Source organism: Agrobacterium tumefaciens (assembly GCF_013318015.2).
GTDB classification, from domain to species: domain Bacteria; phylum Pseudomonadota; class Alphaproteobacteria; order Rhizobiales; family Rhizobiaceae; genus Agrobacterium; species Agrobacterium tumefaciens.
The window spans coordinates 1,425,001-1,481,424 of sequence record NZ_CP115842.1; the positions used below are offsets into that span (position 1 = coordinate 1,425,001).

A 56,424-nucleotide genomic window follows, 5' to 3' on the forward strand; every position below is an offset into this window, starting at 1 on the left:
ATGGGTCAACGACTTAGTGTAACTAGCAAGCTTAAGCCGGTAGGTGTAGGCGCAGCGAAAGCGAGTCTGAATAGGGCGATTGAGTTAGTTGCATTAGACCCGAAACCGAGTGATCTAGCCATGAGCAGGCTGAAGGTTGGGTAACACCAACTGGAGGGCCGAACCCGTATCTGTTGCAATAGATTGGGATGACTTGTGGCTAGGGGTGAAAGGCCAATCAAACTCGGAAATAGCTGGTTCTCCGCGAAATCTATTTAGGTAGAGCGTCGACCGAATACCCTCGGGGGTAGAGCACTGGATGGGCTATGGGGACTCACCGTCTTACTGATCCTAACCAAACTCCGAATACCGAGGAGTACTAGTCGGCAGACACACGGCGGGTGCTAACGTCCGTCGTGAAAAGGGCAACAACCCTGACCTCCAGCTAAGGTCCCCAAGTCATGGCTAAGTGGGAAAGGATGTGAGGATCCCAAAACAACCAGGATGTTGGCTTAGAAGCAGCCATCATTTAAAGAAAGCGTAACAGCTCACTGGTCTAAATAAGGGTCTTTGCGCCGAAAATGTAACGGGGCTAAAGCCATGCACCGAAGCTGAGGATGTGACAGTTGTAGTGACTGTTGCGTGGTAGCGGAGCGTTCCGTAAGTCTGTGAAGGCGGACCCGTGAGGGCTGCTGGAGATATCGGAAGTGCGAATGTTGACATGAGTAACGATAAAGGGAGTGAGAGACTCCCTCGCCGAAAGACCAAGGGTTCCTGCTTAAAGTTAATCTGAGCAGGGTTAGCCGGCCCCTAAGACGAGGCGGACACGCGTAGTCGATGGGAACCACGTTAATATTCGTGGGCCTGGTGGTAGTGACGGATCTCGTGTGTTGTACATTCTTACTGGATTGAATGTGCGGCGAAGAGGTTCCAGGAAATAGCTCCACCGTATAGACCGTACCCGAAACCGACACAGGTGGTCAGGTAGAGTATACCAAGGCGCTTGAGAGAACTATGTTGAAGGAACTCGGCAAATTGCACGCGTAACTTCGGAAGAAGCGTGACCCCATTTTACGCAAGTATGATGGGGTGGCACAGACCAGGGGGTAGCGACTGTTTATCAAAAACACAGGGCTCTGCGAAGTAGCAATACGACGTATAGGGTCTGACGCCTGCCCGGTGCTGGAAGGTTAAAGGGAGGGGTGCAAGCTCTGAACTGAAGCCCCAGTAAACGGCGGCCGTAACTATAACGGTCCTAAGGTAGCGAAATTCCTTGTCGGGTAAGTTCCGACCTGCACGAATGGCGTAACGACTTCCCCGCTGTCTCCAACATAGACTCAGTGAAATTGAATTCCCCGTGAAGATGCGGGGTTCCTGCGGTCAGACGGAAAGACCCCGTGCACCTTTACTATAGCTTTACACTGGCATTCGCCAAGGCATGTGTAGGATAGGTGGTAGGCTTTGAAGCAGGGACGCCAGTTCTTGTGGAGCCATCCTTGAAATACCACCCTTATCTTCGTGGATGTCTAACCGCGGTCCGTTATCCGGATCCGGGACAGTGTATGGTGGGTAGTTTGACTGGGGCGGTCGCCTCCGAAAGAGTAACGGAGGCGCGCGATGGTGGGCTCAGACCGGTCGGAAATCGGTCGTCGAGTGCAATGGCATAAGCCCGCCTGACTGCGAGACTGACAAGTCGAGCAGAGACGAAAGTCGGTCATAGTGATCCGGTGGTCCCGTGTGGAAGGGCCATCGCTCAACGGATAAAAGGTACGCCGGGGATAACAGGCTGATGACCCCCAAGAGTCCATATCGACGGGGTTGTTTGGCACCTCGATGTCGACTCATCGCATCCTGGGGCTGGAGCAGGTCCCAAGGGTATGGCTGTTCGCCATTTAAAGCGGTACGTGAGTTGGGTTCAGAACGTCGTGAGACAGTTCGGTCCCTATCTGCCGTGGGTGTAGGAATATTGACAGGATCTGTCCCTAGTACGAGAGGACCGGGATGGACGTATCTCTGGTGGATCTGTTGTCCTGCCAAGGGCATAGCAGAGTAGCTATATACGGAATGGATAACCGCTGAAGGCATCTAAGCGGGAAACCAACCTGAAAACGAGTGTTCCCTATCAGAGCCGTGGAAGACGACCACGTTGATAGGACGGGTGTGGAAGCATGGCAACATGTGAAGCTTACCGTTACTAATAGCTCGATCGACTTCTTCGTTCCCATTGTTCATGCTCATCAAAGATGAGCATCATCTGTTCTGTCCTGACGCGCATAGCGCTCCGGACGGGCCGCGCCACAGGTATTTTGCTTGAAAGCAAAAACCGGAAGGCGCGACGACCTCTGGTCTGTATGGCAAACATACGGGAAGGGTCGCAGAAAGACGTGTTAAATTAAATGAAGCGCAAGCTTCCCAGCTTCTCGAAACAACACTCATGTGAAAACATGAACTGTGTTGCGTTTTGCCGACCTGGTGGTTATCGCGGGGCGGCTGCACCCGTTCCCATTCCGAACACGGCCGTGAAACGCCCCAGCGCCAATGGTACTCCGTCTCAAGACGCGGGAGAGTAGGTCGCTGCCAGGTCTGCAAAACGCAACAAATATCTTCTCAAGCAAACTCTTCGGCCCAGCCGATACAAAGGGCCGCTCAAAGCGGCCTTTTTGCATTACGGAACATGAAAACATAAGGAAAACGCCTCGTGCGTCCCTTAAAGGAGACAAATCGCCTTCGGCAATTTGCTCCGGCAATATACATCACAGCTTCCCTGTGATGCAGTCGCGATAAATCCAATACGGATTTACGCTGGTCGCGATAAATCCCATAGGGATTTACGCTGGTAACGCGGGGTGGAGCAGCCCGGTAGCTCGTCAGGCTCATAACCTGAAGGCCGCAGGTTCAAATCCTGCCCCCGCAACCAATATCTTCAAGACTATCAACAACAAAGCCCTCCCATCCCGGAGGGCAATTTGCGTTTAGGGCCTTGGATACCGCAAATGACTTGCTGGCGGTATATCACCGTGGGACTCTGATAGCGTGCACCTAGGCCTTTGTAAAACACGAGCCGGAACAAGCACTTCAAGGTATCCCTCCGGCGTGGACCGCCTTGCGAGTTTTTGGCGATACCGTGATTTTGCGCTCTTGAGAGTGGACTTAAGAGCGCAATGAGGAACTATGGCACAGGCCATTTTGCTGACGGGTCACGAACGGCGTCGTCGTTGGTCACCGGACCAACGGCTGGAAATTCTGGAGGCAGCATTTGCTCCGGGGGCAAATGTCTCGGAGGTAGCGCGTCGTTTTGATGTTTCGACGGGGCTGCTGTACACGTGGCGGCGCCAAGCGCTGACTGTGAAAGATGGGCCTGCTTTTGTGCCGGCAACAGTCCTGGATGTTCCTGGCGGCGGCGGTGGTGGTGCGGCAACCATCGTTGTGGACTTTGCGAACGGTATCAAGGTGAGGATTGGGTCCGGAGCGCCTTGTGATCTTGCCGCAGCAGTAATGCGAGCGCTGAAATGATCCCGATCAGTTCGAGCGTGCGGGTTTGGATTGCGAGCGGCCATTGCGATATGCGCAAGGGGATGCAGGGCCTTGCTCTGATCGTGCAGGAAGGTCTTGGTCGTGATCCGTTCAAGGGTGACGTTTTTGTGTTCCGCGGGAAAAGCGGCCGGCTGATCAAGGCTCTTTGGCATGACGGAATTGGGCTTTCGCTATACGCAAAGCGGCTCGAGCGTGGCCGTTTTATTTGGCCGGTGACTGAGGGCGGAGCGATTGCGCTGACGGCTGGCCAGATGTCCTATTTGCTTGAGGGAATTGACTGGCGAAACCCGCAGCAGACATGGCGTCCGACGAGCGCTGGATAGCGATTTTTGGCGAGGATTTGCCGCCATTGGCATCAAGAAAACCTATGCAAATCAGGGGTTTTGTGATTCACTTCGAGCATGGAACCCGGCTTCGAAAATCACCGTGATCATGCTGCTGCCCTGGAGGCAGAGCTGGCGACAGCGCGGGCGGAGCGTGCTGCTGCTTTGGCCGAGTTGGCTGTTGCCAGGGCCAGGGAGGCCGACGATCAGGCCATCATTCTTCGCCAGAAAGTCTATATCGAAAAGCTGCAACGGGAACTGCGCGGTCAGAAGTCGGAACGGACGGCACGGCTGGTTGCGCAGATGGAACTGATGCTTGAGGACGCCGAAGCGACGGCAACCGAAGATGAGCTTGCCGCTGAAATGGCCGTTGCTGCAGCATCTGCGATTGCGGTCACCGGCTTTACGCGCAAGCGGCCGGTCAAGAAGCCCTTTCCGGAGCATCTGCCGCGTGAGCGTGTCGTGGTGCCAGGGCCGGTTGCCTGCAGTTGCTGTGGCGGTGAACGGCTTCGCAAGCTCGGCGAAGACATCACCGAAACGATGGAGAGCGTACCGCGGAGCTGGAAGGTCATTCAGATGGTGCGGGAAAAGTTCACCTGCCGTGACTGCGAGAAGATCAGCCAGGCACCTGCACCCTTCCATGTCATCCCGAGAGGGTGGGCTGGTCCAAGCCTTTTGGCGATGATGCTCTGCGACAAGTTCGGCCAGCACATTCCCCTCAATCGCCAGGTCGAACGTTTTGCCCTGGAAGGTGTGCCGATCAGTCTGTCGACTGCAGCAGACGCAATTGGCGCGTGCTGCCAGGTTCTCGACCCGCTGGTGCGGCGGATTGAAAGCCATACGTTCGCGTCTGAACGGATCCACGGTGATGACACGACCGTGCCGGTTCTCGCTCTCGGCAAGACCATCACCGGTCGAATATGGAGCTATGTCAGGGACGATAGTCCGTTTGGCGGAACGGCCCCACCATCGGTGATGTTCTATTATTCCCGGGACCGGGCCGGCGAACATCCACAGGCACATCTGGCCAATTATAGCGGTATCCTTCAGGCGGACGCCTATACCGGCTATGGCCAGCTCTATCTTCCTGAACGAAGTCCGGGCCCGATTTATGAAGCTGCGTGTTGGGCGCATGCCAGGCGGCCATTCTTTGCGCAAGCCGATCTGGAGGCCAATGCGCGCCGAAAAGCGCAGGGTAAAAGTGGCGCCGTTATCTCACCAATCGCCTTGAACATGGTGCAGCGGATCGACGCGCTGTTCGACATCGAACGCCAGATCAATGGCCACACTGCCGATGAGAGAAAAGCAATCCGCCAGCAATTATCAAAGCCGTTGATCGACGACATGGAAATATGGATACGCGACCACCGCGCCAGATTGCCGCGCGACAACGACCTGGCAAAGGCATTTGACTATATGCTGAACCGCTGGGAATCCTTTACCCGCTTCCTCGACGACGGCCGGATTTGCCTGTCGAACAATTGCGCGGAGCGATCTCTGCGTGGTGTGGCCCTTGGACGAAAAGCCTGGCTATTTGCCGGTTCCGATCGCGGAGGGCAAAGGGCGGCAGCCATGTACAGCCTGATCGTCACCGCGAAAATGAACCGCATTGACCCACAGGCCTGGCTTGCTGATGTTCTCGCCCGCATCGCCGACCATCCTGTCAGCCGGCTCGATGAGCTTCTCCCCTGGAATTGGCGGAAAACCACGACATCGTCACTGAGGCAGGCAGCCTGATGGCAGGTCCTCTCGTTCGCCTGAAGATCACACTTGATGACGTTGATCCCTTGGTGATGCGGCGTGTTGTCGTGCCATTCCGCATTCGGCTCGACCGGCTACATGATGTTCTCCAGGAGGCTTTCGGCTGGACCAACAGTCATCTCTATGAGTTCAGGATCCGTGACATCGGATTCGGCGTGCCTGATGGCGGCTTTGATGACCCCATCGATGCGCGCAAGGAAACGCTTCTTGCCGCCATCGAAGATATTGGCGCGAAGTCATTCAAGTATCTCTATGACTTCGGCGACGGCTGGACCCACACAGTGAAAATCGAAAAGACCTTTCCGGCTACCCCCGGCTTTGATGATCCTTTCCTCCTCGAGGCTGTCGGAAGGTGCCCGCCAGAGGATGTTGGCGGCCCTTGGGGCTATGAAGAGTTCCGTGAGGCCCTAGCCGACGTCAACCATGAGCGTCACAACGAACTTGTAGAATGGTGGGGCGACGCACATTACGATCCGGGCGACCTCGACGCCACCAATCTGCGCAAAAACGTCGAGGCTCTAGCCGCAAAATGGAAGCGCAGATCGCGCAAGAAAACCTGACACTGCGGTCCTCGGCGAATGCTTACACTTCAAGCGCTCAGAGCGGCATTCACTTTGTGATCAGGGTTTCCGCGTCACCGACGTGGCGTTGTTTCGGCAGATTCGGGCAAGGTCGCAGGCAGCCGTTTTCTATCTAACGCCTCCGTAGCTGCCTCGAGCCGAGCCACGCGCTTTTCCAAGGAGATGAGGTAGTCCCACTGCAAATCATCGATACCGAGGAATGCTTCTTCCCATAGACGCCATTTTTCTAAGAAGTGCTTCAGCATGTGCTGTTTCCTCTCGATCGATTTCACTGGAATTTTCTATGTCGCCCTATCTTGGGCCGGGCGGTAGCAGACACGCAGGCACTCTCAAGTCTGCAAGGACATGCTCGCTCGAGGGTGCGAAGGAGCAGGGTCACCCCGTGCGCTCCGCAAGAAAGATCACCTCTGCCGGTTGTCGCAATCCGCTCGCGACAACGGACACTTTCAGTCGACCCGCAAGCGCATCGTCGAACGTCGCGCCGATCACGACATCGGCGTTAGCGTCGACCTCTTCGCGCACGCGCGTGGCTGCTTCATCCACATCGAACAGCGTCATGTCCGGTCCACCGGAAATCGAGACGAGGAGCCCTTTGGCGCCTTTGACCGATGTGTCGTGAAAAAGCGGATTAGCAATCGCTGCTTCGGCGGCAGCTCTTGCACGGCCTTCGCCTGCCGCTTCTCCCGTGCCCATCACAGCTCGGCCCATACCGCGCATCACTGACCTTAGGTCGGCGAAATCGAGATTGATAAGCCCTTCCCTGACAATCAGATCAACGACGGAGCTGACGCCTGCATAAAGAACCCGATCCGCCATTTCGAAAGCCTCAGCAAACGTCGTTGCGGCATCTGCCACCCGGAAGAGGTTCTGATTTGGGATCACGATCACGGTATCCGCGCTCTCGGCTAGACACTCTACCCCGTGTCGGGCCATTCGCATTCGATGTATGCCCTCAAATGCGAATGGCATGGTTACCACGCCGACCGTCAGTATTCCGGCCTTCCGCGCAGCTCGAGCTATAACAGGCGCGGCGCCCGTTCCAGTGCCGCCCCCCATGCCTGCGGTCACGAAACACATATGCATCCCGGTCAGATGTCCCATGATTTCGTCGATCGTTTCTTCGGCCGCCGCTTGTCCGATCTCGGCGAGTGATCCGGCCCCAAGCCCGCCAGTCGCGATCAGGCCGAGTTGAACAACTCGTGGGGCTTTGGACATGGAGAGAGCTTGTGCATCGGTGTTTGCTGCAATGAATTCTACCCCTTGCAGCTTCTGCGCCATCATGTTGTTGACCGCATTACCACCACCGCCGCCGACGCCTATAATGGCAATCCTCGGTTTGAGGTGCAGTATGTCCGGTGTCGTGCCCAAGGTTTGGTTCATTGACGTTCACGTCCCAAGCGAAACAGTTTCAGAGTGTGGTGGCGCGACGGTGATCCTCAGCCAGCGCCGTTTGCCTTCGGCCACCGCCGGAACACTGCGCTCGCATTGACACCACCAAAACCGAAACCATTGGATATTGCGAATTCAGCGTTTAATTGGCGCGCGTGGTTCGCCACAAAATCGATGCCTTCGGCTTCCGGATCCGGAGCATTCAGGTTGAGAGTTGGCGGCGCAATCTGGTGCTGGAGTGCCAGAATGGTGAAGATTGCTTCCAATCCTCCAGCCGCGCCAAGTAGGTGTCCTGTTGCTGACTTCGTCCCGCTGACAGCGACAGTCTTCTCGGAACCAAAGATACTTTTGATGGCCCTGATTTCGCCGAGGTCTCCGACCGGGGTCGAGGTGGCGTGGGCATTCAGATGACCAATTTCGCGGGGGGAAATGCCTGCCTGCGCAATGGCGATCTCCATGGCTCTTTTGGCACCGTTCCCGTCTTCTGGTCCTGACGTGATGTGATGAGCGTCGGCTGTCGTGCCGTAGCCGACGAGTTCGGCAATTGGTGTAGCGCCGCGAGCAAGTGCATGGCTCAGGGATTCAATGACAAGCATGCCCGCTCCTTCGCCCATGACGAAGCCATCGCGTGATGTGTCGAAGGGGCGCGATGCCTTGTCTGGTGTTTCGTTGAAAGCAGTCGACAGAGATCTGGCGGCCGCAAAACCTCCGAGGCTGACGATGTTCATGCAGGCTTCTGTTCCGCCGCATATCGCAATTTCGGCTTCATTTGACCGAATAAGCCTCGCAGCATCGCCAATTGCCTGAACGCCGGCGGCGCACGCGGTTACCGGTGCACCGAGAGGGCCTTTGAAGCCATGACGTATTGAGACATGCCCGGCTGCGAGATTGACCAGAAACGACGGTATGGTGAAGGGCGAAAGGCGACGGACACCGCGTTGATCGACGGTGCGGACCGCTTCGGTTATCGCAGGAAAGCCGCCGATACCGGACGCGATAATCGTCGCGGTCCTCAGCCGTTCCTCATTCGAGGTCGGCTTCCAGTTTGCTTGTGCAAGCGCTTCTTCCGCGGCTGCCAGTGCAAATATGATAAAACGGTCGACCTTGCGTTGGTCCTTCGGAGCCACAATGGTGTCGGGATCGAAGCCGCCCTCGGGATCTTCCATCAATGAGGGGACAACGCCCCCGATTTTCGATGGAAGGTCCGCCACCACGTCGTCACCCAGCCGTCGAATGCCACTTCGACCCGCGAGCAGGCGCGACCAGGAGATACCGACATTCGCTCCAAGGGGACTGACAGCTCCCATTCCTGTGACAACGATACGACGCATGTTTTACACCTGTTCTTCGTTTAAATTGGCATGCCTTCGGCATCCCGACCGACGGTGCGGTCAGGGCCTGCTCTCCGGATATCCAGTTTCTTCAGTGCCTAAATCGCATCCGCCCGAACCCGACGCGGCGACTGCGTTTGGTTTTTGTTTTCCCTAGTTATCGAGCGCGATCCTCAGGCCGCATGATCAGCGCCTGCGATGCGCCTGATTTCCTCCGCCGCTGCGTCGAGGATTCCTTGAGACGTATTCTCGTCTTCCATGATCCGCGACAGGGTAACGGCGCCGACCATGAGAGACAGGATCGCCATCGCCTTGCCGCTGGGATTGGGGCTTCTGGTGTCATCAAGCAGTTCATTGAGCACCTCGAAGTGAGCGCGTATCCCATCCTCGAATGGACGCCTGACTTCGTCACTCTGCCGAGTAGCGTCCGACCCCAGTGCCACCAGGGGGCAACCTTCTGCCTTTTCTCCACGGTGGTCCTTTGACAGATAGAACGCCATCACTGCTTCGAGAGGATCGGAACTGTCCGCAGCCGCTTCAGACCATCTGCGTGTAGCGCTTTCCATCGCGCGCCTCGAAGCCTGGGCTGCAAGATCGTCCTTCGATGCAAACTGCTTGTAGAACCCGCCTTGAGTGAGTCCTGCACCCTTCATCAAATCTTTCAGGCCAATGCCATCGAATCCGTGCTCGCGAAACAGACGGCTGGCAACGTTGATCACCGTCTCCCGATTTTCCTCGGCTTGTGCCCGGCTCACTCTCATATCGACCTCCGGTTAGATTTCGTTTGACATTTATATCGCACATAGATTTAGATCGCAATCTAAATCATTTGCACCGCTGGTCAAGAAGAGAACTTACAATGAAACGCAAACATGTCCTGACTGTCGTGGGTCTTGTCGCAGCGGCTGGGGCCGCCGCCTTTTTCCTCGTTTCTGAAACCCCAAAACGGGAAGCCGAGGCCGCAGACCCAAGGACGGCTTCACCACTGGTAAGGATTGCGGAGGCGAAAAGGACCGGCAGGGCCGACCGGTCATTCACCGGGACGGTCGCATCGCGCGTTCAAAGCAATCTCGGATTTCGCGTTCCCGGTAAAATCGTGGAGCGGCTGGTCGATGTCGGTCAGCAGGTCAAACAGGGCCAACCGCTGATGCGCATTGATGAGACCGATCTTCAGCTTGCACTGACAGCAAAGCGGAATTCGGTCATATCAGCGCGTGCTATTTTGCTTCAGGCGCAAGCCGATGAGAAGCGCTATGCGGCACTGGTCAAGAATGGTCTGGCGGCCACGCCCCAGCGTTATGAACAGGCAAAGGCGGCTCTCGATACAGCGACGGCACAGCTTGCGGCGGCCGAGGCCGAAGCGGAGGTGGCCGAGAACGCGGCAACCTACACCACTCTTGTTGCTGACTCGGATGGAACGGTCGTCGAAACTCTCGGTGATCCGGGACAAGTGGTCGCCGCCGGCCAGACGGTTGTTCAACTCGCAAAGGCGGGCCCTCGCGAGGCGGTCGTCTGGCTGCCTGAGACACTGCGACCTAAGGTGGGATCGGAAGCACAGGCCAGTGTTTATGGAAGCGACGGGCTTAGTGGAAACGCCAGACTGCGACAAATCTCCGATTCGGCTGATCCTCAAACGAGAACCTATGAAGCGCGTTACATTCTTGAGGGTGATGCGGCCTCAGCACCGCTTGGCGCCACTGTAACAATCAGAACACCGGATGCCGAACGCCAGTCGGAAGTCACCGTGCCCGTCGGCGCCATTCTGGACGACGGTAATCGCACAGGCGTGTGGATCGTCGACGGCGCAACGTCAAAGGTGAAGTTCACCCCGATTAAAGTTCAGCAGATTGGCGAGGAGACGGCATTTGTCACGGGGATCGGCACCGGGGAGCAGGTCGTTGCCCTCGGCGCGCATCTTCTCGACGATGGCGCGACCGTCAGGATTGCCTCGAGCCAAGAGGTGAAAAACTAATGCGCTTCAACCTGTCAGCCATCGCGGTTCGCGAACGCGCCATCACCCTGTTCTTTATCGTGCTGCTGGCCGCAGCCGGCGTCTACGCTTTCGTCAAGCTGGGGCGCGCCGAGGATCCGTCCTTCACCATCAAGACATTGACGGTCACGTCAGTCTGGCCGGGTGCAACAGCGCGAGAAATGCAGGACCTCGTCGCCGAGCCGCTTGAGAAACGTATTCAGGAACTGACCTGGTACGACCGCGTCGAGACCACAACGAGGCCAGGTTACGCTTTTCTGACAGTCACCCTCAAGGATAACACGCCGGCAAGTGCGGTTGCTGAAGAGTTCTATCAGGCGCGCAAGAAGCTTGGCGACGAAGCCCGCAATCTCCCCCCGGGCGTGATGGGCCCATTCGTCAACGACGAATATTCTGACGTGAGTTTCGGCCTCTATGCACTGAAGGCAAAGGGAATGCCGATGCGCGATCTCGTTCGGCAAGCGGAAGTCATCCGCCAGGACCTCCTGCACGTGCCTGGCGTCAAGAAAATCAACATCGTCGGTGAGCGCCCCGAGCAGATTTTCGTCGAGTTCTCCTATGCGAAGCTCGCGACGCTCGGCATATCCGCGCAGGATATCGCTTCTGCGTTGCAGCGACAGAACACGGTAACGCCTGCGGGTTCCATCGACACACGAGGTCCACAGGTCTTTATCCGCTTCGACGGAGCTTACAACAGTGTGCAGGCGATTGCCGACACGCCGATCGTTGCTGCTGGACGAACCCTGAAGCTCTCCGATCTTGCAGAGGTGCGACGCGGTTATCAGGATCCCGCCACGTATATCATCCGCCACGAGGGTGAACCGACAATCATGCTGGGTGCGGTGATGCAGGCGGGATGGAACGGTCTTGATCTCGGCAAGGCGCTTGAGGCTCGCTCTGCCGCCATTGCGCAAACATTGCCGCTGGGGATGACGCTTACCAAAGTCAGCGACCAGGCCGTCAACATCGATGAAGCCGTCGGCGAGTTCATGCTCAAGTTCGCGATGGCGCTTGGCGTGGTTCTGTTTGTCAGTCTGGTGGCACTTGGCTGGCGCGTTGGTATTGTTGTCGCACTTGCTGTGCCACTCACCCTTGCGGTGGTCTTTCTCATCATGCTGGAGACCGGGCGCTTCTTCGACCGCATCACGCTTGGCGCTTTGATCCTCGCGCTTGGCCTTCTAGTTGACGATGCCATCATTGCCATCGAAGTGATGGTGGTGAAGATGGAGGAGGGCATGGACCGCATCAAGGCGGCCGCCTATGCCTGGAGCCATACGGCAGCGCCGATGCTGTCCGGCACGCTGGTCACGATCATCGGGCTGATGCCCGTGGGTTTTGCCAAGTCGACCGCAGGCGAATATGCCGGTAACATCTTCTGGGTCGTGGGCTTTGCGCTCATCGTATCCTGGATCGTCGCCGTCACCTTCACGCCCTATCTCGGTGTGAAGATGTTGCCCAACATCAAGCCGGTCGAGGGCGGTCATCACGCCATCTATGACACGCCGAATTACCGCCGTCTGCGCTCCGTCATCGAGTTCGCTGTCCGCCATAAGTTCATGGTCTGCGCCGTGGTCGGCATTTCCATGGCCGTTTCGGTCGTTGGAATGGGCGGCGTGAAACAACAGTTTTTCCCGACATCGGATCGGCCTGAGGTGCTGGTCGAGGTACGCATGCCCGAGGGCACGAGCATTGAGGCGACGACATCTGCGGTGAAGAAAGTCGAGGACTGGCTGCAAACTCAGCCTGAGACCAATATCGTCACGTCCTACGTAGGGCAGGGCGCACCCCGGTTCTTCTTTGCCATGGCACCGGAACTACCTGACCCTGCCTTCGCCAAGGTCGTCGTGCTCACACCCGATGCCCACGCACGTGAAGAACTGAAGCATCGCCTTCGTGCAGCTATTTCGGAGGGCCTTGTTCCTGAAGCGTCCGTCCGCGTCACCCAGCTTGTGTTTGGTCCTTACACGCCGTTCCCGGTCGAGTTCCGGATCATGGGTCCCGATCAGGATGAACTCTACAGGATTTCTGAGCAGGCTCTGGCGATCATGAAGACTATACCCGATGTTCGCCAAGCCAACCGTGACTGGGGCAACCGAACACCCGTTCTGCGATTTGTGCCCGACCAGGAGCGGCTCAATCTGATTGGTCTTTCTCCATCGGAGGCAGCCCAGCAATTGCAGATGCTGCTCTCCGGCATCCCCGTTACGCAGGTGCGCGACAATATCCGCAACGTGCCCGTCGTCGCTCGCAGTGCTGGCGAAAACCGCCTCGATCCGTCACGTCTTGCCGATTTCTCTCTGATGAGCAGGGATGGCCGTCAGGTTCCGCTGGATCAACTCGGGCACTCCGAAATCCGGTTTGAAGAACCTATCCTGAAGCGTCGTGACCGCACGCCTGTCATCACGATCAGGTCTGATATCAACGAGGCGACGCAGCCTCCGGAGGTTTCCCAGCAGGTTATGAAAGCTCTGCAGCCACTCATCGCGTCGCTTCCCGTTGGATATCGTATCGAGATGGGCGGCAACATCGAGGAGTCTCTCAAGGCGAATACGGCACTCGCTCAGGTTTTCCCGGTGATGATTGCTGCCATGCTGATCGTCATCATTCTGCAGGTTCGCAGTCTCTCGACAATGACAATGGTGATGCTGACAGCGCCGCTTGGTCTTGCCGGGGTGGTTCCGACCCTGCTCCTGTTCAATCAGCCTTTCGGCTTCAACGCCATTCTCGGCTTGATCGGACTGGCGGGTATCCTGATGCGCAACACGCTTATTCTGACAGAGCAAATCAAGGAGAACCAGGCGGTAGGGCTCGATGACTATCATGCCGTTATCGAAGCGACAGTGCAGCGGACACGACCCGTGATCCTGACGGCTCTCGCGGCGATCCTGGCGTTCATACCTCTGACCCACTCAGTATTCTGGGGGTCGATGGCCTATACCCTGATCGGTGGAACGGCAGCAGGCACGGTGATGATCCTGCTCTTCCTTCCGGCTCTCTATGCTGTCTGGTTCCGGATCAAGCCACCCAAGGCAGGTGCCGAAAAAGAGACGGTCGAGCACGTAGGGCAGCCACTGGCGCTCGCGGCAGAGTAGGGGCGTCCATGCGTGCCGGCTCAAACCTGAAGCGTGGTGTGACGGCGGCGTTCAAGGGCAGCAGGAGCCGAACAATGCGTGGCCTCACACCATCTGGCCGAGCACCGTTGAAAGGCTGGGATTTTCCATCTTATCCACATCCGGACCGATCTTCCGCCCGGACTAGTAGCACGGATACCAGACCCCGGCAGCCTATGCCGGGATCATCACTGCGCCCGGCTCCAATGCTGTGGGAGATCAAAGCTTCGCTTTGCCACCGATTTGCCACACCGCGCCAAATGGAATGTTGAAAAACGCAGAACCTCCAATCGCATTTGGATGAAGGTTCCGTGGGAGGGTCATGCCGGTACCCTTCGTCGTTTTTTGCGGACTAACTGATGCTGTTGTCGATCCATGCGTGCGTCTGTTCCAGAATCTCGTCCGATAGTTCCGGATCGTCGATTGCCCGGGCGAGTATGACCGCCCCAACCATGGCCGCCCAGCTTCCTATCGCTGTGCGCCGGCGATCTGCCGGGTCCAGTTGCGGGAGTGCCTTTTCGATCCGGCTGATCTGCGCACGAAGGCCTTCTGTCATGGCGGAGCGCGCCGGCGGCGTCTGGTGGCGAATTGCTGCAGCGAGACCGGCGGTTGGGCAGCCACCGGCAGCGTTGTCGCGATGGCGAGGCGCAAGATAGGATTTGACGAAATCGCTGAAGTTGCCTCCTCCGACGCTATCTGAAGCAAGGGCATGGGCAAGGGTCTCCGCGACCAGATCGTCTTTTGAACTGAAATGTCCATAAAAGCCGCCGTGAGTAAGACCGGCTGCCTTCATCACCTCCGCAACGCTGACGGCATCGAACCCCTTGTCGCGAAACAGCCGGCTGGCGACATCCAGAATCCGGCGACGGTTTTCCGCCATCTGTTCTCGGCTGACCTTCATTTTCACAATTCTCCCAACATGGTCGTTGACATTTACATGATGGCTATCATATTTAAATCCAATCATGATGATCGTCATGAATATAGGTTCCATCACAGAAAAGAGCAATCCTATGAGCACAAATCCTGCAGTCCTCATCACCGGCGCTTCCACCGGTATTGGTGCAACCTATGCCGATCGGTTTGCGCGGCGCGGCCACGATCTCGTGCTGGTCGCCCGTGACGTGGCGCGAATGGAGGCCGTTGCAAGCCGTCTGCGACAGGAAACCGGCGTGGCCATAGACATCGTCCAGGCGGATCTCACGCAACTCGCCGATCTTGCAAAAGTAGAGACGAGACTGCGCGACGATGACAGCATCGGCATCCTCGTCAACAATGCCGGCACGGCCATCGGTGGAACGTTCATCGAGCAGAGCACCGACGACATGGCCCGGCTTGTTGCACTCAATTCGACTGCACTCGTTCGCCTTGCCAGCGCAATTGCCCCTCGACTCGTCAAGAAAGGTGAGGGTGCAATCGTCAACATCGGCTCCGTGGTTGGTCTGGCGCCGGAGTTCGGCATGACGGTCTACGGCGCAACCAAGGCCTTTGTCCTCTTCCTGTCTCAGGGGCTTAGCCTCGAGCTTGGCCCGAAGGGCGTCTACGTTCAGGCTGTTCTTCCCGCCACGACACGAACCGAAATCTGGGACCATGTCGGCGCCGACGTCAACGCACTGAACAACGTCATGGAGGTGGGCGATCTTGTGGATGCGGCTCTGGTCGGCTTCGACCGTCGCGAGCCGGTGACCATCCCGCCGCTTCCCGATGCCGGTCAGTGGGAAGCCTTTGAAGCTGCGCGCAAGACCATGCTGGCCAACTTCGGCAATGCGCTGCCTGCCGAACGGTACCGCACCGTCGCTTGAGCAGACCGCGTAACCCATACCGCTGCGGCGGCAACACATAGGCAAATCATGACTAAAAAGACGCTTTTCGAACCCTATACGCTCGGCTCCTTGACCCTTTCCAACCGGATTGTCATGGCGCCCCTGACGCGCAATCGCGCCGGTTGGGGCTTTGTCGCAGGTGACCTGACGGCTGAATATTACGGCCAGCGTGCTTCGGCCGGGCTCATCATTTCCGAAGCCACGCAAATATCGCAGCAGGGGCAGGGATACCAGGACACGCCCGGTATCTATACCCAGGCGCAGATCGAAGGCTGGCGCAAGGTCACCAGTGCGGTGCACGAGAAGGGTGGCCATATATTCCTCCAGCTCTGGCACGTCGGTCGCATCAGCCATGTTGATCTCCAGCCGAACGGCGCAGCGCCGGTCGCCCCTTCAGCCATCCGCGCCGAGACAAAGACGTTCGTCAACAATGCCTTCGTGGATGTTTCGCAACCCCGTGCCCTTGAACTGGAAGAGCTTCCTGGGATCGTCAACGATTTCCGTCAGGCAGCAGCCAACGCCATCGAGGCTGGTTTCGATGGTGTCGAGATCCACGGGGCCAACGGCTATCTGCTTGATCAGTTCGCCAAGGACGGCGCCAATGTTCGCACAGACGCCTATGGCGGCTCTGTCGAAAACCGTGCGCGCCTCATGCTGGAAGTCACGGCCGCGGTTGTCGAGGAAATCGGCGCTGCACGCACCGGCATCCGCATCTCGCCGGTCTCGCCCGCCAATGGCATTTCGAGTACTGATCCGCAGGCGCAGTTCGATTACATCGTCGATCAGCTCGAAGCCCTTGGCATCGTGTACATTCATGTCGTCGAGGGTGCCACAGGTGGGCCGCGCGATGTCGCGCCATTCGACTTCGGATCATTGCGCCGTCGCTTCAGCAAGACCTATATCGCCAACAACGGCTATGACTTCGAGCTGGCGAGTTCGCATCTTGCCGAGGGTCGGGCGGATCTGATCGCCTTCGGCCGGCCGTTCATTGCCAATCCCGATTTGGTTGAGCGATTGAAAAGCGATGCGCCGTTGGCAGAGATAAACCCGGCTACGCTCTACGGTGGCGGTGCCGCGGGTTATATCGATTACCCCTCTTTGGCGGCAGCTGCCGGGCGTTGACTACTTTTGGGGTCGCTCGCTGGTGCGGCCCCATCAAATCAGTGTGCTGTGCCTGATCCTTTGCGGATTGGTGCCGGGTCCCGACACTGAAGGGTTACCCTTTCCCTCACCGTCTGAAAGTCGCGCTTGACTTTAATGATGATATATATCATTAAAAATCACCAATGATGATGATAATCATCATAAAATTAGTGTCGTAAAACCATATGCCTTGGCGGCAATCCATGGTGATACCGAAAAGAGAGAAAGACGCTATGGCGACGTTTGCTACTAAGAGACAGAAGACCGCCTTTGTGACCGGGGCTTCCAGTGGGATTGGCAAGGCGGCCGCCACGGCTCTGGCCCGGGCAGGCTACCGGGTGATTGGCACGAGTCGTAAGGCCGCACCTGGCGAGACACGTGATGGCATTCGGATGATTGCTTGTGACGTGACTTCCGATTTGTCTGTCTCGGATGCCGTGGCGCTGGCACATCAGGAACTTGGCCGTATCGACCTTCTGGTCAACAATGCCGGTTATGCCCTGTCCGGGGCGGCCGAAGAAAGCTCGGTGGATCAGGTTCGTTCGCTGTTTGAAACCAATTTTCTGGGTGTCGTTCGGGTGACCAATGCCGTGTTGCCGATGATGCGCCAACAGGGCTATGGCAGGATATTGAACATCGGCTCTGTCCTGGGCTTAATACCCGGTCCTTTTGGAGCCTATTACTCGGCCAGCAAGCACGCCATTGAGGGCTATTCGGAATCGCTGGACCATGAGGTTCGCCAGTTCGGCATCCGTGTCGCCGTGATCGAGCCTTGGGCAACGAAAACCTCGATCGAGGCTAATTCTCCGCAAGGCGACCGTCCGGTTGCAGCCTATGGCCAGACACTGGCCAGATACCGCACGGCGTTTGACTTGGCCATGGCGACCGGCGACACGGCGGATGATGTTGCGGCCACCATCCTGATGGCGGCGCAGGACAAGGCGCCGCGGTTGCGCTACCCCTCCGGCAAGGCGGCCCGGCAGACCTCGTTTGCCCGGCGTTTCCTGCCGCTCGCGCTGTTTGATCGAACCTTGCGCAAGCAATTCAATATCGCGTGAGCGAGAATGACGGCCACGGCAGGGCCTTCCAACAACATGCTCAGTTCGCGCTTAAAGCCTTGGCTTTTTTAGCCATCTGAGCTGATAATATTTTTACACTGGAGAACGTCCGTGAAAGCCTTCGTCGTCGACAAATACAAAAAGAAGGGCGCCTTGCGTCTGGCAGACATGCCCGAGCCCCGGATGGGCGCGAATGATGTTCTGGTTCGCATTCAGGCCACGGCGATCAACCTTCTGGATTCCAAGGTGAGGGACGGCGAGTTCAAGCTGTTCCTGCCCTATCGCCCGCCCTTTATTCTGGGTCACGATCTAGCCGGAACGGTTGTAAGCGTGGGCGCGAATGTGCGGCAATTCAAGGCTGGGGACGAGGTTTACGCCCGTCCGAGGGATCACCGGGCCGGTACCTTTGCAGAGTTCATCGCAATTGACGCCGCCGATGTAGCGCTGAAGCCCGCCAGCCTTTCGATGGAGCAGGCCGCATCGATACCGCTGGTTGGACTGACCGCCTGGCAGGCGCTGGTGGAGGTCGGCAAGGTCAAGCCCGGCCAGAAAGTGTTCATTCAGGCTGGTTCCGGTGGGGTTGGGACCTTTGCCATCCAGCTTGCCAAGCATCTCGGCGCCACGGTGGCCACCACGACCAGTGCCGCGAATATTGACCTGGTCAAAAGCCTCGGCGCCGATGTGGTGATCGACTACAGGACGCAGGATTTCGAACAGGTGCTATCCGGTTATGATCTGGTGCTGAACAGTCAGGATGCCAAGACGCTGGCCAAGTCGCTGAATGTTCTGAAACCGGGTGGTCGGTTGATATCGATCTCGGGGCCGCCGGATGTTCCCTTTGCCAGATCTCTGGGGCTGAACATGTTCCTGCGCTTGGTGGTACGGATGCTGAGCCGGGGCGTACTGAAGAAGGCGAAAAGCCGGGGCGTCTTGTATTCCTTCCTGTTTATGCGCGCGGAAGGGCAACAACTTGCCCAGATCGCCAAGCTGATCGACGCCGGCGTGATCCGTCCGGTCGTGGACAAGGTATTTCCCTTTGCTCAGACGGCGGAGGCCTTGGCCCATGTCGAGACCGGGCGCGCCAGGGGCAAGGTCGTTGTGAAGGTCGCAGACTGAGTTCGTATTTTGCAGGAGATGGGGTCGCATGGCTGCGGCCCTATTGCTCCCGCCCGCCATTTTCGACAGATGCCCGGCAATCTGCGCGGCAAATATCAAGAATTTCATCCGCCAGGGCCGATGCGTCCGGGCAGGCCCGCGATAGCACGATGGCCCCGACAGCTTGCGCCATAATGCTGATGGCTTGCGTGCGGGCATTTGAGCCGGCGGGCTGGTTCGCCGCAAGATTGCTCTCCAGTGCGTCAACAAGGCGCTCGATGCCTTCGCCGAAAACAGCTCTGGTTTCGTTTGGCAGCCGCGCTGCTTCCCCGCTCAGTGCGGCGGCCGTGCAGCCTTGGCCACGCGCATCACGATGCGTGCGCGAGATGTAGGCGTCGATCATCTCGCCCAAATCATACCCGGCATAGCGTGCCAACGTTTCGGAAAGTCCTTTGGCGGAGGCTTCTGCTATGAGCGCCTCCTTCGAGACGAAGTGGTTGTAAAATCCACCATGGGTCAGGCCCGCACCCTCCATCAGGTCAGCCACGCCAACGCCATCGAACCCTCGTTCGCGAAACATCCCGGATGCAATCGCAACAATCCGGTCATGATTTTCCTGCTTCTTTTCCTTGGTGATCCGCATGTCCGAACCCTTTCGACGGCGCCGTCTCCATGATGTTGGATATCATCATGGATTGAGAGTATTGCTGACGCTTATCATTAATAATGCGCTCAATACAAGGAACACGTCGTATCGGCTACCTAATTTTCCGTCCTTCGCCGCCGATATCTTGTCGCTGGCTGCAACGAAGCTTCTGTTTCTGGGAAGCTGGCCCGGATTGTTTGGTAAAATCAAACTCGGCTACGTGGATCGGCGTATCCTCACTGGAACGCCCTTATATGCTGGGGTCCCGGATTTCCTGTCGTAGTCTGCGAGCGCAATGACCTGGTTCATTTCGGGGTAATAACCTGCTACCGAGCCGGGCGGAATATTGTAGGCAACGGCGGTAAATCCGGTAGCGGTTTTGGCGCCACTCCCGCAAATTGCTTCGACATCGATGAGGTCTCCGTCTCTTAGTCCCCGCGTCTCAAGGTCCCGCTGGTTCATGAGGATGACGTCGCGGCGGCCGTAGACACCACGGTAGCGGTCGTCGAGGCTGTATATGGTGGTGTTGTACTGGTCATGACTGCGCAAGGTGGTCAGCACAAGGGCTTCGGGGTCGTGCAAGCGTGTGTCCTCATCAAGGCCCGGTGCGACGAGAAATTCGGCCTTGCCGGACGGCGTATTCCACACACGATCAGAAGCTGCGACCGTGAGCCGGAAGCCTCCGGGCGTTTTCACGCGCGTATTGAAATCATGAAAATCGGGAAATACGATTTCGATCTTGTCGCGGATCTGCTCATAGTCGCCGGCCATCCCGTCCCAGTCGATGTCGTGCCGGTTACCAAGCGTCGCCTTGGCCATGCCGGCAACGATCCAGGGTTCCGAGCGCAACTCATCGCTTGGCGGTTTGAGGAAACCGCGCGACGCGTGCACCATCGACATGGAATCCTCTACCGTGACGGATTGGCGCCCTGTCGCCTGAATATCCAGATCCGTCCGGCCCAGAACCGGCAGGAGGATCGATGTCTTTGCCAGCAGCAGATGCGAGCGATTGAGCTTTGTCGCAAGATGAACGGCCAGATCGAGTTTCCGCATGCCCGCGAACGTCGCTTCAGGATCGGACATGGCGACAGCAAGATTGCCACCAAGACACACCAACGCTTTCGACCTGCCCTCAATGATGGCTTCGATTGCCTCCACGGCATTATGGCCCTTTTCACCAGACGGGCGGAAACCGAAGGCTTTCTCCATGCCAGCAAGAAGAGCCTCGTTGGGAATTTCAGTGATGCCGACGGTCCGGTCGCCCTGAACGTTGGAATGGCCGCGCAGGGGACAGATACCGGCGCCTGGCCGGCCTGTATTGCCGCGCAGCATCAGGAAATTGGCGAGTTGCTGCACATTGGCCGTGCCATGGGCATGCTGTGTGATGCCCATGCCATAACAGAGAATGACGTTTTTCGCCTTGAGGTAGACATCCACGGCGCTATCGAGCGCTTCCAGTGAGAGGCCGGATTTCTCGATAATCTCCGGCCATTGCGTCTGGTCGATATCGGCTTGCAGGGCTTCGAGGCCAATCGTATGCGCCGCGATGAAATCGCGGTCGATGACGCCGGGTCCGCCAGCTTCGATATCGGCCGCGTCCCGCTCGAAGATGCGCTTCATCATACCCTTGAGTGCGGCAAGATCGCCGCCGGTACGAACCTGATGATAGGCAGACGCGATCGGCGTGGATGACATCGTCGCCATTTCGATCGGATCCTGCGGGGCTGCAAACCGCTCCAGCGCCCGCTCCTTGAGTGGATTGAAGACGACGATCGGCACACCCCTGCGGGAGGCCTCATGTAATGTCGTCATCATGCGCGGATGGTTGGTGCCGGGATTGTGCCCGAACGAAAAGATCGCGTCGGCATGATCGAAATCCTCCAGCGTTACAGTGCCCTTGCCGACACCGATCGACAGGGGCAGACCGACGCTGGTGGCTTCGTGGCACATGTTGGAACAGTCGGGGAAATTGTTGGTGCCATAGGCGCGAACGAAGAGCTGAAAGAGAAACGCCGCTTCGTTGGAGGCACGACCGGACGTATAGAACTCGGCCATATGAGGGCTGGGAAGGGCGTTCAACTCCGAGGCAATACGCGCGAATGCGGCATCCCATTCGATCGGCACGTAGCGGTCACTGGCATGATCATAGATCAGCGGATGCGTCAGGCGCCCCTGATCTTCAAGCGTGTGGTCGGTCCATTGCCAGAGATCAGTCACCGAATGAGCGGCAAAGAAATCGGGGCCAACGCGCTTGGCCGTCGATTCCCAGGTGATCGCCTTTGCTCCGTTCTCGCAGAACTCAAATGAACTTGTGTGCTTCGGATCGGGCCAGGCGCAGCCGGGACAATCGAAGCCTTCGGGCTGGTTTGCCTTTAACAATGTCGCCGCGCCCTCGGCGATGATCTGCTGGTGAGCAAGGGTTTTGGCGACGGCTTTTAGTGCGCCCCAGCCACCTGCTGGCGCTGTATAATGCTCTATCCCATCCGGCCGCTTCTCGCTCATCACAGTCTCCCTTCAGCGTGTTTGAATAAATCTAGCATCGAACGCATCAGTACGAACCTAGACCGATGTATAGGTCCAGGTAGACGTCTATCGAATGTGCGGCCAACGAGATTGAGCATATTTTGCCCAGATCAAGATTGGCGGTGGAACAGTATCATGGAAAAGACAGGACAGATGCAAGCCGGGGCGGCAAGCGCCACCCACAATGATGCGATCGGACAAGTGGCGCTTCTGGCCATGGCCGTCGCGGGCGGTATTGCCGTCGCAAACATCTACTACAATCAGCCGATGCTCGGGCTTATCGAGGCGGATTTCAGTCGGCAGCCAGTTACCGGCATGGTGCCCACCGCAACGCAACTCGGTTACGCACTGGGGTTGTTCCTTTTACTGCCGCTCGGCGACCTCGTTAATCGCCGCCGGATGATCATTGGGCAATTCGTGGTGCTTGCCGCCGCGCTCGCGCTGGCTGCACTGGCGCCGACGGCCTGGATGCTGGTTGCAGCATCGGTCATGGTTGGAGCATGCTCGACAGTCGCCCAGCAGATCGTGCCCTTTGCGGCATCGCTGGCCGCGCCCGAAAAGCGCGGCGCCACAATCGGCACCGTCATGGCAGGCGTATTGTCGGGCATATTGTTCAGCCGCACCCTGTCGGGCTTTGTGGGCGAACACGCTGGCTGGCGGGAAATGTTCTGGATCGGCGTACCGCTTGCCCTGCTCGCCGCGGGCCTCATGTTTGCGGTCCTGCCGCATCATCGGCCAACCTCGACTTTGCGATATCATCAGGCGCTCCGGTCGCTCGGCCAGCTATGGAAACGCCACCCGGCCTTGAGGGCAGCGACTATCATCCAGGCGTTTCTGTTCGCGTCGTTCACGGCCTTCTGGACCATCCTCGCTCTCTATCTGGCGGGGCCAGAATTTCAGCTCGGTGCGGATGTCGCGGGTCTGTTTGGGATCGTCGGTGCGGTCGGCATATTTGCAGCGCCTCTGGCAGGAGTTGTTGCCGACAGACGGGGACCGCATTTCGTGGTCTGGATGGGCGCCGGATTGACGATCGCCGCCTGGCTTATCTTCGGGCTCTGGGCATCGATCGCTTCCTTGGTTGTAGGCGTCATCGTACTTGATTTCGGCATACAGAGCGCGCTGATTTCTAACCAGCACATCATTTATGCCCTGGATGCCGATGCGCGTAGCCGTCTCAACACGGTCTTCATGACTGGAATGTTTCTGGGGGGTGCCACAGGTTCGGCGATGGCGACACTGGCCTGGGGGCAGGGCGGCTGGCTTGTCGTCAGCCTTCTCGGCGCGGCGTTTGGCCTCGCAGCCTTCGCGGTTAAAATATTTCATCATCGCCGGCATTCGCCGACGGTTGTCGGAAACTGAGGGCGGAACGATGGAAAAGCTACGTATAGGAATCGTCGGCGGTTCGCTTGCCGGCCTCTTCGCTGGCATCATGTTACAACAGGCTGGCCACGATGTCCGCATCTACGAGCGATCAAAGAGCGGTCTTGCAGGTCGGGGAGCGGGCCTCGTCGGTCAGAGGGACCTGCTGCACATTCTCCGGCTGATTGGCTGCGAGCATGTCGCCCGTATCGGCGTGGTGGCTAGGGAGCGCATCTATCTCGATCAGGACGGCCGTATCGCCCAGACCGTTAAGGCGCCCCAGACCCAGATCTCCTGGGATTATCTGTTCGAAACTGTCGCTTCCCGCATCGCTTCAGGAAGCTATGTGTTGGGTCGGGATGTCGTCAAAGTGCTGGATGGCGAGAGTGGCGCGGAGCTGATTTTTGGTGACGGCACGCGGGTGAATGCCGATCTGGTTATCGGTGCCGATGGCCTTGGTTCGGTGGTGCGCGCAGCGGTCAATCCCGGAGACACGCAAAACCGCTATTCCGGCTATGTCGCATGGCGTGGATTGATCCCGGAAACGAGGCTTCCAACGGCAGCAAATCTGCTTCTCGACCGGTTTGCCTTTCATGTCAGGCCGGGCGTACATGCGCTCGGTTATCTTGTCCCAGGCTCGAAGGGCGAAATGGACATCGGCAATCGCCGATATAACTGGGTCTGGTATCGCAAAGTGCCAGCAAGCGAACTTGCCCACACGTTCACCGATCTGGATGGGCGAACGCATGCATTTTCGCTGCCGCGTGGTGGCTTGTCGAGCGACCGTCTGGAGGCGTTGCGCGTCGATGCGCTGCAGATGCTTCCGCCGCAATTCGCCCAGGCGGTCGAGGCGGAGCCAAGCCCCTCTATCCAGGGCATTTTCGACTACGAGTCGCCCCGCATGACGGGCCGTTCGGTCGTCCTCATCGGCGACGCCGCCTTTGTCGCGCGTCCGCACACCGCGATGGGCGTGTCGAAGGCAGCGGGCGATGTCATGGCGTTGAGCGACAGCCTGGAGTCCGAGGTTGACCTTCCCAGTGCCTTGCAGCGGTTCGAAGACGATCGCATCGCGGTTGGCCGGGAAATCGTTGCTTATGGCAGGCAACTCGGTGCGTCGGCTATCTGAGTATCGACCGGCTGTCTGTCACGGTACTCAAGAACGATATTTTTAACCTGCTGGCTTCTGCCAGCGGGTTTTTGATTTTGAGAAAGGTCGGATGCTTCAGTTTGGCGGCTTCATCAGGCTTAGTGCGGCGTGGATTTGCGAGACGACGGCGGCACCTTCCCCAACTGCTGCCGCGACCCGCTTGGTCGATCCGGCACGGACATCCCCGATGGCAAAGACATTTGGCAGGCTGGTTTCGAGAGGCAATGGCTTGCGGGAAAAACGACAATGCTCATCGAAGGATTGCCCAGTGACGATGAAGCCCTTGTCATCGGTTTGCACCCGGCTGCTGATCCAGCCAGCGTTCGGATCCGCGCCGATAAAAAGGAAGAGATGATGAAGCGGCAAGGTGTTCGCGCTTCCATCCAGGCGGTTGCGCAGTCTTGCGGAGGAGATGCCAGTGGCGTTATCGCCATTGATCGCGTCCACTTCGCAATGCATGTGCAGTTGGACGTTCGGCAGGGCCTTGATACGGTCGATCAGGTATTGCGACATCGTATCTTCGAGTGCGCGCCGCACGACCAGATGAAGTGTCTTGACCTGAGGCGCCAGAAAAACGATGGCCTGGCCTGCCGAATTGCCGCCGCCAACCAGGACGATCTCTTCGCCGGCGCAAAGTTTTGCCTCGATCGGCGAGGCCCAATAGGAAACGCCGTTGCCCTCGAAACCGTCAATGTTGGTGATGTCCGGCCGCCTGTAGCGAGCGCCGGATGCGATGACGACACTGCGGGCCGTCACCGATTTTCCACCGTCGAGTTCGAGCGCCAGCACACCTGCGTCATCTTTCGGAGGGATCAGATTTTTGACAGCGACGGGAAGAACCATTTCCGCCCCGAACTTGAGAGCCTGATTGTAGGCACGTCCCGCCAGCGCCTGTCCGGATATGCCCGTCGGGAAGCCGAGATAGTTTTCGATCCGGGACGAAGCGCCGGCCTGCCCCCCAATCGAGTGTTCATCGATGACAAGGACGTCGAGCCCTTCCGAAGCGGCATAGACGGCGGTGGCAAGGCCCGCCGGTCCAGCGCCGACAACAGCGACGTCATAGAGCTTTCCGGGCTTGAGGTCCGGCGTCATGCCGAGACATGCTGCGGCCTCCGCATCGGTCGGTTTCTTGAGCACGGTGCCGTTGGGGCAGACCATTAGCGGAAGGTCGGAGGCGAGAATACCCAGACGTTCGATCAGCGCCTTACCTTCACCCTCCATGGCAGCATCAAGCACGATGTGGGGAAAGGCATTGCGGGCTAGAAATCCTTGCAGGCGCGAGAGCGCGGCATTGCCAGCGGTTCCAATCAGAACAGAACCTGCGCCTGCATCGATCAGACCGACGCGGCGCAGGATGAAGGCGCGCATGATGATTTCGCCGACATCGGCCGATCCGATCACCAAGGCCCGCAAATGGGCGGCATCAAAGGGAATGGCCGTGCAGCCCTCGGACCCGGCGCGGGCCCCGGCAAGTGTCGGTCGACCCGACAGCTGGTTGACTTCGCCAGACAACTGGCCTGCTCCATGCGTCGTGATCGGCGCCTCGCCGGAAAGACCTTCGTGGCGAAACACGTCCATTGATCCCTTCAGCACCAGCCAGGCGGGCGCTGCGTGGTCTCCTACCTTGTAGACGAAGTCACCACGTGCGAAATCTTTTGGCTCGCCGCTGGCAAAACGCTTCGCCGTCTCGACCTGATGGGGGTTGAGCACCGGAAACATCTGGTCCAGGCGCGCGCTGAGATCTGCCATCTGTTACCTCCAGCTGGAAATGTCGTCCGCAGGTCACCGCCGATTTTTCGGCGAAGTTCAGTAATATCGCGGTATCGGCCCGCGTTGCGGTGTCTGATCAGGCAGGTCCACCATGGTTTCGTCCACATAACACCAGCCCCAGCCTTCCGGCGGGTCATAGCCCTCGATGATGGGGTGGCGGGTGGTGTGGAAATGCGCGGTCGCGTGGCGGCCGGGGGACTGATCGCAGCAGCCGACATGACCACATTCGCGGCAGAGCCTCAAATGAAGCCATATCTGGCCAGTTTCGAGACATTCCTCGCAGCCAAGCGTCATGGGCTTGACCGATCGGATCGTCGGCAGGTGCGAGCATTGATCAGACATGGTTCCACTCCTGAACGTGTTGGAAATTTCAGTGCTTCAGTGCTTCTTCAAGACACAGTATAAGCTGGTTGAAATCGACTGGCTTCCCAAGGAATGCGAATGCACCGCCATCCATTGCCGCTGCTCTCGTTCGCTCGTCGCAATAGGATGTCATGAAGATCATCGGCGGCTTTTGATCACCACGCGAGTTTAACACGTCCTGCATCTGGATGCCGCTCAAGCCTGGCATTTTAACGTCGACCAGCATGCAGTCGATCGCGACGCGATCACCGCGGGCCAGAAAGTCTTCCGCAGACGAAAACAGCCGGCTCTCGTAACCGCAGGACAAAACGAGATCGTCAAGGGCTTCGCGGATCGACCGATCGTCGTCAACGATGGCTATGACAGGTGTTCTGGACAATTTGATTGGGCCTTGCCTCTTAAAATCAACTGGCTTCTATATGCGCCATCGAGACACAACATTGCACCATACAAGGGTCTAGGTTTTGGCCTCAAAGGCCCAGCAGTTCCGCCTTGCGCACCAGTTCGGCGACGGAGCGCGCCTCCATTTTGCGCATGACATTGCCGCGATGCAGCTTGACCGTGATCTCGCTGATCCCGAGGTTGAACGCAATCTGCTTGTTCATCAGGCCTTGCACGACAGCCGTCATGACCTCATGCTCGCGGCGGGTCAATGTCTTGGCCAGTTCCACGACGGCGCCATTTGCAGCAGATTGCTGGCGCATTTCCCGATCTTTCTGAAAAGCAACCGAGACGGCGTCTAGGATGTCCTGGTCCCGAAAAGGTTTGGTCAGGAAGTCGATGGCGCCTGCTTTCATGGCACGGACTGTCATTGGTATATCACCGTGACCCGTCATGAAGATGATAGGCATTCGGTTGCCCAGTTTTTCCAGGTGGAGCTGAAAATCAAGGCCGTTCGCACCGGGCAGGCGAACGTCGAGAAGAATGCAGCCAGGTCGGCCCAGATCGGCATTTTCAAGCAGGTCCTGGGCGCTTTCAAAGGATTTTGCTTCTGTTCGAATTGACAGGAACAGATCGACCAAAGCCTCGCGTATCGCAGTATCGTCATCGACGACGTAGACAACCGGCGTATCGCCGTTCGGCGGTTTGCCGGACTTTCTCGCATCATTCATTGGTTGCCTCCATCGGGACGATCATTTCGAACAATGCGCCACCATTGATGTGATTGCTGGCAGACAGCGTGCCGCCGCGGGCTTCGAGCATGCTGCGGCAGATGGCAAGGCCCATGCCAAGCCCGGTTGGTTTGGTCGTGCAGAATGGTTTGAACAGGTTTTTGAGAACGTCCGGACTGAGCCCGGGACCTGTGTCGAGAACCTTGATGATCACGCTTTGACCATCCACAGGTTCGATCGTCACCGATATCCGCCGCATCGCTTCCGGGGTTTCGGCCATGGCGTGAAGGGAATTGGTGATCAGGTTGATCAAGACTTGCTGCAGCTCTATCCGCACAGCGTTGACGGTGGGCACATCGCTTGCTTCAGCTATTTCAACAATGACCCCGTTTCTGACCAGCTCGCTCTCCATCAGCGCGCGTGTCTCCGTGACGAGATCGGCCAGCGAAACCGGCTCGATATCGGGCGGGCGGTTACCAAGCATTGATCGTGCGCTCTGAATGATGTCGCTGGCACGCTGGCTGTCACGAGCGATGCGCTCAGCTGAGCGGGAAACGGCTGCCAGATCCGGCGGGTCGCGATCCAGCCAGCGCTGCAGGGTCTGGGCGTTGACCACCAAGGCGCCGAGCGGCTGATTGAGTTCGTGCGCGAGCGAAGCCGATAATGCGCCGACTGTCGCCGCGCGCGACGCCAATGCCAATTCCGCCTGGGCCTCGAACAGTGCTTTCTGGGCGAGTTCCCGCTCCGTAATGTCGAACATACCGACAATGACACGGTTGAAATTGGCAGGATCTTCAGGAAAGCCAACGGTCAGCAGCACAAATTTGCTGGTGCCATCGCTGGTGATGATGCTGCCCTTGCCTTCGAAATGCGTCTCGTTGTTGAAAATTGCCGCGATGAGATCGAGAAAGGTGGCGTCGTCCTGGGCAATGTAGCGACGCATGGAGCCGGGATTGTTGTTGCCCACATGGCCCAGCAATTCAAGTGCCGCCGCGTTGGCGGCAACGGTAGGGACGCTGACGATGCATCGCTCCAGAAAATCCGGGTTCTCCCGAGCGTGAGCACCAAGGTCTTTGACACCATTTGCTTTCAACGCCATCAGCATGGCGCGGACCTGCGAATAGTCGCGCTCCCAAAGTGCAACGCGGCTTTGCTCGAAAATCGTCCGGTAGCGCTCTTCGCTGCTCTGCAGGGCGGCATTGAATTTCACAAGATTGAGGCGCGCGCGCTGATTGCGGATGATCAAGGCGCAGGTGATCAACATTGCAGCAACCGCGACCGCCAGGCGTAGGGTTGCGGCGAGGTCGGTTTGCAGCCCATGAGCTGCAAGATACGAGACTGCCGCCAGACTGATACAGATACCGGTCACCAGTATCGTCCCTTTTTCTGTCAGGGTTTCTGCCGACAGAAGCAAGGTGATGACATAGAGCGTGGCAAGCGCGCTGTGAATGTCGGTATAGGTATCGAGATAGAAGATCAGCGCTGCGAGCAAAAATGCGCAGACGAGCACGCCAAGTTCAAAGCGCGCCGGCAGCCGTCTTTCCGGGTTTACCAGGACCAGCGAATGCAAGGAGATTTCCCACGTTGAGATCGACCGCATTATCAAGCCATCCCTGCTGCCAAAACGCAAATGGCAATTCCAATATTCCTATGCAAACTCAATCTCATAACCGCGCAAAAAAGAAAGGCCATTCCAGGACTGGGATGGCCTCAGATGGATCGCGACATCCATGTGAAAGGGCGCGCTTGAACATTCAGGGTGCATTGGCATGCAGCGTCTCTTCAGTGGAGGGCCTGAATTTGTAGCCTCGGTTCGGCAGGCGAGCCACTATACTTAGGTGTCAGTCCGACTAACCAAGCATTGGATACCGCGCAACCAGATCCTCGCCTACAACCATCTCGTCAAACAAACGATGTGGGCAGGAGCTGAAGATGCAGATTTCAAAACATGTTCTTTCTCTCAAGGACCGGCCTGCAGCCTTCGAAAGCCCGGCGGGATCGATCACGCGCCTTGGTCCCGATCAACTGCCAATCCTCAAAGGCCTTTCAATACGCAGGCTGGTGCTTACGGCACACGCGATCAGGGAGCCTCACTGGCATGCGAATGCCAATGAACTGGGCTACTGTGTCCGCGGCCAGGCACTGGTGACTGTCGTCGGCAATCATGGCAGCCGCGACGTCTTTCTTATCGGCATTGGCGAAATGTTCTTCGTTCCGTCAGGCACGGTTCACGCAATTGAAAATACCGGTGAGACGGAGGCGGAGTTCATCCTTGCCTTTTCGAACGAGGATCCGGATGATTTCAGCCTGTCTGGCGCCTTCGACGTGATGTCCGACGCCGTGCTGCTGAGCATCTTCGAGTGGCAACCGCAAAAGCCGCCGAGTTTTGGCAGGCTGAACGCGAACACAGAGATATTCGACCTGCAGGCCCAGCCAGCCGTTGAAAAGCAGGCGCTTCATCCAAACAGGCTCAAATTCCGTGTCGAGGAGTCAGCGCCGCACGTATCGTCGCCGGCGGGCTCTGCAAGGACCGCGCAGGCTCCGGCTTGGTCTGTTCTCGATGGTCTTTCGATGTTTTCTGTCCGCATCAGCGAGATTGGCCTGCGCGAACCGCACTGGCACCCCGAGACCGCCGAAATGGGCTATGTGCTCGAAGGGACCGGTCAGATGACAGTCCTTGATCCCGATGGAAGCGCTGACACTTATTCGATCCATCCGGGCGACGCCTATTTCGTGCCGCCGGCTTACCCGCATCACATCGAAAACACCGGCAGTGGCACACTGCATATCCTGATTTTCTTCAGTCGCAGCGCGCCACAAGATATCGGTTACCGAGCAGCGGCGGCCGGTTATTCACGCAGTGTGATCGCTAGCCAGTTGGGCCTTTCCGAGCAAGCCCTCCTGCCTCTTCCTGTCGATATCGACGATCCGCTGATCGTTGCACGGCTCTGAATCCCTGAATCCCTGAAACCCAAACCCAAGCCCAAACCCAATGGAGATTACCATGAACCGCACCCTCGCTGAAAAACATCGCAAGTCGCCTCTTGCAACACCGACTGCCCTTGGCACGAACGCAACCGCCGATATTTCCGGCGCGTTGACGGCGCTGCTGGCCGATGTCTTCGCGCTTTATCTCAAGACGAAGAATTTTCACTGGCATATGAGCGGTCCGCATTTCCGTGATTACCACCTGATGCTGGACGAGCAGGGCGAGCAGATCTTCGCCATGACGGATGACATTGCCGAGCGAGCCCGCAAGATCGGCGGCACCACACTTCGTTCGATCAGCCATATTTCCAGGTTGCAGCGGCTTCTCGACAACGACGCCGATTTCGTGACCCCGGCGGATATGCTGGCCGAGCTTCGCGACGATAATCTCACACTCGTCTCGCTGATGAAGGCGACACACAATCTTTGTGAAGACCATGGCGACATCGCAACCGCCAGCCTGATCGAAAACTGGGTAGATGAGGCAGAGCGCCGTGCCTGGTTCCTGTTCGAAAGCACCCGCGGCGCCGAATGAGCGCGCGAAATTTCGGAGAGGCCCATGATCAACGAACTTTCACTGTCCCGTCGGCAGGTCCTGTTGGCCGGCACCACGGTTTCTCTGGCCTTGGCCATGCCGGCGATGGCTTCCGAAAAGAAAATTTCCCGTAACCCAGAAGGAATTGCATCGATGACCACGAATTTCGTCACCACCAAAGACGGCGTAGATATCTTCTTCAAGGACTGGGGTCCGAAGGATGCACAGCCGATCGTCTTCCACCATGGCTGGCCGCTGTCGTCAGACGACTGGGATGCCCAGATGCTGTTCTTCCTCAGCAAGGGATATCGTGTTGTGGCCCACGACCGCCGCGGCCATGGACGCTCCAGCCAGGTGAGCAATGGTCACGACATGGATCATTACGCTGCCGATGCCTCCGCCGTCGCCGAATATCTTGACCTGCGCAATGCCGTTCATATCGGTCACTCCACAGGCGGCGGCGAAGTCGCTCGGTACGTCGCACGGCATGGTCAGCCACAGGGACGCGTGGCAAAGGCTATCCTCGTCAGCGCCGTTCCGCCGCTGATGCTGAAAACCGCAGCCAATCCTGATGGCACACCGATGGAAGTCTTCGATGGGTTCCGTAGCGCCCTGGCAGCCAATCGCGCGCAGTTCTTCCTCGATGTTGCGTCGGGCCCATTTTATGGTTTCAACCGGCCGGATGCGAAAGTTTCGCAGGGTGTGATCGACAATTGGTGGCGCCAGGGGATGATGGGCAGCGCCGTGGCGCACTATGAAGGTATCAAGGCGTTTTCGGAGACAGATCAGACCGAAGACTTGAAGGCGATTACCGTTCCCACGCTGGTGACCCAGGGTGATGACGACCAGGTCGTTCCCTACAAGGCCGCCGTAGAGCTTCAGGCCAAACTGATCAAGAACAGCACGATGAAGATCTACAAGGGCTTCCCGCACGGGATGCTGACCACGCATGCCGACGTGATCAATCCAGACCTGTTGGCCTTCATCAAGGCTTGATTGTTTCCCTATCCCAAGACGTGTGTGGCGGCTCCCCAAAGGGCCGCCACTACAAATGCGAGGTCAGCGGGTCAGTCAGCCGCTCGTCGCGAAAGCTCGCGGGCCAGATCAAGAAACGCTTTCACTCCAGCCGACAGATTTCGGCGCCCGGGATAATACAGGCAGAGCCCCGGATACGGTGGTGTCCAGTCCTCCAGCACCCGGACAAGGCGCCCGGCCTTGATCTCGGAAAGCACTTCCTCTTCCATGGTATAGCCCAGGCCGGTACCTTCCAGCACCGAAGTCCTCACAAGGCCCGCTTCATCGAGTGTGATCGGGCCTCGTACATCGATTTGCACCGGCTCGTCGTCTTTTTCAAACCGCCATCGAAACAGTGAGCCGTCAGGCAAGCGAACGCGAATGCATCTGTGATTGAGAAGATCCGGAGGAACCACGGGTTTGGGATGTTGTGCGAAATAGTCCGGAGAACCGACAACAGCGTGTCGCTGTGGCCGGCCGAGCGAAACGGCAATCATGTCGCTGGGAACGAGACCTGCCACCCTGACGCCCAGATCAAAACCGTCATTGACGATATCAACCATTTTTCCTTCCGTGACCAGATCGACATTCATCTCGGGATAGCGACGCAGGAACTCAAGCACGAGCGGTGAGATGATGGCGCGTGCTGCAAACGGTGCCGCATTGATGCGTATCGTTCCAGACGGTGTCTCGCGTTGAGAGCGCACCGTTTCCAGAGCGGCATGAAGGTCCTGAAGCGAAGGCGCAACCTGCTGTACAAAGAGCCTGCCGGCATCTGTCAGCGAGACGCTGCGCGTGGTGCGATTGAACAATCGTACGCCGAGCCCCGCCTCAAGCCTGCCGATGGTGTGGCTGAGCGCAGTTGTGGACATACCGAGATCGATAGCCGCTGCGCGAAACGTCCCGCGCCTGGCGATCGCGATGACTGCTTCGAGTTCCCTAAGGTTTAACTGTTCCATTATCCCGATCTGTTCAACATCGCGTGCATATTTATCCCACTTATCCATGCAATGGTAGAGCACTAACTTAGGGGCACCTCACAAGGAGAAATAAGATGGATATGCCCCAAGTTGTGAATATGTATTTTGACGCCGACACCCGCAACGATGCCGACGGGCTGTTGCAAACGCTTGATGTCGATGCGGTGGTCGAGGACGAGAATGCCCGCTATCAGGGCACTGCCGCCATCCGTCAATGGTGGGTGGCCGCCAAGAGGTCGGCTCAATACGTTGCCGAACCTGTGGAAACCACGATTGACGGTGACAAGACACTCGTGCGGGCGAGGGTGAGTGGCAAGTTTCCCGGTAGTCCGGTGATGCTAATCCATGCCTTCACGATCAAGGACGACAGGATCGTCAGGCTGGAGATCCGGTCATGACCGACTTTCTCAATCTGAAAGGCAAACGCGCACTCATTACGGCTGGAACCAAGGGTGCTGGCGCTGCGACCGTCAGCCTGTTTCGCGAACTCGGCGCAAAGGTGCTGACGACAGCGCGTGCCCGTCCGGAAAACATGCCGGAAGAATTGTTCGTCGATGCGGACCTGAGCACCGAAGAGGGATGTGAAATCGTCGCAGAGGCCACGCGGCGGCGCCTTGGCGGCGTCGATGTCATCGTCCATATGCTGGGTGGCTCCTCAGCATCGGGGGGCGGCTTTTCTGCCCTGTCGGAGGATGACTGGCACAAGGAAATGTCGCTTAACCTTTATCCGGCTGTCCGGCTGGATCGGCAACTGGTCCCGGATATGGTCGCCCGGGGAAGCGGCGTCGTCGTGCATGTGACATCCATCCAGAGAGTCCTGCCGCTTCCGGAATCGACAACAGCCTATGCCGCAGCGAAAGCGGCACTTTCGACCTATAGCAAGGCGATGTCTAAGGAAGTGTCGCCCAAAGGTGTGCGCGTCGTTCGGGTTTCGCCGGGCTGGATCGAAACGGAAGCCTCCGTCCACCTTGCAGAGCGCCTGGCGAAGCAGGCCGGAACTGACCTTGAGGGTGGCAAGAAGATCATCATGGATGGACTGGGCGGCATTCCGCTCGGCCGCCCGGCAAAACCGGAAGAGGTCGCAAACCTGATCGCCTTCCTCGCTTCCGACCGTGCGGCTTCGATTACTGGTACCGAATACACAATTGATGGGGGGACGGTGCCGACAGCGTAGGTTCCGAGATGCGCCTGCAGATCAGGCGGGCGCGTCCCACCCGCCGATCTGTGAATAGATCGCGTCGCGGAGATGGCGGACGTCGTGGTTCAGATCGGCCAGCTCCTTTGGAGTTTGCATTGAAGCTGCAAGCAAGGTGTCGCTGAGGCAGCCCGCCCTGTGCTGCAATTCGCGGCCTTCCTCGGTCAACGCGATCACCACCTGCCGCTCATTGCTGAGGTTTCTGGTCCTGCGCAACAAGCCGGCTGTCTCAAGGCGCTTCAAGAGCGGCGTCAGTGTGCTCGATTCCAATGCGAGGGCGTTTGCAATGGCGCCAACGGTTTGCTCATCTCCGCTCCAAAGCACGTTTAGCACGAGATATTGCGGGTACGTCAGCCCCAGCTCATCCAGAAGGGGCTTGTAAGCGCGCTGGATGGCAATGCCGGCAGTATAAATTGCGTAGCACAGCTGGTCGTGCAAGGGCGGTGGATTGTTGTGACGTATGGTCATTCTAGGCTCCTTCACACATACATATAGCCAATCATACGGCAAAAATAAATATCGCGATAAGAATTATCTTGACGGAAGCATCGGCATCTGTCAGCTTATGTATATCGCGATAACAGTTATCGCAAAACAAAAAAGGAAGAAGCCATGACACGCAAGTCCGCAACAGCCCTTTCTGCAATTGCCGCCGCCGCATTGTCTGCCGCACTGCCGGCAAACGCTGCCGACACCATTTCCCAGAACCAGTCCGTAAAAAACGTCGTGCTCGTCCATGGCGCTTTTGCTGACGGCTCTGGCTGGAAGGGTGTCTACGACAATCTCACAAAGCGTGGTTACCGCGTGACCATCGTCCAGAATCCCCTGACCTCTCTGGCGGACGACGTTGCCGCCACAAAGCGTGCTCTCGAGCGGCAGGACGGTCCGGTCATTCTGGTCGGACATTCCTGGGGCGGCACCGTCATTACAGAAGCGGGCGTTGATGAAAAGGTTGCTGGCCTCGTCTATGTCTCTGCGCTCTCACCAGATGCCGGCGAAACGACAGCCCAGCAATATCAGGGGTTTGCTCCCGCATCGGAATTCGTCATCGAAACCACGAAGGATGGTTTTGGATATGTAAGCCCGGCAAAGTTCAAGGCTGGTTTTGCTCATGACGTTAGCGATGCCGATGTTGCGTTCATGAGGGACGCTCAGGTCCCGATCAACATGTCGGCGTTCGGCACGAAGCTCGAACATGCTGCCTGGCGTACCAAGCCCAGCTGGGCTGTGATCGCTACTGAGGACAAGGCATTCGACCAGGCAATGCTGATCCATATGGCCGAACGCATCAAAGCCAAGATCACCAAGGTCTCAGCAAGCCACGCCCTGTTCATGACGCAGCCGACGGTCGTCGCTGATACCATCGATGCTGCCGCCAAGGCCGTCTCGGCAAAGCAGAAATGATAGATATCGGGACAATCCGCACTGTCCCGATAACGACCGGAACGTATCATTGCGAATTTCACAACAAACTATGAATTATTAGTTCAATTGTTGTGCCCGCGACTTGGTAGCAATATCCACGCATCAGACGAGCAACGGCGTCGCCTGAAACACGAAACCATACATTTGCAGGACGTGAAATGACCCAGAACGACTTTTCCATAACGCGCCGTGGCGCACTGCTTTCAGTTGGTGCAGCCGCAGCGGCGATGGCCATTTCACCCGTATTCAACTTCGCAGCAAACGCTGCCCCCACCAACACATCAATCGAAGGAAACAAGACCATGGGTACTATCACCACCAAGGACGGCGTCGAAATATTCTACAAGGATTGGGGCTCCAAGGATGCTCAGCCCGTCGTCTTCCATCACGGCTGGCCGTTATCGTCTGACGACTGGGATGCCCAGATGCTGTTCTTCCTCGCCAACGGTTACCGGGTCGTTGCCCATGATCGCCGTGGCCACGGACGCTCTGCCCAGGTTTCCGAAGGGCATGATATGGACCACTATGCCGCCGACGCTTTCGCTGTCGTCGAAGCGCTGGATCTGAAAAATGCCGTGCATATCGGCCATTCCACCGGCGGTGGCGAAGTGGCGCGCTATGTGGCGAAGTTTGGTCAGCCGGCCGGTCGTGTCGCCAAGGCCGTTCTGGTATCGGCAGTCCCGCCGCTGATGCTGAAGACCGCAGCCAATCCCGAAGGCCTGCCGATCGAAGTGTTCGACGGCTTCCGTTCGGCGCTGGCGGCCAATCGGGCGCAATTCTTCCGCGATGTCCCGGCCGGCCCGTTCTACGGTTTTAACCGCGATGGCGCCAAGGTTCAGGAAGGCGTAATCCAGAATTGGTGGCGCCAGGGCATGATGGGCGGTGCAAAGGCGCACTATGATGGCATCAAGGCCTTCTCCGAAACCGACCAGACGGAAGATCTGAAGGCAATCACGGTGCCGACGCTCGTTCTCCACGGCGAAGACGATCAGATCGTTCCAATCGCGGATTCTGCACTGAAGTCCGCCAAGCTGCTGAAGAATGGTTCGCTGAAGACCTATCCCGGCTTCTCGCATGGCATGCTGACCGTGAATGCCGATGTGCTGAACGCCGATCTTCTGGCATTCATTCGATCCTGACGATAAGAGGTGGCCGTGGCGGAACCTGCCACGGCCACTGATGCAATCCTTGCCGTACTACCGATCGAGACGACGATGCAGTTGACGCCCGAGCTTGTAGCCCTGACTATCAGAGACGTCCGTGACGACGGCCCAGAGCCGGGCTGGACGCCGTTATCTGAAACAGAACTTGACGCTCTGGTTGCCGCTATCGAGCGTGAAGCCGATAGCGATCCGATCTGGGTGTTTGCATACGGTTCCCTGATCTGGAATCCTGAGTTCAAGCCAGCCGGCAGGCGACGCGCCACCGCCCATGGCTGGCATCGTTCGTTTTCCCTGAAAATCGAGCGCTGGCGGGCAACGAGCGCACAGCCAGGTCTGATGATGGCGCTTGAGCGTGGTGGACAGTGCGACGGTGTCATCCTGCAACTCTCGTCCGAGCGGCGGCGTGACGACCTTCGAGCTCTCGTCGCCCGCGAAATCAGGTATCGGGAAGTCATCGACATGGTGCGCTGGGTAAAGGTCAAAACGCCTGACGGCATCCAGAAGGCTCTGACATTCTGGGCGAGCACAAAGCGCGCGGGTTTGACGGCGCCGCTACCGGTGGAAACGACCGCAAAACTGATCGCCAGCGCCTGCGGAGAGGGCGGTTCCTGTGCCCAGTATCTGCACAACACGATCGTCGATCTTCAGGCAGAGGGCATTCGCGATCGAAACCTCTGGCAGTTACAGGCGCGGGTCGCGGCCGAGATCTCCGCACAGCAAGGACGCTGTGGCGGGACAGTCCGGGATATCAGTCAAGCATGACCATCTGCGCCGCAACCTGCTCCTCGAAGAATTTGGAGAAGGATGCAATGCGGGGAGGCAGAGCCTGATAGGGCGGGTAGTAGAGGGTCAACCACAGATCGGGTGGGGCCCAGCCCTTGAAGACGTGCACGAGGCGCCCACTCTTGAGGTGTTCCGAGACATGAAAGTTCGGCAGCATGGCAACGCCTGCTCCATCTGCGGCCATGTCGGCCAGAACCTCACCATTATTGGCGCTGAAGGCGCGCCCTGCCGATATCGTCATGCTCGAGCCGCCGTCCGAGAGCACCCAGTTCTCTCGCCGGCTTTCGCCGCTATAGGCGAGGCAATCGTCTGGCGTCAGCTCGTTCGGATGCTGCATCTCGACAAACCGGCTTCCCGGTGCCGCAACCAGAATGCGCGGCACGACGCGGATTTTCCTCCATATCGTGAACTTGTCCGATGGCTGAGACGAGATGCGGATCGCCAGATCGTAGTCATCATCAACGATATTCACCAGTCCGTCGGACAGTGATATCTCGAAGCCCATCTTCGGGTACCGCTCTTTGAAGCCGGAGAGGATCGGTGGGAGCACCGCCTTGCCAAACCACGTCGGCGCACTGATCCTGAGACGCCCTTCGTCGGCTTTGTGAGCGTTCATCACGTCGCGGCGCGCTTCTTCAAGCGTCTTCACCGCCGGCTGAATCTGGGCGGCGAAGATCGCACCGTCTGTTGTCAGCGACACTTGCCGGGTCGTACGGACAAACAGCTGAACGCCGAGTTCGGCTTCAAGTGCCGCAATAGCCCTTGTGACTGCAGCCGGCGTCATGTCGAGTTCGCGGGCAACCTGGGCGAAATTTCGCTTTTCGGCCGCAAGGAGGAAGGTTCGCAGAGCTTTGTAATCGTTCATTGGGATTGTTTCAAAAAGAGCAACGCAGTCGAAATGAATATTGCAATTCTCTGGCGTGATCAATCGGCCTAGATATTCGTCAACAGCCAAACACTAACGGCGACATTGAAAGGCAAGGACATGATCAAGGATATCAAGGGACTGCATCACGTAACCTCAATGGCTTCGGATGCGCGTCAGAACAATCGCTTCTTCACCGACACACTGGGCCTGCGTCGCGTCAAGCAGACCGTTAACTTCGACGACCCGAACGTCTACCACCTTTATTATGGTGACGAGAACGGCTCCGCAGGCACCGTCATGACCTACTTCCCGTTCCCGAACATGATGCTGGGTCGTCCCGGTGTTGGTGAGGTCGGGGAAACCCAGTTCTCCGTGCCAAAGGGCGCATTGAAATTCTGGCAGGATCGGTTTACCGCGCACGGTGTCGATGGCTTGAAAACTGACACCGTCTTTGGCGCCAACAGACTTCAATTCATGGGTCCGGACGGTGACAGTCTGGCGCTGATTGAATCTGCCGATGACAACCGCGCTCCGTGGCTGGCGGACGGCATTCCGGGCGATGCAGCTATCCGCGGTTTTGCCGGCGCCCGGTTCAGCCTGCACGATACTGCCGCGACAGAAGAGCTTCTTGGTTTCATGGGGTATCAACGCGCCGAGAAGGAAGGTGACGTGACCCGCTTTATCATTCCCAATGGAAACGGCGCCGATACGATTGATGTCGCAGCACTGCCGAAAACGTCGTTTGCCCGTCAGGGCGCCGGTTCGGTTCACCATATCGCCTTTGCCGTCGAAAACCGCGAAAAGCAACTCGAAGTTCGCAAGGCACTGATGGACACCGGTTATCAGGTTACGCCCGTCATTGACCGCGATTATTTCTGGGCAATCTACTTCCGCACACCAGGCGGCGTGTTGTTCGAGATTGCCACGAACGAGCCGGGGTTTGACCGGGACGAGGACACGGCACATCTGGGCGAGGCGCTTAAGTTGCCGAGCCGGTATGAAGCGTTCCGTGACCAGATCCAGGCAAATCTCGAGCCGCTGACTGCCTAACAACCCCCGCTCACTGGTGTCTGTGGCAACTGATCGGGCTTCTATGGAGAAATGCCAATGGATCAATTGGGAGCAATCAGAGCCTTTGTTCGCGTCGTCGAGGCCGGATCCTTTGCAAAGGCTGCCAGCACGATGGGTGCGCCACGGTCCACCGTGAGCAAGCTTGTTCAGGATCTTGAGGCCAGCTTGAGCCTCAAATTGTTGGAACGAACGACACGTTCACTCACGGTGACACCCGAGGGCGTTGCTTATTACGAGCGCGCCCTCCGGCTGATCGCCGATTTCGATGAAATGAACAACGAGGCGACCCGCGGGCGCCTTGCCACCAGGGGAAAACTTCGTGTTGACGTAGGAGGGACCTTCGCCAATACGATTCTGATCCCTCGGTTGCCAGAGTTTTACGCGCTCTATCCAGAGATCGAGTTGCACCTTGGTGTGACAGAACGTCAGGCCGACATCGTTGAAGAGGGAATAGATTGCGTCATTCGTGCCGGAGATCTGCCCAGCGCATCTCTTGTTGCGAAGAAACTATGCAGCGTCGAGATAGTAACCTGCGCCACCCCGGCGTACCTCGAAAAATACGGCGTGCCAGCTTCGCCATCGGATCTGCAGCGTGATCATGTTTTCGTTCAGTACTTTTTCGCGCGCAGCCTGAAGGCCGCACCAGTGCGATTGATGAATGGTGACGAGAAAATAGAAATCTACAGCCCGATCAAGCTCTCCACCAGTGATGCGACTGCGCATTTGCATGGAATATTGGCGGGGCTGGGTATTGGACAGACATTTGAATTCTTGGCACGCGCCCATATCGCTCGCGGCGCACTGGTCCCCATCCTGCAAGATTGGGCGCCACCACGTTATCCTGTTCACATAGTTAGGCCAGCGGGCCGGTTTCCGAGCGTGAAGTATCGGGTATTTGCAGACTGGGTTGCGGGCGTGTTTTCTGCCTACGATGAGGGCATCGCCACGTCCTGATAGCTTTATCCATATCCATGGATAGTTACTCCACAACGGCGGGCTTCTCCACGTTCTCCTTTGACGATATCCCACGGCTGATGTGAGCCCGTGGCTCTATCCCGAATGGGAGTATGCTGTGACAGGCCTGGCTCCTTGGTCGCACGAACCCACCTGCAATTTGGAATAACGGTTGTTCAGATCAAGTATAAGGCGACGTGATCGCGATATGGGGCGTCAATGCCAACGGTGACCCGTCATCTTGTCGCGTCAATACTCAACGGCAGACTGCCAAGGATTACGCGGCTCCCACACCGCGCAACCGTTGTTCACTGGCAGTGCCGCGCAGAGCCAATTCAGCCAAATCGCTTCCCACCGAGCAGCGAAACCAAGGACGCTGCAGAGGTCTTCAAGGCCGACTCTGCGCATCAAATTTCCTTCAGAAGTTTTCGTAAAGAGTGGCCGCGTATCGCAGCCCCGTGCGAAGTCCGCAGCTCAGCCGGATCGAGAGGTTATTGTTGCGATAAGAGCAATTCATTCGCAATTAATATTGCAATTCTACGGGGTCGCAAGTCGCGCTACCTTTTCTTTCAGCAGCCGAGGCAGCAAGCGAAAGAAAGCATCGGTTTCACCTCCCGACGGTCTTGGAAGCTGTGTCCCAGGGCACGGCATCCGTCCGAAAGGTCCTGCTCATTTCATAACCGGCCGCATTCGCGGTCCAAAACAACCGAAGAGGAATTGACATGTCCAAGCTTGAAGTTCTTACCCCCGCCAACAGCCAGCTCATTTTCATCGATCAGCAGCCGCAGATGGCATTCGGCGTTCAATCGATCGACCGCCAGACCCTGAAGAACAACGTCGTTGGCTTGGCCAAGGCTGCCAAGATTTTCAACGTGCCAACCACGATTACCACGGTTGAGACCGAGAGCTTCTCGGGCAACACCTTCCCCGAACTTTTGGCCGTCTATCCGCAGAATGACATCCTTGAACGCACCTCGATGAACTCCTGGGATGATCAGAACGTACGCGATGCGCTGGCAAAGAATGCTGCCAACGGCCGCAAGAAGATTGTCGTCTCCGGTCTGTGGACCGAAGTCTGCAACACGACCTTTGCACTCTCTGCTTTGCATGACGTTCCGGAGTACGAAATCTACATGGTCGCCGATGCTTCCGGCGGCACCTCTTCCGATGCGCACAAATATGCAATGGACCGCATGGTGCAGGCTGGCGTCATACCCGTCACCTGGCAGCAGGTCTTGCTCGAATGGCAGCGCGACTGGGCTCGCAAGGAAACCTACGATGCGGTTACCACACTGGTGAAGGAGCATTCCGGCGCTTACGGCATGGGCATCGATTACGCAGTCACCCACGTCCACGGCGGTGCCGAGCGTGTCAGCCATGGCAAGCGCATCGGCCCGAACCCCGCGAAGTAAGCCAGATCAACCGCTCCGGTGACGCATCGGAGCGGTTGTCCGTTTTAACGAGGATGACTCTCATGAAAATCTATCTTCTGTCTCTTGGCGCGGGTCTGCTGGTCGGCATCGTCTACAGCCTGCTCAACGTGCGTTCGCCTGCTCCGCCCGTTATCGCGCTTGTCGGCCTGCTCGGCATTCTCGTCGGTGAGCAGATCATCCCGCTCGCCAAATCGCTCTGGAGCAAGGAGCCGGCAGCGGTTTCCTGGCTCCAGCAGGTGAAGCCGCACATGTTCGGTCACATGCCGAAGGGCGGAAATTCTCCGGAAATTGCCCATCGTTCGCAAACCAATTTGGAGGAGCGGAGCTGATGACGACGCGCCGAACCTTCCTTGGAGCGGCCTCGAGCCTGGCGTTTTCGAACCTCTTCTCAAAGGCCAATGCCGCCGATCCCAACCAGACCGGAATAGATACCATGCACCCAGACCTGATCCTCCATAACGGTCGTTTCACGACCCTTGACCGCACCAATCCAAACGCGACCGCGGTCGCCATCAAGGATGGACTGTTTCTTGAAGTCGGTTCGGACAGCGAGGTCATGTCCCTTGCTGGTTCCAACACCAGGATCGTCGATCTCAAGGGCAAGCGCGTCCTGCCCGGCCTCATCGATAACCATACCCACGTTGTGCGTGGCGGGCTAAACTACAATATGGAATTGCGCTGGGACGGCGTGCGCTCGCTGGCAGATGCAATGGACATGCTCAAGCGCCAGGTGGCGATAACGCCAGCCCCGCAATGGGTGCGTGTTGTCGGCGGGTTCACCGAACACCAGTTTGCGGAGAAGCGTCTGCCGACGATCGAGGAGATCAACGCGGTCGCGCCAGATACCCCAGTATTTCTGCTGCACCTCTATGACCGCGCGCTCTTGAACGGTGCTGCACTGCGCGCCGTCGGTTACACCCGCGATTCGCCCAATCCACCCGGTGGCGAAATCACCCGTGATGCCAACGGCAATCCGACTGGCCTGTTGCTGGCCAAGCCTAATGCCGGCATTCTCTATTCCACCCTTGCCAAGGGACCCAAACTGCCTCTCGACTATCAGGTCAACTCCACCCGCCATTTCATGCGTGAGCTCAATCGTCTTGGCGTAACGGGTGTGATTGATGCAGGCGGTGGCTTCCAGAACTACCCTGATGACTACGAGGTCATTCAAAAACTCTCTGATGAGAACCAGATGACGGTGCGTCTGGCCTATAATCTCTTTACCCAGAAGCCCAAGGAAGAAAAGCAAGACTTTCTCAACTGGACGTCTTCGGTCAAATACAAGCAGGGCAACGACTATTTCCGTCACAACGGTGCCGGCGAAATGCTGGTCTTCTCCGCGGCGGACTTCGAGGACTTTCGCCAGCCACGTCCGGAAATGGCGCCGGAAATGGAAGGTGAACTCGAAGAAGTGGTGCGCGTTCTGGCCGAGAACCGTTGGCCATGGCGCATGCACGCCACGTATGACGAGACAATCTCCCGTTCGCTTGATGTCTTCGAGAAGGTCAACAAGGACATTCCGCTTGAAGGTCTGAACTGGTTCTTCGACCATGCCGAAACCATCTCGGACCGGTCCATCGACCGCATTGCGGCCCTTGGTGGCGGCATCGCAACCCAGCATCGCATGGCCTATCAGGGCGAATATTTTGTCGAGCGATATGGCCAAGGCGTTGCCGAAGCGACCCCACCGATCCGAAAGATGCTCGACAAGGGTGTCAACGTTTCTGCCGGCACGGATGCGACACGCGTCGCCTCCTACAACCCCTGGGTCTCGCTGTCCTGGATGGTGACCGGCAAGACGGTAGGTGGCATGCAACTCTATCCGCGCGCCAACTGCCTTGATCGCGAGACGGCTCTGCGGATGTGGACTGAAAAAGTCACATGGTTTTCGAATGAAGAAGGCAAGAAAGGCCGTATCGAGAAAGGCCAGTTCGCCGACCTTGTCGTTCCCGACAAGGACTTCTTCTCCTGCGCCGAAGACGAGATCTCGTTCCTGGTATCGGAGCTGACCATGGTTGGCGGCAAAATCGTCTATGGAGCGGGTGACTTCAAAACGCTCGACGAGAACGACGTGCCGCCTGCAATGCCCGACTGGTCTCCAGTCCGCAAGTTCGGCGGATATGCTGCATGGGGCGAGCCGGAAGGTGCTGGCGCGCGGTCTCTAAGGCGCACGGCTATCTCGACCTGTGGCTGCGCCAGCGATTGCGGCGTGCATGGTCACGACCATGCGGGAGCCTGGACCTCGAAACTTCCGATCGCCGACCTCAAGGGTTTCTTCGGCGCTCTTGGCTGCTCTTGCTGGGCAGTCTGATCGTGTCATCGCTTGGGCGACTTCTGTTCGCCCAAGCGATCCGACCCCATAATTGCAATATTGGCAATTAAATCGAAACTATTGCTGCAATTGTTGGCAGAGCGATCACCGGCCAATATCGCTCCATCAAACGCGGCCGCTCGATCCCGTCAGCGACCAAAAAGGAGCAGGATATGACCTACCAATCCCCTATATCGAATTCGGCCTTGAGCGGACTTGCCCGCGTCGTCGGCTCTCCCATTACGAGAACTGTATCGCTGCTTGCTCTCTGCGCTGCCTACATCCAGGGTCCACTCACCAAGATTTTCGATTTCAATGGCGCGCTTGCTGAGATGAATCATTTCGGTCTGCACCCTGCCGCTCTCTTTGCCGTCGTCGTCATCGTGTTCGAGCTTACGGCCTCCGCGATGGTGGTCTCGGGCTTCCTGCGCTGGGCAGGCGCACTCGCACTTGCAGGCTTTACGCTTCTCGCAACGTTCATTGCTCTTCGCTTCTGGGAAATGGCGCCCGGCATGGACCGCATGATGGCAACGAACGCCTTCTTCGAACACATCGGTCTGGCCGGTGCATTCATCTTCGTTGCAGCGGCCGACCTTGCAAAGGGAGCGGGTAAATGAGCGCCGCGAAAACATCCGGGGGCACTTTTGCTCCTCTCGCACAGCCCGTCTTCGCGGTCCTGTGGATTGCAACGGTTCTCGGCAATACCGGAAGCTTCATGCGCGATGTCGCAAGCTCATGGCTGATGACGGACCTCTCGGCAACGCCTGCTGCAGTCGCCATGGTTCAGGCGGCCGGAACATTGCCGATCTTCCTGCTTGCCATTCCGGCAGGCGTTCTCACCGACATTCTGGATCGCCGCAAGTTCCTGATTGCGGTCCAGATCCTGCTGGCCTTCGTAAGTATCTCGCTGATGGTCCTCTCGCAGACAGGCATGCTTTCCGTGAGCGCACTGATCGGCCTGACCTTCCTCGGCGGCATTGGTGCCGCATTGATGGGCCCGACCTGGCAGGCGATTGTTCCTGAACTGGTGAAACGCGAGGAAGTGAAGAGCGCTGTCGCTCTCAACTCCCTCGGCATCAATATCGCTCGTTCCATCGGCCCAGCTGCTGGCGGTTTGCTTCTGGCAGCGTTCGGGGCGGGGATCACCTATGGCGCAGACGTTGCAAGCTACATCTTCGTTATCGCGGCTCTGGTGTGGTGGCCACGTGCCAAAAACGCCAACGACGCTCTACAAGAGAACTTCTTCGGCGCGTTCAGGGCTGGCCTACGTTACACTCGCTCAAGCCGCCCCCTGCATGTCGTCCTTCTTCGTGCCGCCATCTTCTTCGCATTCGCCAGTGCCGTCTGGGCACTTCTTCCGCTGGTTGCCCGTCAACTGCTGGGTGGTGATGCCAGCTTCTACGGTATTCTGCTTGGTGCGGTCGGCGCCGGTGCGATCGGTGGAGCATTGGTCATGCCGAGGCTACGCGAACGCCTGAGCTCGGATGGTTTGCTTCTTGGCGCAGCGGTGATCACCGCAGTTGTCATGGGTGTCCTTTCGCTCGCCCCGCCGAAGATCGTCGCCATTATCGCTCTTCTGTTCCTCGGTGGTGCTTGGATCACCGCCCTGACGACCCTGAACGGCGCAGCCCAGGCTGTTCTGCCCAACTGGGTGCGTGGGCGTGGCCTCGCTGTCTATCTGACCGTATTCAACGGAGCCATGACGGCGGGCAGCCTCGGCTGGGGTGCTGTGGGCGAAGCCGTTGGAATTCAGACGACATTGCTTATCGGTGCAGCTGGCTTGCTCGTTGCAGGGTTCATCATGTACCGAGTAAAGCTCCCGGCTGGTGACGCCGACATGGTGCCGTCCAACCACTGGCCGGAACCGCTGGTCGCCGAGCCTGTTGCTCATGACCGTGGTCCTGTCCTGATCCTCATCGAGTACAAGGTCGAGAAACAGCATCGTTCAGCCTTCCTGCGTGCTCTCGACCACCTCTCTCAAGAACGCCGCCGCGATGGTGCCTATGGGTGGGGTGTGACGGAAGATTCCGCCGATCCGGAAAAGATCGTCGAGTGGTTCATGGTGGAATCCTGGGCTGAGCACCTCCGCCAGCACAAGCGGGTTTCCAACGCCGATGCAGACGTGCAGGGAAAGGTTCTGACCTACCATGTTGGTCCGGACAAACCCGTCGTTCGTCACTTCCTGACGATCAATCGGCCAGGGGCGGCGTAAATATTCCATAAAAAGGGCGGCTCTGGCCGCTCTTTTTTTATGCCATTTGACACAGGAAACTTGGAGCCGACTAAACTTTTCTCATTCATCCGTTGTCGTGAGAAGGTACCAGATGGATGTGGGCCATCCTCCCCGCCAGAAAGGCGCGACCAAACGGCGCATATACGGATCGATTAACCGGCTCTTGCTGCATTCGAAGCGAAAAAGCCGCAATCCAGCTTTACAACTGTCTGAAAGACGTGGAGGAGCCTGGCACCGTGAAACATCCTATCCCAGCGCTGTTTGTATGTATGGCGTCGCTCGTCGCCTCGACCGCCCCCGTTTTCGCAAATTGCTTTTCTCTGGTTGGGCGGCCTGAATGGCCGCTCATTGCAGGGGCAGTTTCCTCAGCACAGGTTTGTGAGCAGCTCCCAGCTGGGCCCAACCAAACTCGTAGTTTCCGCGTGCAATCCGCAGAACTTTGCCGTGGCGTGGATCAAAACTCCACTCTCAGAGCTACGGCCATAGTTACTTGCGAAAGCCCTCCCGACGCGCTTTTCGAGATGCCACCGATGCAGTCGGAGATTGCGGTGATCGTTTCAGTCAACGAAAGAGCATGCAAAATCACCGATGCTCAAATTCAGATCGGCGGTGAGCTGGGAAGCCTCCTGCCCGGCACGGTGGATGCCAGCGAACTCGCGAGGCGCTGGACGGGGTCGCAATTGTCGCAACTCTGCCAGATGCGTTAGTTTTATGAGCGCGTGGTCTACTCCATCTCTCGAAAGACAGCCTGGGTGACAGTGGGCGGCTGACGGTGGCTGCCCCATGGATCGCGTATGCCGATTTATGAGCCTCGCTAATAAGTGTTAGCGAAAAGGCGCATCTAATCATCTTCTTTTGCTTCCCTATGTTGAGATATGGCGTTTCTCCGAATGCGCCAGGCCATCAACAACGAATGGAGCTGGAGATGAGAGATCACTCACATTTGGAACTTTCGCGGCGGGACTTACTTGTTTCCTCGGCGGCGGCAATTGCTGTCACGGGAGTTGCGGCAAAAGGAGCCGCAGCACAGTCCTCGGGGGAAGAAATGAATTTCAAGACAAGTGTTTCCTTCAAAGTGAACGGCGAGATGCGTGATCTCGAACTCGACAATCGCACGAGCTTGCTCGACGCCTTGCGCGAGCACCTTCATCTAACCGGCACAAAGAAAGGCTGCGATCACGGACAGTGCGGCGCTTGTACCGTGATGGTGGATGGACGCCGGATCAATTCGTGCCTGACGTTGGCTGTGATGCACGACGGTGACGAGGTCACCACCATCGAGGGCCTCGGACAACCTGGAAACCTGCATCCCATGCAAGCCGCATTCATCAAACACGACGGTTTTCAGTGTGGTTACTGTACTCCCGGACAAATCTGTTCCTCCGTGGCGGTCTTGGAGGAAATCAAGTCGAATATCCCAAGCCACGCCACTGCAGACATTTCCGCAAAGGTGGAAGTCACCGCGGCAGAAGTTCGGGAACGAATGAGCGGAAACATCTGTCGATGCGGCGCCTACTCGAACATTCTCGATGCAATTGCCGAAGTCGGGGGGATCGAAGCATGAGAGCCTTCACATACGAGCGAGCCACAACGGCTCAGGCGGCAGCGAAAGCGGCAGCAGCCAATCCGGGAGCCAAATTCATCGCCGGCGGGACAAATATCCTGGACTTGATGAAGCTGGAGATCGAGCACCCGGCGCATCTCATCGACATCAACGGAGTTGGTCTCGACAAGATCGAAACCACCTCTGATGGCGGTCTGCGCATAGGGGCTCTGGTCCGCAATACCGATCTGGCAAGCGACGAGACTGTCCGTCGCGACTATGGTTTGCTTACCCGCGCCTTGGTCGCCGGGGCGTCTGGTCAACTGCGAAACAAGGCCACCACCGCGGGCAATCTCCTCCAGCGCACGCGCTGTCCGTATTTCTATGACACCAACCAACCGTGCAACAAGCGGCAGCCGGGAAGCGGATGTTCGGCCCTTGGCGGTTTTTCGCGACAGCATGCAGTCGTCGGAAGCAGCGAATCCTGTATCGCCACCCATCCCAGCGACATGGCTGTTGCGATGAGGGCGCTCGACGCAACCGTCGAAACGGTCAATGGCGACGGCCGTAGCCGCGCAATCCCGATCGCAGACTTTCACAGGCTTCCCGGCGATACCCCACACATCGAGACGGTCCTGGAGCCGGGCGAGTTCATAACTGCGGTCACGCTGCCGAAGCCAATTGGGGGCAAGCATATCTATCGCAAGGTGCGCGATCGGGCCTCCTACGCGTTTGCGCTCGTATCCGTTGCTGCGGTGATCCAGCCGGATGGCACCGGCCGCGTGGCTGTCGGTGGCGTCGCTCACAAGCCCTGGCGAACAGGCTCAGGTGACCAGGAGCTGAAGAGCGGTGCAAAAGCCGCAAGTGCGGCACTTCTCGGCGACGCTCGCCCGACGGAGCAAAATCGCTTCAAGATAACCCTCGTGGAACGAACGATCGGTGCGGTGATCGCAGAGGCAAGGGGATAACGACCATGAAATTCGACACACCTGCAATCAACAATCCCATCGACCGGATGAAAGTCGTCGGTCAGCCTATCCCCCGCATTGACGGCCAAGAGAAAACGACGGGCCGAGCAATGTATGCCTACGAATGGCATGATCCGAATATTCCTTACGCCTACGGGTATCCGGTCGGTGCCGCGATTGCGAAGGGCCGTATCCGGTCGATATCGATCGACGCCGCAAAGCGGTCCCCCGGCGTTTTGACGGTTGTCACCACCTTGGACGTGGGCAAGCGCGAGAAGGGTAAATTCAACACAGCCAATCTTTTTGGTGGCGATGAGGTCCAGCACTATCACCAGGCGGTGGCAGTGGTTGTCGCAGAAACCTTCGAGCAGGCGCGCGCCGCAGCTTCGCTTGTGACAGTAGAATATGAAACTGCGCCCGGGAGCTTCGATCTCAAAAAGGCCAAGGACAGTGCGGTCAAGCCCGACGAGAAGCAGCAGCCCGACACGGCAGTCGGTGACTTCGAGGGAGCCTTCAAGAGCGCACCGGTCACTCTCGACGAAAGTTATACCACTCCAGATCAGTCACATTCCATGATGGAGCCCCATGCGTCCATCGCTGCGTGGCATGGCGATAAACTGACCGTTTGGACGTCCAGCCAGATGATTGATTGGTGGCGATCCGATCTGGCGACTACACTTGGTATCGACAAGGACAATATCCATTTGATGTCGCCATTCATAGGCGGGGGGTTCGGGGGTAAGCTTTTCTTGCGGGCCGACGCGGTGCTTGCTGCCTTTGCAGCAAAGGCTACTGGACGTCCGGTCAAGGTCGCGCTTCCCCGTCCGTTCATAGCGAACAACACGACGCATCGGCCGGCGACGATCCAGCGTATTCGCATTGGAGCGACACAGGACGGCAAAATCACCGCGATTGCTCACGAAAGCTGGTCGGGTGACCAGCCTGGGGGCCAGCTGGAAACGGCTGTCAATCAGACGCGACTGCTCTACGCGGGTGAGAACCGGATGACTGCCATGAGACTGGCCACGCTTCACTTGCCAGAAGGCAATGCGATGCGGGCGCCCGGCGAAGCGCCGGGGTTGATGGCCCTCGAGATCGCCATAGACGAGATAGCCGAAAAGGTGGGCGTCGATCCGGTCGAGTTTCGGTTACTCAACGACACTCAGGTCGACCCTGAGAAGCCCGAGCGCGCTTTTACCCAAAGGAACCTGGTCGGCTGTCTCAAGCTCGGGGCGGAACGGTTTGGCTGGAACCAGCGCGGCAAGCCGGGTTCCCGACGAGAAGGAAACTGGCTTATCGGATCGGGTGTTGCAGCCGCTTTGCGAAACAATCTTCTCCTCCCATCCGCAGCAAGGGTTCGGCTCGGCGTGGACGGTATTGCAACGGTTGAAACCGATATGACCGATATCGGGACCGGCAGCTATACCATCATCGCACAAACAGCAGCTGAGATGCTGGGCCTGCCGGTCGATCGAGTAGCCGTTCAGCTGGGCGATTCCCGCTTTCCGGTTTCGGCGGGGTCGGGCGGGCAGTTCGGCGCGAACTGTTCTACCTCCGGCGTCTACGCAGCCTGCGTGAAGCTTCGTGAGGCGGTGGCGCAGAAACTCGGCTTTAACACTGATGACGTCGTGTTCGAGAACGGACAGGTTCGATCTGGAAACCGTTCGGTAGCGCTTACGGAGGCGGCTGCGCCAAACGGCCTTGTTGGCGAGGATGGAATGGAATGGGGCGATCTTTCCGAAGCCCATCAACAGTCAACGTTCGGTGCCCACTTCGTGGAAGTCGGCGTTGACGTGGCCACGGGTGAAACGCGCATTCGACGCATGCTGGCCGTCTGTGCGGCCGGACGGATCCTGAACCCGATAACAGCGCGCAGCCAGGTTATTGGTGCCATGACAATGGGTGTGGGTGGAGCCCTGTCCGAGGAGTTGGCGGTCGATACGAAGCAAGGCTTCTTCGTCAACCACGATCTGGCTGGCTACGAAGTTCCGGTGCATGCCGACATTCCTCATCAGGAAGTGATTTTCATGGACGAGGCAGACCCCATGTCGTCGCCGATGAAGGCCAAGGGCGTTGGCGAGCTTGGTCTCTGCGGGGTTTCTGCAGCTGTCGCCAACGCAATCTACAATGCCACCGGGGTGAGGGTGCGTCACTATCCTGTGACGCTCGACAAGATCATAGGCGGGCTGCCGGATGTTGCATGACGACATCGCCGCCCTTACGGATATCTGTCCTCAGGAGGATATCCAAGCTGCGACAAAGCCGACGCCGGTCAGGTCGTTGCTCACCGATGATACGGAAGAAATATTTGGCTTTGCGATAAGGGAGCTTGCAAAAGGCAGGGTGGCACTTGCCACCCTTGTCGAAATTCGCGGGGGAGCGGCTCGTGCGCTTGGCTCCCATGTCGCCATTGCGGCCGATGGTCGTTTTTGTGGCTATGTGTCGGGGGGCTGCATCGAGGCAGCGGTCGCTTCCGAGGCGCTCGACGCAATGGGCGAGAACAGAGATAGGGAGGTGAAGTTCGGATTAGGCTCCCCCTTTTTCGACATTGCCCTGCCGTGCGGTGGTGGAATTACCGTGTCGATCCACGTGCTGCAAAATACCGAGATGTTGAGCGGCGTTCTTGAGCAGCTTTATCAGCGCCGGACCACGGGCCTGGGCTACACGAGGCAGACCCAACAGCTCGAGATCGTCGAGCCGCCATCGCGGGCCGGTTACGCCGACGACCGCTTTTTCACGGTCTATCGGCCGCGCACGCGTGTCGTGATTTCCGGTCAAAGTATAGAGGCCGAGAGGGTCGCTGATATAGCCCAATCTTCCGGCTACGAGGTTGTAGCCTGCACAGCGAGCGAAAAGGTTGTGCCCGATATCGATCAGTACACCGCCATTGTTCTTCTCCATCACGACCTCGATGCCGAGCATGTCGTTCTGCAAGCCGCGTTACGGTCACCCGCATTCTACATCGGCGCCTTGGGGAGCACCCGTACACACCGTAGACGGGTCGATTTCCTTGTAAGCTCCGGTTTCTGCCGGGCAGATACTGATCGGATAAGGGCGCCGATCGGGCTTTTCGGGCCAACCCGCGATGCGAACTCCCTTGCCCTGTCCATCCTTGCCGACATCGCGGCGAGCCGCTTGTCCCTCTATGCGTGAGGTTCGGTGTGGAAGCGGCAGGAGCTAGACGAGTGTCAGTTGCCGTGGTTGTCCTGGCCGCTGGACGATCGAGCAGGATGGCGGGTGCCGGGCACAAGCTTCTTGCGCGTTTTCGGGAAACCAGCCTCGTTCGTCGGGCCGCATTGGCAGCTATTGGGGCCGGCAATCGTTCTGTGGTTGTTGTGACCGGATACCGAAGCTCGGACGTCGAGGCCGAAATTGCAGGGCTCGACCTGATCATCGCGAGAAACTCCAACTTCAGTGACGGAATGGCAAGCTCGATCGTGCTCGGCGTCCAGCGCGCCGCGTTGCAAGCTCCCGACGGGATTATGATCATGCTTGCGGATATGCCGTTGCTTGAACCTGCGGATATTGACGCACTCATCGACGCTTTTGCGGAGAGAAACGGAAAGGCGATTATTCGCGCGGTGTGCGATGGAGATCCGGGAAACCCGGTTGTCTTTCCTCGCGCCGCATTCCCGCAGCTCATGGCGCTTATAGGCGACAGCGGCGCGCGCAAGATAATCCCCCAATCTGGTCTCGACGTCATCGATATAGAGATCGGCGAAAGCGCCAAGGTGGACATAGACAACACAGAGCAGCTCGTTGCTTTAGGTGGCGATCCAGAAATCGACTGATCATCGAAACCTCATGTGTGCAGAGGCGTGGATCGCATTTTTACATCGACACCCCTTTTTATTGTCCATCACCGAACATTTGTCGTGCTTAACGCGTTCCTTCAGTTGCGGCACAATGATGTGCCCATGGAGGTGGTCATGACCAAATTCGCGCTTTACGTTCCGCTCGAGGCAATGCCCGGCAAAGAACAGGAGGTCGCCGAGTTTCTGCGATCAGCCTTACCGCTGGTCAATGCAGAGCCCGGCACGATTTCCTGGTATGCGATACAGGGAGGCCCAACTTCGTTTGCAATCTTCGATACGTTCGACGATGAGGACGGTAGGGATGCGCACTTAAATGGCCAAGTCGCTGCAGCCTTGATGGCGAAGGCAGAGGCAGGGGACCTGTTCGCCAAGCCGCCGCAGATACACATGCTGTCTATCCTCGCCGAAAAGCGTTCATAGCCCAGACTATTCGGACCTCATAATGTCGAACAGATGGGCTCAGATCGGCAACAAAATGAGATAATATCTCGTTCACTAATGGCTGGCGGCTGGGATTGCGGTAGCAATCATAAAAGCATCCGTTAGTGGTCGGCAGTTCGAACAAAGTCAGCGCGTGCAGAGTTCTTCCGTCGCTTCGAGCTAATACCTTTGAATTTGACGGACCTTCAGCATTGTGCAACCGTCGCCACATAGACCGGCGTCGGCGCGTAGATCCTCGTCGAGAGCTTTGAGTCCTTTGTGCAGGGAAAGATACTCTCATGCGGATCGTGATCTTCGTTCCAAAGGACGTGCATTCTCTGGAGCTTGCAGGGCTAATGGACGTGTTTGCCGAAGCAAATGCCCGTGTTGAAAAGTTATTCTACGAAGTTGCTGTCTTGGCAGGGCACGAGGGCACGATCCGCTGTGCATCGGGGCTAAAAATCCTGACCGACTGCGCTTTCGATGCGTACCTTGGTAGCCCCGATACATTGCTTGTAGCCGGCAGCGTCGGAGTTCCGCAAAGTCCGGGCGGGCGTGTTGTCGACTGGATTGTTAAAATCGCGGCTCAGGCGCGGCGCTATGGCTCCGTCTGCACAGGGGCATTCGTGCTTGGCGAGGCAGGTCTACTGAAAGACCGGCGTGTTACGACGCACTGGCAGTTCGCGTCACTGTTGGCCGAGCGCTTCCCCGAGACGCGGGTGGAAAGCGACCGGGTTTTTGTGCGTGATGGCGCGATGATCACGTCGGCCGGTTCCAGCGCGGCTATAGATCTCGGCCTTTCCCTCGTCGAGGAGGACTTGGGCCGGGAGATTGCGCTCTACGTTGCTCGCCGACTCGTCGTGTTTCTGAAGCGACCAGGCGATCAGTCGCAGTTCAGCGTGCATCTGGCGGCACAGGCTATCGACCGCAGCCGTCTACACAACGTCCAGCAATATGTTCTGAACCATCCGGCGGCGGACCTCTCTGTCAGCGCCTTGGCGAAGATCGCGGCCATGAGTGTGCGGAACTTTACGCGTGTTTTTTCGCAGGAGGTCGGTATATCGCCATCAGACTATGTCGACCGGACCCGTATCGACGTTGCGCGCTTCCTTTTGGAAGGGAGCCGCCTGCCAATCGCATTGGTGGCAGCGAGAAGTGGTTTTGGATCGACACGCGCGATGCGCCGTGCCTTTGTTTCGCACGCTGGAGTGACGCCGTCCGACTACCGTGATCGCTTTCGGACGTCTGGCGATGGCGCGAGAATCAGTTTGTCCGAAAACGGCTGACGCTTGTCCTGGAACCGCCTCGGCTGCGGGTTGCCCCGTCTGTGTTCGCCGTCCATGGTTCTTGTCATGGAAGAATTCGAAAAACGCATGCAGTCGCACCTCATGCAGCCCGCGCCGGTCATGTCGGACAATGCGCTTCTCAGCTCCGACGCTATCAGGCCAATTCTTGCGACGCTGGTCGAAGAACTAACCGATGGGATCGCGATCGCACAGCGTTTGGGCGCCAATTCGCCTTTGCTCTATGTCAATAAGGCCTTCGAGCATCTGACTGGCTACGCTCGGAACGAGGTCGTCGGGAAAGATTGCCGCTATTTGCAGGGCAACGAGCGCGACCAACAAGAGGTCGTCCACATTCGCGCTGCGATCGAGGCGGCGGAGCCTCTGGACTCAACGCTGCGTAACTATCGAAAGGACGGGTCGGCGTTCTGGAACAGTCTCAGTCTCCGGCCTGCCTGGGTGGGCGAAGAACTATTTTACGTCGGCATACTGCGCGACGTCTCGGCGATTCGCCAGGCGCACACCGCGCTGGATCGTGTCGCGAACCTCGACGCGACCACGCATTGCCTGAACCGTCAAGCATTTATCCTGGCTACCGAGGAACGTTTCGCAACCAATGCCAAAGCGACGCCCTTGGTCGTGAAGCTGGATGTGATCGGTTTTCACGATTTCAACACGGGATACGGTTTCGAAGTCGGGGATGCCCTGCTTTATGAAACCGGGCGGCGGCTGCGGGACGTGGGAGCTGCCCAGGTGGGACGCATGGGCGCCAATGAGTTCGCTTTGGCTTTTGAGCTCGCGGATGGATCAAGTGCGGATACTATCGTGGCAGCGGTATCCGCTTCGCTTGCCGCTGACTTCGTCGTGCCAGGTGCGAGTGTCTCACTGCGTTTCGCCATCGGCTATGCGGTGGGGCAGCCTCGGGCGAGACCCATTTCGCTGATCCGCAATGCCGGCATCGCCCTGTGGGCCGCCAAGTCCGCCCCTCTGGGTGGTCCGCGACGGTTTCGAGACTCGGATCACGAATAGGCAAGCCGACGCGTGCGAATGACTCGCGAATTGAAGGTCGCGGTCGCGAATGACGAATTTGTGTATCACTTCCAACCCCAGGTAGACCTTGCAACCGGCGAGTGGGTGGGTGCGGAAGCTCTGATACCCAGAATCATCCTCTGTTTGGCAGCCAGCTCCCCGGAAGTTTCGTCGAGACTGCCGAGCGATCAGGTCTGCTGCTTGATCTGACCGAACGAAGTCTGACGACCGTCGCGGCTTATGCACGGCGCATTAACGCGCATCGCGACAAGGCTTTGCGCTTTGCGGTGAATGTATCCGCCGGGGAGTTCCTGCAGCATCACATGGCCGAAATGCTGGATCGGGTCCTGTGCCTGACCAAGGCCGACCCGGCATG

General features: G+C 57.9%; 52 protein-coding genes, 1 tRNA gene and 2 rRNA genes (2 of these 55 cut by a window edge). 40 read left to right on the forward strand and 15 right to left on the reverse strand.

The window, feature by feature from the left end:
- From G6L97_RS19995 to G6L97_RS20025, 7 genes are all read left to right on the forward strand, one after another.
- Nucleotides 1-2,198 (forward strand): 23S ribosomal RNA (locus G6L97_RS19995); it begins 609 nt to the left of the window's first position.
- Nucleotides 2,199-2,447: 249 nt separating this feature from the next.
- Nucleotides 2,448-2,562, forward strand: a 5S ribosomal RNA gene (rrf, locus tag G6L97_RS20000).
- A gap of 257 nt (nt 2,563-2,819) precedes the next feature.
- Nucleotides 2,820-2,896, forward strand: a tRNA-Met gene (locus G6L97_RS20005).
- Between the two features lie 254 nt (nt 2,897-3,150).
- Nucleotides 3,151-3,492 carry an IS66-like element accessory protein TnpA gene (gene tnpA / locus G6L97_RS20010; RefSeq protein ID WP_065703123.1) on the forward strand — a complete coding sequence of 114 codons (342 nt, stop codon included), beginning with the start codon at nt 3,151-3,153 and terminating at the stop codon, nt 3,490-3,492.
- Nucleotides 3,489-3,836 (forward strand): IS66 family insertion sequence element accessory protein TnpB, encoded by a 348-nt coding sequence (gene tnpB / locus G6L97_RS20015; RefSeq protein WP_012478004.1) that lies wholly within the window; start codon nt 3,489-3,491, stop codon nt 3,834-3,836. Before tnpA ends, tnpB begins: the two co-directional genes overlap by 4 nt.
- A 78-nt stretch (nt 3,837-3,914) precedes the next feature.
- Nucleotides 3,915-5,573: an IS66 family transposase gene (gene tnpC, locus G6L97_RS20020; protein WP_111829016.1), complete on the forward strand. Its 1,659-nt coding sequence runs from the start codon at nt 3,915-3,917 to the stop codon at nt 5,571-5,573.
- A complete protein-coding gene (locus G6L97_RS20025; RefSeq protein WP_065703127.1) occupies nt 5,573-6,157 on the forward strand; it encodes a plasmid pRiA4b ORF-3 family protein in 585 nt (194 codons plus the stop codon). The genes tnpC and G6L97_RS20025 overlap by 1 nt, the downstream gene beginning before the upstream one ends.
- Nucleotides 6,158-6,231: 74 nt before the next feature.
- Here G6L97_RS20025 and G6L97_RS20030 read toward each other — a convergent pair whose 3' ends face one another.
- The 4 genes from G6L97_RS20030 to G6L97_RS20045 form a co-directional block, all read right to left on the reverse strand.
- Nucleotides 6,232-6,423: a hypothetical protein gene (locus tag G6L97_RS20030; protein ID WP_111828655.1), complete on the reverse strand. Its 192-nt coding sequence runs from the start codon at nt 6,421-6,423 to the stop codon at nt 6,232-6,234.
- A gap of 130 nt (nt 6,424-6,553) precedes the next feature.
- Nucleotides 6,554-7,558, reverse strand: coding sequence for a cell division protein FtsZ (gene ftsZ / locus G6L97_RS20035; RefSeq protein ID WP_111828656.1), 1,005 nt, complete (start codon nt 7,556-7,558; stop codon nt 6,554-6,556).
- Between the two features lie 56 nt (nt 7,559-7,614).
- On the reverse strand, nt 7,615-8,898 hold the full coding sequence (fabF, locus tag G6L97_RS20040; protein WP_111828657.1) for a beta-ketoacyl-ACP synthase II: 1,284 nt from the start codon (nt 8,896-8,898) through the stop codon (nt 7,615-7,617).
- A 173-nt stretch (nt 8,899-9,071) separates the two neighbouring features.
- Complete coding sequence (locus G6L97_RS20045) at nt 9,072-9,659, reverse strand: TetR/AcrR family transcriptional regulator (RefSeq protein ID WP_013762146.1); 588 nt, start codon at nt 9,657-9,659, stop codon at nt 9,072-9,074.
- A gap of 98 nt (nt 9,660-9,757) precedes the next feature.
- Between G6L97_RS20045 and G6L97_RS20050 the strand changes: the two genes are divergently transcribed.
- Complete coding sequence (locus tag G6L97_RS20050; protein ID WP_060642810.1) at nt 9,758-10,870, forward strand: efflux RND transporter periplasmic adaptor subunit; 1,113 nt, start codon at nt 9,758-9,760, stop codon at nt 10,868-10,870.
- Nucleotides 10,870-13,980, forward strand: coding sequence for an efflux RND transporter permease subunit (locus G6L97_RS20055; RefSeq protein WP_111828658.1), 3,111 nt, complete (start codon nt 10,870-10,872; stop codon nt 13,978-13,980). Before G6L97_RS20050 ends, G6L97_RS20055 begins: the two co-directional genes overlap by 1 nt.
- 370 nt (nt 13,981-14,350) lie before the next feature.
- Here G6L97_RS20055 and G6L97_RS20065 read toward each other — a convergent pair whose 3' ends face one another.
- The gene (locus tag G6L97_RS20065) at nt 14,351-14,899 is read right to left on the reverse strand and encodes a TetR/AcrR family transcriptional regulator (protein ID WP_035199997.1); all 549 of its coding nucleotides are present in this window, start codon (nt 14,897-14,899) and stop codon (nt 14,351-14,353) included.
- A gap of 112 nt (nt 14,900-15,011) precedes the next feature.
- Between G6L97_RS20065 and G6L97_RS20070 the strand changes: the two genes are divergently transcribed.
- The 4 genes from G6L97_RS20070 (at nt 15,012) to G6L97_RS20085 (ending at nt 19,138) form a co-directional block, all read left to right on the forward strand.
- Nucleotides 15,012-15,800 carry an SDR family NAD(P)-dependent oxidoreductase gene (locus G6L97_RS20070; protein WP_003519273.1) on the forward strand — a complete coding sequence of 263 codons (789 nt, stop codon included), beginning with the start codon at nt 15,012-15,014 and terminating at the stop codon, nt 15,798-15,800.
- 48 nt (nt 15,801-15,848) lie between these two features.
- Nucleotides 15,849-16,943, forward strand: coding sequence for an alkene reductase (locus tag G6L97_RS20075; RefSeq protein ID WP_111828659.1), 1,095 nt, complete (start codon nt 15,849-15,851; stop codon nt 16,941-16,943).
- A 254-nt stretch (nt 16,944-17,197) separates the two neighbouring features.
- The gene (locus G6L97_RS20080) at nt 17,198-18,022 is read left to right on the forward strand and encodes an oxidoreductase (protein ID WP_174003640.1); all 825 of its coding nucleotides are present in this window, start codon (nt 17,198-17,200) and stop codon (nt 18,020-18,022) included.
- Between the two features lie 111 nt (nt 18,023-18,133).
- Nucleotides 18,134-19,138, forward strand: coding sequence for an NADP-dependent oxidoreductase (locus G6L97_RS20085; protein WP_013762153.1), 1,005 nt, complete (start codon nt 18,134-18,136; stop codon nt 19,136-19,138).
- Nucleotides 19,139-19,178: 40 nt separating this feature from the next.
- On the opposite strand, the gene G6L97_RS20090 is transcribed toward G6L97_RS20085, so the two are convergent.
- Both G6L97_RS20090 and G6L97_RS20095 read right to left on the reverse strand, forming a co-directional pair.
- The gene (locus G6L97_RS20090; protein ID WP_025595177.1) at nt 19,179-19,760 is read right to left on the reverse strand and encodes a TetR/AcrR family transcriptional regulator; all 582 of its coding nucleotides are present in this window, start codon (nt 19,758-19,760) and stop codon (nt 19,179-19,181) included.
- Nucleotides 19,761-19,979: 219 nt separating this feature from the next.
- Nucleotides 19,980-22,265 carry an FdhF/YdeP family oxidoreductase gene (locus G6L97_RS20095; RefSeq protein WP_174003643.1) on the reverse strand — a complete coding sequence of 762 codons (2,286 nt, stop codon included), beginning with the start codon at nt 22,263-22,265 and terminating at the stop codon, nt 19,980-19,982.
- A gap of 156 nt (nt 22,266-22,421) precedes the next feature.
- On the opposite strand from G6L97_RS20095, the gene G6L97_RS20100 reads away from it, so the two are divergent.
- Together G6L97_RS20100 and G6L97_RS20105 are read left to right on the forward strand one after the other, a co-directional pair.
- Nucleotides 22,422-23,645, forward strand: coding sequence for an MFS transporter (locus tag G6L97_RS20100; RefSeq protein WP_013762156.1), 1,224 nt, complete (start codon nt 22,422-22,424; stop codon nt 23,643-23,645).
- Between the two features lie 10 nt (nt 23,646-23,655).
- Nucleotides 23,656-24,771, forward strand: coding sequence for an FAD binding domain-containing protein (locus G6L97_RS20105; RefSeq protein ID WP_013762157.1), 1,116 nt, complete (start codon nt 23,656-23,658; stop codon nt 24,769-24,771).
- Nucleotides 24,772-24,867: 96 nt separating this feature from the next.
- Here G6L97_RS20105 and G6L97_RS20110 read toward each other — a convergent pair whose 3' ends face one another.
- The 5 genes from G6L97_RS20110 to G6L97_RS20130 all read right to left on the reverse strand — a co-directional run bounded on the left by G6L97_RS20110 (nt 24,868) and on the right by G6L97_RS20130 (nt 29,607).
- Nucleotides 24,868-26,541, reverse strand: a complete 1,674-nt coding sequence (locus tag G6L97_RS20110; RefSeq protein ID WP_013762158.1) for an FAD-dependent oxidoreductase — start codon at nt 26,539-26,541, stop codon at nt 24,868-24,870.
- Between the two features lie 57 nt (nt 26,542-26,598).
- Nucleotides 26,599-26,904: a UBP-type zinc finger domain-containing protein gene (locus G6L97_RS20115; protein WP_003519260.1), complete on the reverse strand. Its 306-nt coding sequence runs from the start codon at nt 26,902-26,904 to the stop codon at nt 26,599-26,601.
- 28 nt (nt 26,905-26,932) lie between these two features.
- Complete coding sequence (locus tag G6L97_RS20120) at nt 26,933-27,304, reverse strand: response regulator transcription factor (protein ID WP_025595171.1); 372 nt, start codon at nt 27,302-27,304, stop codon at nt 26,933-26,935.
- Between the two features lie 91 nt (nt 27,305-27,395).
- Nucleotides 27,396-28,037 (reverse strand): response regulator transcription factor, encoded by a 642-nt coding sequence (locus tag G6L97_RS20125; RefSeq protein ID WP_111828663.1) that lies wholly within the window; start codon nt 28,035-28,037, stop codon nt 27,396-27,398.
- Nucleotides 28,030-29,607: a sensor histidine kinase gene (locus G6L97_RS20130; RefSeq protein ID WP_111828664.1), complete on the reverse strand. Its 1,578-nt coding sequence runs from the start codon at nt 29,605-29,607 to the stop codon at nt 28,030-28,032. Before G6L97_RS20130 ends, G6L97_RS20125 begins: the two co-directional genes overlap by 8 nt.
- A 362-nt stretch (nt 29,608-29,969) precedes the next feature.
- Here G6L97_RS20130 and G6L97_RS20135 point away from each other — a divergent pair, with 362 nt between their 5' ends.
- From G6L97_RS20135 to G6L97_RS20145, 3 genes are read left to right on the forward strand one after another with little or no spacing between them, the layout of a single operon-like run.
- A complete protein-coding gene (locus tag G6L97_RS20135) occupies nt 29,970-30,989 on the forward strand; it encodes a cupin domain-containing protein (protein WP_174003646.1) in 1,020 nt (339 codons plus the stop codon).
- Between the two features lie 52 nt (nt 30,990-31,041).
- Nucleotides 31,042-31,560, forward strand: coding sequence for a Dps family protein (locus G6L97_RS20140; RefSeq protein WP_003519251.1), 519 nt, complete (start codon nt 31,042-31,044; stop codon nt 31,558-31,560).
- Nucleotides 31,561-31,584: 24 nt separating this feature from the next.
- Nucleotides 31,585-32,556, forward strand: coding sequence for an alpha/beta fold hydrolase (locus G6L97_RS20145; RefSeq protein ID WP_162693374.1), 972 nt, complete (start codon nt 31,585-31,587; stop codon nt 32,554-32,556).
- A gap of 71 nt (nt 32,557-32,627) precedes the next feature.
- Here G6L97_RS20145 and G6L97_RS20150 read toward each other — a convergent pair whose 3' ends face one another.
- Entirely contained in the window at nt 32,628-33,581 is a 954-nt protein-coding gene (locus tag G6L97_RS20150) for a LysR family transcriptional regulator (protein WP_111828666.1), read from the reverse strand.
- 47 nt (nt 33,582-33,628) lie between these two features.
- On the opposite strand from G6L97_RS20150, the gene G6L97_RS20155 reads away from it, so the two are divergent.
- On the forward strand, nt 33,629-33,952 hold the full coding sequence (locus tag G6L97_RS20155; protein ID WP_013762164.1) for a nuclear transport factor 2 family protein: 324 nt from the start codon (nt 33,629-33,631) through the stop codon (nt 33,950-33,952).
- Nucleotides 33,949-34,728 (forward strand): SDR family oxidoreductase, encoded by a 780-nt coding sequence (locus tag G6L97_RS20160; protein ID WP_019566821.1) that lies wholly within the window; start codon nt 33,949-33,951, stop codon nt 34,726-34,728. Before G6L97_RS20155 ends, G6L97_RS20160 begins: the two co-directional genes overlap by 4 nt.
- A 21-nt stretch (nt 34,729-34,749) precedes the next feature.
- Here G6L97_RS20160 and G6L97_RS20165 read toward each other — a convergent pair whose 3' ends face one another.
- The gene (locus G6L97_RS20165; protein WP_174003648.1) at nt 34,750-35,217 is read right to left on the reverse strand and encodes a MarR family winged helix-turn-helix transcriptional regulator; all 468 of its coding nucleotides are present in this window, start codon (nt 35,215-35,217) and stop codon (nt 34,750-34,752) included.
- Between the two features lie 144 nt (nt 35,218-35,361).
- On the opposite strand from G6L97_RS20165, the gene G6L97_RS20170 reads away from it, so the two are divergent.
- The 3 genes from G6L97_RS20170 (at nt 35,362) to G6L97_RS20180 (ending at nt 38,099) form a co-directional block, all read left to right on the forward strand.
- Nucleotides 35,362-36,153: an alpha/beta fold hydrolase gene (locus tag G6L97_RS20170; protein WP_013762166.1), complete on the forward strand. Its 792-nt coding sequence runs from the start codon at nt 35,362-35,364 to the stop codon at nt 36,151-36,153.
- A 179-nt stretch (nt 36,154-36,332) separates the two neighbouring features.
- Nucleotides 36,333-37,313 carry an alpha/beta fold hydrolase gene (locus G6L97_RS20175; RefSeq protein ID WP_162632984.1) on the forward strand — a complete coding sequence of 327 codons (981 nt, stop codon included), beginning with the start codon at nt 36,333-36,335 and terminating at the stop codon, nt 37,311-37,313.
- Between the two features lie 75 nt (nt 37,314-37,388).
- On the forward strand, nt 37,389-38,099 hold the full coding sequence (locus G6L97_RS20180) for a gamma-glutamylcyclotransferase (RefSeq protein WP_174003670.1): 711 nt from the start codon (nt 37,389-37,391) through the stop codon (nt 38,097-38,099).
- On the opposite strand, the gene G6L97_RS20185 is transcribed toward G6L97_RS20180, so the two are convergent.
- Complete coding sequence (locus G6L97_RS20185) at nt 38,086-38,985, reverse strand: LysR family transcriptional regulator (RefSeq protein ID WP_003519235.1); 900 nt, start codon at nt 38,983-38,985, stop codon at nt 38,086-38,088. The genes G6L97_RS20180 and G6L97_RS20185 overlap by 14 nt on opposite strands.
- 120 nt (nt 38,986-39,105) lie before the next feature.
- Here G6L97_RS20185 and G6L97_RS20190 point away from each other — a divergent pair, with 120 nt between their 5' ends.
- The 17 genes from G6L97_RS20190 to G6L97_RS20270 all read left to right on the forward strand — a co-directional run.
- Nucleotides 39,106-40,038: a VOC family protein gene (locus G6L97_RS20190; protein ID WP_003519234.1), complete on the forward strand. Its 933-nt coding sequence runs from the start codon at nt 39,106-39,108 to the stop codon at nt 40,036-40,038.
- Nucleotides 40,039-40,095: 57 nt separating this feature from the next.
- Nucleotides 40,096-41,013: a LysR family transcriptional regulator gene (locus tag G6L97_RS20195; protein WP_003519232.1), complete on the forward strand. Its 918-nt coding sequence runs from the start codon at nt 40,096-40,098 to the stop codon at nt 41,011-41,013.
- A gap of 722 nt (nt 41,014-41,735) precedes the next feature.
- Nucleotides 41,736-42,425 carry a hydrolase gene (locus G6L97_RS20200; protein ID WP_013762171.1) on the forward strand — a complete coding sequence of 230 codons (690 nt, stop codon included), beginning with the start codon at nt 41,736-41,738 and terminating at the stop codon, nt 42,423-42,425.
- 62 nt (nt 42,426-42,487) lie between these two features.
- Nucleotides 42,488-42,775, forward strand: a complete 288-nt coding sequence (locus tag G6L97_RS20205) for a XapX domain-containing protein (protein ID WP_003519470.1) — start codon at nt 42,488-42,490, stop codon at nt 42,773-42,775.
- Nucleotides 42,775-44,757: an amidohydrolase gene (locus G6L97_RS20210; protein WP_111828668.1), complete on the forward strand. Its 1,983-nt coding sequence runs from the start codon at nt 42,775-42,777 to the stop codon at nt 44,755-44,757. Before G6L97_RS20205 ends, G6L97_RS20210 begins: the two co-directional genes overlap by 1 nt.
- A 173-nt stretch (nt 44,758-44,930) precedes the next feature.
- Nucleotides 44,931-45,374, forward strand: a complete 444-nt coding sequence (locus tag G6L97_RS20215; RefSeq protein WP_019566826.1) for a DoxX family protein — start codon at nt 44,931-44,933, stop codon at nt 45,372-45,374.
- Entirely contained in the window at nt 45,371-46,969 is a 1,599-nt protein-coding gene (locus G6L97_RS20220; protein ID WP_174003650.1) for an MFS transporter, read from the forward strand. The genes G6L97_RS20215 and G6L97_RS20220 overlap by 4 nt, the downstream gene beginning before the upstream one ends.
- 551 nt (nt 46,970-47,520) lie before the next feature.
- Nucleotides 47,521-47,697 (forward strand): hypothetical protein, encoded by a 177-nt coding sequence (locus tag G6L97_RS20225; protein WP_003518350.1) that lies wholly within the window; start codon nt 47,521-47,523, stop codon nt 47,695-47,697.
- A gap of 218 nt (nt 47,698-47,915) precedes the next feature.
- Nucleotides 47,916-48,554 (forward strand): aldehyde dehydrogenase iron-sulfur subunit PaoA, encoded by a 639-nt coding sequence (gene paoA / locus G6L97_RS20230; protein WP_111828701.1) that lies wholly within the window; start codon nt 47,916-47,918, stop codon nt 48,552-48,554.
- Nucleotides 48,551-49,501 carry an FAD binding domain-containing protein gene (locus G6L97_RS20235; RefSeq protein WP_111828670.1) on the forward strand — a complete coding sequence of 317 codons (951 nt, stop codon included), beginning with the start codon at nt 48,551-48,553 and terminating at the stop codon, nt 49,499-49,501. Before paoA ends, G6L97_RS20235 begins: the two co-directional genes overlap by 4 nt.
- Nucleotides 49,502-49,506: 5 nt before the next feature.
- The gene (gene paoC / locus G6L97_RS20240) at nt 49,507-51,705 is read left to right on the forward strand and encodes an aldehyde oxidoreductase molybdenum-binding subunit PaoC (RefSeq protein WP_112949006.1); all 2,199 of its coding nucleotides are present in this window, start codon (nt 49,507-49,509) and stop codon (nt 51,703-51,705) included.
- Complete coding sequence (locus G6L97_RS20245; RefSeq protein ID WP_174003652.1) at nt 51,695-52,654, forward strand: XdhC family protein; 960 nt, start codon at nt 51,695-51,697, stop codon at nt 52,652-52,654. The genes paoC and G6L97_RS20245 overlap by 11 nt, the downstream gene beginning before the upstream one ends.
- Before the next feature lie 32 nt (nt 52,655-52,686).
- On the forward strand, nt 52,687-53,292 hold the full coding sequence (locus tag G6L97_RS20250) for a nucleotidyltransferase family protein (protein ID WP_272438502.1): 606 nt from the start codon (nt 52,687-52,689) through the stop codon (nt 53,290-53,292).
- 138 nt (nt 53,293-53,430) lie between these two features.
- The gene (locus tag G6L97_RS20255; RefSeq protein ID WP_035252727.1) at nt 53,431-53,736 is read left to right on the forward strand and encodes a putative quinol monooxygenase; all 306 of its coding nucleotides are present in this window, start codon (nt 53,431-53,433) and stop codon (nt 53,734-53,736) included.
- A gap of 299 nt (nt 53,737-54,035) precedes the next feature.
- The gene (locus G6L97_RS20260; protein WP_003518336.1) at nt 54,036-55,022 is read left to right on the forward strand and encodes a GlxA family transcriptional regulator; all 987 of its coding nucleotides are present in this window, start codon (nt 54,036-54,038) and stop codon (nt 55,020-55,022) included.
- A 66-nt stretch (nt 55,023-55,088) separates the two neighbouring features.
- Nucleotides 55,089-56,048, forward strand: coding sequence for a GGDEF domain-containing protein (locus G6L97_RS20265; RefSeq protein ID WP_236762682.1), 960 nt, complete (start codon nt 55,089-55,091; stop codon nt 56,046-56,048).
- A gap of 101 nt (nt 56,049-56,149) precedes the next feature.
- Nucleotides 56,150-56,424: the 5' portion of an EAL domain-containing protein gene (locus G6L97_RS20270; RefSeq protein WP_272438503.1), read on the forward strand. It continues 421 nt past the right edge of the window; 275 of the gene's 696 nt are visible here — the first part of the coding sequence; its start codon is at nt 56,150-56,152; its stop codon lies off the right edge, out of view.

Excerpts from the sequence above, each read along its gene's own strand:
- G6L97_RS20100 (WP_013762156.1), top strand. The coding sequence starts at position 22,422 with ATGGAAAAGACAGGACAGATGCAAGCCGGGGCGGCAAGCGCCACCCAC.
- G6L97_RS20050 (WP_060642810.1), top strand. The coding sequence starts at position 9,758 with ATGAAACGCAAACATGTCCTGACTGTCGTGGGTCTTGTCGCAGCGGCT.
- G6L97_RS20025 (WP_065703127.1), top strand. The coding sequence starts at position 5,573 with ATGGCAGGTCCTCTCGTTCGCCTGAAGATCACACTTGATGACGTTGAT.
- G6L97_RS20090 (WP_025595177.1), bottom strand. The coding sequence starts at position 19,760 with ATGCGGATCACCAAGGAAAAGAAGCAGGAAAATCATGACCGGATTGTT.
- G6L97_RS20110 (WP_013762158.1), bottom strand. The coding sequence starts at position 26,541 with ATGGCAGATCTCAGCGCGCGCCTGGACCAGATGTTTCCGGTGCTCAAC.
- G6L97_RS20265 (WP_236762682.1), top strand. The coding sequence starts at position 55,089 with ATGGAAGAATTCGAAAAACGCATGCAGTCGCACCTCATGCAGCCCGCG.
- G6L97_RS20155 (WP_013762164.1), top strand. The coding sequence starts at position 33,629 with ATGGATATGCCCCAAGTTGTGAATATGTATTTTGACGCCGACACCCGC.
- G6L97_RS20175 (WP_162632984.1), top strand. The coding sequence starts at position 36,333 with ATGACCCAGAACGACTTTTCCATAACGCGCCGTGGCGCACTGCTTTCA.
- G6L97_RS20255 (WP_035252727.1), top strand. The coding sequence starts at position 53,431 with ATGACCAAATTCGCGCTTTACGTTCCGCTCGAGGCAATGCCCGGCAAA.
- G6L97_RS20125 (WP_111828663.1), bottom strand. The coding sequence starts at position 28,037 with ATGAATGATGCGAGAAAGTCCGGCAAACCGCCGAACGGCGATACGCCG.
- paoA (WP_111828701.1), top strand. The coding sequence starts at position 47,916 with ATGAGAGATCACTCACATTTGGAACTTTCGCGGCGGGACTTACTTGTT.
- G6L97_RS20140 (WP_003519251.1), top strand. The coding sequence starts at position 31,042 with ATGAACCGCACCCTCGCTGAAAAACATCGCAAGTCGCCTCTTGCAACA.
- G6L97_RS20055 (WP_111828658.1), top strand. The coding sequence starts at position 10,870 with ATGCGCTTCAACCTGTCAGCCATCGCGGTTCGCGAACGCGCCATCACC.
- G6L97_RS20030 (WP_111828655.1), bottom strand. The coding sequence starts at position 6,423 with ATGCTGAAGCACTTCTTAGAAAAATGGCGTCTATGGGAAGAAGCATTC.
- G6L97_RS20150 (WP_111828666.1), bottom strand. The coding sequence starts at position 33,581 with ATGGATAAGTGGGATAAATATGCACGCGATGTTGAACAGATCGGGATA.
- G6L97_RS20215 (WP_019566826.1), top strand. The coding sequence starts at position 44,931 with ATGACCTACCAATCCCCTATATCGAATTCGGCCTTGAGCGGACTTGCC.
- G6L97_RS20165 (WP_174003648.1), bottom strand. The coding sequence starts at position 35,217 with ATGACCATACGTCACAACAATCCACCGCCCTTGCACGACCAGCTGTGC.
- G6L97_RS20070 (WP_003519273.1), top strand. The coding sequence starts at position 15,012 with ATGAGCACAAATCCTGCAGTCCTCATCACCGGCGCTTCCACCGGTATT.
- G6L97_RS20245 (WP_174003652.1), top strand. The coding sequence starts at position 51,695 with ATGTTGCATGACGACATCGCCGCCCTTACGGATATCTGTCCTCAGGAG.
- G6L97_RS20180 (WP_174003670.1), top strand. The coding sequence starts at position 37,389 with ATGCAGTTGACGCCCGAGCTTGTAGCCCTGACTATCAGAGACGTCCGT.
- G6L97_RS20135 (WP_174003646.1), top strand. The coding sequence starts at position 29,970 with ATGCAGATTTCAAAACATGTTCTTTCTCTCAAGGACCGGCCTGCAGCC.
- G6L97_RS20095 (WP_174003643.1), bottom strand. The coding sequence starts at position 22,265 with ATGAGCGAGAAGCGGCCGGATGGGATAGAGCATTATACAGCGCCAGCA.
- tnpA (WP_065703123.1), top strand. The coding sequence starts at position 3,151 with ATGGCACAGGCCATTTTGCTGACGGGTCACGAACGGCGTCGTCGTTGG.
- G6L97_RS20225 (WP_003518350.1), top strand. The coding sequence starts at position 47,521 with ATGCAGTCGGAGATTGCGGTGATCGTTTCAGTCAACGAAAGAGCATGC.
- G6L97_RS20260 (WP_003518336.1), top strand. The coding sequence starts at position 54,036 with ATGCGGATCGTGATCTTCGTTCCAAAGGACGTGCATTCTCTGGAGCTT.
- G6L97_RS20115 (WP_003519260.1), bottom strand. The coding sequence starts at position 26,904 with ATGTCTGATCAATGCTCGCACCTGCCGACGATCCGATCGGTCAAGCCC.
- G6L97_RS20205 (WP_003519470.1), top strand. The coding sequence starts at position 42,488 with ATGAAAATCTATCTTCTGTCTCTTGGCGCGGGTCTGCTGGTCGGCATC.
- G6L97_RS20045 (WP_013762146.1), bottom strand. The coding sequence starts at position 9,659 with ATGAGAGTGAGCCGGGCACAAGCCGAGGAAAATCGGGAGACGGTGATC.
- G6L97_RS20185 (WP_003519235.1), bottom strand. The coding sequence starts at position 38,985 with ATGAACGATTACAAAGCTCTGCGAACCTTCCTCCTTGCGGCCGAAAAG.
- G6L97_RS20065 (WP_035199997.1), bottom strand. The coding sequence starts at position 14,899 with ATGAAGGTCAGCCGAGAACAGATGGCGGAAAACCGTCGCCGGATTCTG.
- G6L97_RS20105 (WP_013762157.1), top strand. The coding sequence starts at position 23,656 with ATGGAAAAGCTACGTATAGGAATCGTCGGCGGTTCGCTTGCCGGCCTC.
- ftsZ (WP_111828656.1), bottom strand. The coding sequence starts at position 7,558 with ATGAACCAAACCTTGGGCACGACACCGGACATACTGCACCTCAAACCG.
- G6L97_RS20075 (WP_111828659.1), top strand. The coding sequence starts at position 15,849 with ATGACTAAAAAGACGCTTTTCGAACCCTATACGCTCGGCTCCTTGACC.
- tnpC (WP_111829016.1), top strand. The coding sequence starts at position 3,915 with ATGGAACCCGGCTTCGAAAATCACCGTGATCATGCTGCTGCCCTGGAG.
- G6L97_RS20210 (WP_111828668.1), top strand. The coding sequence starts at position 42,775 with ATGACGACGCGCCGAACCTTCCTTGGAGCGGCCTCGAGCCTGGCGTTT.
- G6L97_RS20080 (WP_174003640.1), top strand. The coding sequence starts at position 17,198 with ATGGCGACGTTTGCTACTAAGAGACAGAAGACCGCCTTTGTGACCGGG.
- G6L97_RS20190 (WP_003519234.1), top strand. The coding sequence starts at position 39,106 with ATGATCAAGGATATCAAGGGACTGCATCACGTAACCTCAATGGCTTCG.
- paoC (WP_112949006.1), top strand. The coding sequence starts at position 49,507 with ATGAAATTCGACACACCTGCAATCAACAATCCCATCGACCGGATGAAA.
- G6L97_RS20160 (WP_019566821.1), top strand. The coding sequence starts at position 33,949 with ATGACCGACTTTCTCAATCTGAAAGGCAAACGCGCACTCATTACGGCT.
- G6L97_RS20220 (WP_174003650.1), top strand. The coding sequence starts at position 45,371 with ATGAGCGCCGCGAAAACATCCGGGGGCACTTTTGCTCCTCTCGCACAG.
- G6L97_RS20195 (WP_003519232.1), top strand. The coding sequence starts at position 40,096 with ATGGATCAATTGGGAGCAATCAGAGCCTTTGTTCGCGTCGTCGAGGCC.
- G6L97_RS20200 (WP_013762171.1), top strand. The coding sequence starts at position 41,736 with ATGTCCAAGCTTGAAGTTCTTACCCCCGCCAACAGCCAGCTCATTTTC.
- G6L97_RS20170 (WP_013762166.1), top strand. The coding sequence starts at position 35,362 with ATGACACGCAAGTCCGCAACAGCCCTTTCTGCAATTGCCGCCGCCGCA.
- G6L97_RS20235 (WP_111828670.1), top strand. The coding sequence starts at position 48,551 with ATGAGAGCCTTCACATACGAGCGAGCCACAACGGCTCAGGCGGCAGCG.
- G6L97_RS20145 (WP_162693374.1), top strand. The coding sequence starts at position 31,585 with ATGATCAACGAACTTTCACTGTCCCGTCGGCAGGTCCTGTTGGCCGGC.
- tnpB (WP_012478004.1), top strand. The coding sequence starts at position 3,489 with ATGATCCCGATCAGTTCGAGCGTGCGGGTTTGGATTGCGAGCGGCCAT.
- fabF (WP_111828657.1), bottom strand. The coding sequence starts at position 8,898 with ATGCGTCGTATCGTTGTCACAGGAATGGGAGCTGTCAGTCCCCTTGGA.